The sequence below is a fragment of the Micromonospora sp. NPDC047707 genome, from assembly GCF_040704235.1.
Classification (GTDB): domain Bacteria; phylum Actinomycetota; class Actinomycetes; order Mycobacteriales; family Micromonosporaceae; genus Micromonospora.
Genome location: NZ_JBEYSU010000027.1, coordinates 1 through 57671, shown reverse-complemented (window position 1 = coordinate 57671; position 57671 = coordinate 1). Strand labels below are relative to the sequence as shown.

49 protein-coding genes and 1 pseudogene (1 of these 50 running past the window's edge) are annotated in these 57671 nt (G+C 73.1%); 27 read left to right on the top strand and 23 right to left on the bottom strand.

The genetic code is table 11. From position 1 onward, the window contains the following. Positions 1 to 1124: the 5' portion of a glycoside hydrolase family 13 protein gene (locus AB0873_RS24005; protein ID WP_366602278.1), read on the bottom strand. It extends 511 nt beyond the left edge of the window; the window shows 1124 of its 1635 coding nt (coding positions 1–1124); it begins with the start codon at positions 1122 to 1124; the stop codon falls past the left edge of the window. Positions 1125 to 1338: 214 nt separating this feature from the next. After that, positions 1339 to 2412: a LacI family DNA-binding transcriptional regulator gene (locus AB0873_RS24000; protein WP_366602277.1), complete on the bottom strand. Its 1074-nt coding sequence runs from the start codon at positions 2410 to 2412 to the stop codon at positions 1339 to 1341. Positions 2413 to 2763: 351 nt separating this feature from the next. On the opposite strand from AB0873_RS24000, the gene AB0873_RS23995 reads away from it, so the two are divergent. From AB0873_RS23995 to AB0873_RS23985, 3 genes are all read left to right on the top strand, one after another. Next, positions 2764 to 4065, top strand: a complete 1302-nt coding sequence (locus AB0873_RS23995) for an extracellular solute-binding protein (protein WP_366602275.1) — start codon at positions 2764 to 2766, stop codon at positions 4063 to 4065. A 111-nt stretch (positions 4066 to 4176) separates the two neighbouring features. Then, positions 4177 to 5196, top strand: a complete 1020-nt coding sequence (locus AB0873_RS23990) for a sugar ABC transporter permease (protein WP_366602273.1) — start codon at positions 4177 to 4179, stop codon at positions 5194 to 5196. 1 nt (position 5197) lies between these two features. Further along, positions 5198 to 6103 carry a sugar ABC transporter permease gene (locus AB0873_RS23985; protein ID WP_366602272.1) on the top strand — a complete coding sequence of 302 codons (906 nt, stop codon included), beginning with the start codon at positions 5198 to 5200 and terminating at the stop codon, positions 6101 to 6103. Between the two features lie 69 nt (positions 6104 to 6172). Here AB0873_RS23985 and AB0873_RS23980 read toward each other — a convergent pair whose 3' ends face one another. Beyond that, a complete protein-coding gene (locus AB0873_RS23980; RefSeq protein WP_366602270.1) occupies positions 6173 to 6769 on the bottom strand; it encodes a TetR/AcrR family transcriptional regulator in 597 nt (198 codons plus the stop codon). A gap of 98 nt (positions 6770 to 6867) precedes the next feature. Here AB0873_RS23980 and AB0873_RS23975 point away from each other — a divergent pair, with 98 nt between their 5' ends. The 9 genes from AB0873_RS23975 (at position 6868) to AB0873_RS23935 (ending at position 16909) form a co-directional block, all read left to right on the top strand. Then, positions 6868 to 7875, top strand: coding sequence for a hypothetical protein (locus AB0873_RS23975; protein WP_366602269.1), 1008 nt, complete (start codon positions 6868 to 6870; stop codon positions 7873 to 7875). A 120-nt stretch (positions 7876 to 7995) separates the two neighbouring features. Continuing rightward, on the top strand, positions 7996 to 8337 hold the full coding sequence (locus tag AB0873_RS23970; protein ID WP_155328951.1) for a hypothetical protein: 342 nt from the start codon (positions 7996 to 7998) through the stop codon (positions 8335 to 8337). Positions 8338 to 8613: 276 nt separating this feature from the next. Further along, on the top strand, positions 8614 to 9678 hold the full coding sequence (locus tag AB0873_RS23965; protein ID WP_366602311.1) for a BMP family ABC transporter substrate-binding protein: 1065 nt from the start codon (positions 8614 to 8616) through the stop codon (positions 9676 to 9678). Positions 9679 to 9818: 140 nt separating this feature from the next. After that, positions 9819 to 11513, top strand: coding sequence for an ABC transporter ATP-binding protein (locus AB0873_RS23960; RefSeq protein WP_366602267.1), 1695 nt, complete (start codon positions 9819 to 9821; stop codon positions 11511 to 11513). Further along, positions 11510 to 12838 (top strand): ABC transporter permease, encoded by a 1329-nt coding sequence (locus AB0873_RS23955; RefSeq protein WP_366602266.1) that lies wholly within the window; start codon positions 11510 to 11512, stop codon positions 12836 to 12838. Before AB0873_RS23960 ends, AB0873_RS23955 begins: the two co-directional genes overlap by 4 nt. A 3-nt stretch (positions 12839 to 12841) precedes the next feature. Continuing rightward, entirely contained in the window at positions 12842 to 14122 is a 1281-nt protein-coding gene (locus AB0873_RS23950; RefSeq protein WP_155328947.1) for an ABC transporter permease, read from the top strand. Positions 14123 to 14136: 14 nt separating this feature from the next. After that, on the top strand, positions 14137 to 14841 hold the full coding sequence (locus AB0873_RS23945) for a cytidine deaminase (protein WP_366602265.1): 705 nt from the start codon (positions 14137 to 14139) through the stop codon (positions 14839 to 14841). Positions 14842 to 14845: 4 nt separating this feature from the next. After that, on the top strand, positions 14846 to 16126 hold the full coding sequence (locus AB0873_RS23940) for a thymidine phosphorylase (protein WP_155328945.1): 1281 nt from the start codon (positions 14846 to 14848) through the stop codon (positions 16124 to 16126). A gap of 102 nt (positions 16127 to 16228) precedes the next feature. Next, complete coding sequence (locus AB0873_RS23935; protein ID WP_366602263.1) at positions 16229 to 16909, top strand: DUF4272 domain-containing protein; 681 nt, start codon at positions 16229 to 16231, stop codon at positions 16907 to 16909. 7 nt (positions 16910 to 16916) lie between these two features. Here AB0873_RS23935 and AB0873_RS23930 read toward each other — a convergent pair whose 3' ends face one another. After that, positions 16917 to 17921: a putative RNA methyltransferase gene (locus AB0873_RS23930; RefSeq protein ID WP_366602262.1), complete on the bottom strand. Its 1005-nt coding sequence runs from the start codon at positions 17919 to 17921 to the stop codon at positions 16917 to 16919. 133 nt (positions 17922 to 18054) lie between these two features. Between AB0873_RS23930 and AB0873_RS23925 the strand changes: the two genes are divergently transcribed. Then, on the top strand, positions 18055 to 19134 hold the full coding sequence (locus AB0873_RS23925; RefSeq protein ID WP_366602261.1) for an adenosine deaminase: 1080 nt from the start codon (positions 18055 to 18057) through the stop codon (positions 19132 to 19134). Positions 19135 to 19149: 15 nt separating this feature from the next. Here AB0873_RS23925 and AB0873_RS23920 read toward each other — a convergent pair whose 3' ends face one another. Continuing rightward, positions 19150 to 19755 (bottom strand): ATP-binding protein, encoded by a 606-nt coding sequence (locus AB0873_RS23920; RefSeq protein ID WP_366602260.1) that lies wholly within the window; start codon positions 19753 to 19755, stop codon positions 19150 to 19152. Positions 19756 to 19948: 193 nt separating this feature from the next. Between AB0873_RS23920 and AB0873_RS23915 the strand changes: the two genes are divergently transcribed. The 4 genes from AB0873_RS23915 to AB0873_RS23900 all read left to right on the top strand — a co-directional run bounded on the left by AB0873_RS23915 (position 19949) and on the right by AB0873_RS23900 (position 24978). Further along, on the top strand, positions 19949 to 23515 hold the full coding sequence (locus AB0873_RS23915) for a nitrate- and nitrite sensing domain-containing protein (RefSeq protein WP_366602259.1): 3567 nt from the start codon (positions 19949 to 19951) through the stop codon (positions 23513 to 23515). Beyond that, on the top strand, positions 23512 to 23916 hold the full coding sequence (locus AB0873_RS23910) for a roadblock/LC7 domain-containing protein (RefSeq protein ID WP_155328939.1): 405 nt from the start codon (positions 23512 to 23514) through the stop codon (positions 23914 to 23916). The genes AB0873_RS23915 and AB0873_RS23910 overlap by 4 nt, the downstream gene beginning before the upstream one ends. A gap of 92 nt (positions 23917 to 24008) precedes the next feature. Continuing rightward, positions 24009 to 24386, top strand: coding sequence for a DUF742 domain-containing protein (locus AB0873_RS23905; protein WP_155328938.1), 378 nt, complete (start codon positions 24009 to 24011; stop codon positions 24384 to 24386). A 1-nt stretch (position 24387) separates the two neighbouring features. After that, entirely contained in the window at positions 24388 to 24978 is a 591-nt protein-coding gene (locus AB0873_RS23900) for an ATP/GTP-binding protein (RefSeq protein ID WP_155328937.1), read from the top strand. Positions 24979 to 25285: 307 nt separating this feature from the next. Here AB0873_RS23900 and AB0873_RS23895 read toward each other — a convergent pair whose 3' ends face one another. Beyond that, positions 25286 to 27613: a transposase gene (locus tag AB0873_RS23895; RefSeq protein WP_366602257.1), complete on the bottom strand. Its 2328-nt coding sequence runs from the start codon at positions 27611 to 27613 to the stop codon at positions 25286 to 25288. 40 nt (positions 27614 to 27653) lie between these two features. Beyond that, a complete protein-coding gene (locus AB0873_RS23890) occupies positions 27654 to 28598 on the bottom strand; it encodes a DNA primase (protein ID WP_366602255.1) in 945 nt (314 codons plus the stop codon). 115 nt (positions 28599 to 28713) lie between these two features. Between AB0873_RS23890 and AB0873_RS23885 the strand changes: the two genes are divergently transcribed. Next, complete coding sequence (locus AB0873_RS23885; RefSeq protein WP_155328934.1) at positions 28714 to 29055, top strand: helix-turn-helix transcriptional regulator; 342 nt, start codon at positions 28714 to 28716, stop codon at positions 29053 to 29055. Between the two features lie 22 nt (positions 29056 to 29077). On the opposite strand, the gene AB0873_RS23880 is transcribed toward AB0873_RS23885, so the two are convergent. From AB0873_RS23880 to deoC, 10 genes and pseudogenes are all read right to left on the bottom strand, one after another. Then, a complete protein-coding gene (locus tag AB0873_RS23880; RefSeq protein WP_366602254.1) occupies positions 29078 to 29734 on the bottom strand; it encodes a permease prefix domain 1-containing protein in 657 nt (218 codons plus the stop codon). A gap of 82 nt (positions 29735 to 29816) precedes the next feature. Beyond that, positions 29817 to 31565: pseudogene (gene cydC / locus AB0873_RS23875) on the bottom strand (thiol reductant ABC exporter subunit CydC); the annotation flags it as partial. A 2-nt stretch (positions 31566 to 31567) separates the two neighbouring features. Further along, the gene (cydD, locus tag AB0873_RS23870) at positions 31568 to 33244 is read right to left on the bottom strand and encodes a thiol reductant ABC exporter subunit CydD (RefSeq protein ID WP_366602252.1); all 1677 of its coding nucleotides are present in this window, start codon (positions 33242 to 33244) and stop codon (positions 31568 to 31570) included. After that, the gene (locus AB0873_RS23865) at positions 33241 to 34248 is read right to left on the bottom strand and encodes a cytochrome d ubiquinol oxidase subunit II (protein WP_366602250.1); all 1008 of its coding nucleotides are present in this window, start codon (positions 34246 to 34248) and stop codon (positions 33241 to 33243) included. The genes cydD and AB0873_RS23865 overlap by 4 nt, the downstream gene beginning before the upstream one ends. Before the next feature lie 11 nt (positions 34249 to 34259). Next, complete coding sequence (locus tag AB0873_RS23860; protein WP_366602249.1) at positions 34260 to 35510, bottom strand: cytochrome ubiquinol oxidase subunit I; 1251 nt, start codon at positions 35508 to 35510, stop codon at positions 34260 to 34262. 155 nt (positions 35511 to 35665) lie between these two features. Beyond that, positions 35666 to 36571: a M56 family metallopeptidase gene (locus AB0873_RS23855; RefSeq protein WP_155328928.1), complete on the bottom strand. Its 906-nt coding sequence runs from the start codon at positions 36569 to 36571 to the stop codon at positions 35666 to 35668. 10 nt (positions 36572 to 36581) lie between these two features. Then, positions 36582 to 37076: a BlaI/MecI/CopY family transcriptional regulator gene (locus tag AB0873_RS23850; protein ID WP_366602246.1), complete on the bottom strand. Its 495-nt coding sequence runs from the start codon at positions 37074 to 37076 to the stop codon at positions 36582 to 36584. A gap of 46 nt (positions 37077 to 37122) precedes the next feature. Continuing rightward, on the bottom strand, positions 37123 to 37947 hold the full coding sequence (locus AB0873_RS23845) for an aldehyde dehydrogenase family protein (RefSeq protein ID WP_366602245.1): 825 nt from the start codon (positions 37945 to 37947) through the stop codon (positions 37123 to 37125). Beyond that, positions 37940 to 39370: an aldehyde dehydrogenase family protein gene (locus AB0873_RS23840; RefSeq protein ID WP_366602243.1), complete on the bottom strand. Its 1431-nt coding sequence runs from the start codon at positions 39368 to 39370 to the stop codon at positions 37940 to 37942. The genes AB0873_RS23845 and AB0873_RS23840 overlap by 8 nt, the downstream gene beginning before the upstream one ends. A 5-nt stretch (positions 39371 to 39375) precedes the next feature. Next, positions 39376 to 40335, bottom strand: coding sequence for a deoxyribose-phosphate aldolase (deoC, locus tag AB0873_RS23835; protein ID WP_366602241.1), 960 nt, complete (start codon positions 40333 to 40335; stop codon positions 39376 to 39378). A 124-nt stretch (positions 40336 to 40459) separates the two neighbouring features. On the opposite strand from deoC, the gene upp reads away from it, so the two are divergent. Continuing rightward, positions 40460 to 41092: a uracil phosphoribosyltransferase gene (gene upp, locus AB0873_RS23830; protein ID WP_155328923.1), complete on the top strand. Its 633-nt coding sequence runs from the start codon at positions 40460 to 40462 to the stop codon at positions 41090 to 41092. 63 nt (positions 41093 to 41155) lie between these two features. Next, on the top strand, positions 41156 to 41833 hold the full coding sequence (locus AB0873_RS23825; RefSeq protein WP_155328922.1) for a GPP34 family phosphoprotein: 678 nt from the start codon (positions 41156 to 41158) through the stop codon (positions 41831 to 41833). 53 nt (positions 41834 to 41886) lie between these two features. Here AB0873_RS23825 and AB0873_RS23820 read toward each other — a convergent pair whose 3' ends face one another. Continuing rightward, a complete protein-coding gene (locus AB0873_RS23820; RefSeq protein ID WP_366602240.1) occupies positions 41887 to 43608 on the bottom strand; it encodes a phospho-sugar mutase in 1722 nt (573 codons plus the stop codon). A 48-nt stretch (positions 43609 to 43656) separates the two neighbouring features. After that, positions 43657 to 45657: a serine/threonine-protein kinase gene (locus tag AB0873_RS23815; protein WP_366602239.1), complete on the bottom strand. Its 2001-nt coding sequence runs from the start codon at positions 45655 to 45657 to the stop codon at positions 43657 to 43659. A 204-nt stretch (positions 45658 to 45861) separates the two neighbouring features. On the opposite strand from AB0873_RS23815, the gene AB0873_RS23810 reads away from it, so the two are divergent. Beyond that, complete coding sequence (locus tag AB0873_RS23810; protein WP_366602237.1) at positions 45862 to 47445, top strand: methylmalonyl-CoA mutase family protein; 1584 nt, start codon at positions 45862 to 45864, stop codon at positions 47443 to 47445. A 656-nt stretch (positions 47446 to 48101) separates the two neighbouring features. Then, a complete protein-coding gene (locus tag AB0873_RS23805) occupies positions 48102 to 49361 on the top strand; it encodes an amidohydrolase (RefSeq protein WP_155328918.1) in 1260 nt (419 codons plus the stop codon). Here AB0873_RS23805 and AB0873_RS23800 read toward each other — a convergent pair. Continuing rightward, the gene (locus AB0873_RS23800) at positions 49318 to 50358 is read right to left on the bottom strand and encodes a DUF4349 domain-containing protein (protein WP_366602235.1); all 1041 of its coding nucleotides are present in this window, start codon (positions 50356 to 50358) and stop codon (positions 49318 to 49320) included. The genes AB0873_RS23805 and AB0873_RS23800 overlap by 44 nt on opposite strands. Positions 50359 to 50512: 154 nt before the next feature. On the opposite strand from AB0873_RS23800, the gene AB0873_RS23795 reads away from it, so the two are divergent. Genes AB0873_RS23795 through AB0873_RS23780 form a run of 4 tightly spaced genes read left to right on the top strand, consistent with a single transcriptional unit; the run spans position 50513 to position 53880 of the window. Next, positions 50513 to 51142 (top strand): MBL fold metallo-hydrolase, encoded by a 630-nt coding sequence (locus AB0873_RS23795; protein WP_155328916.1) that lies wholly within the window; start codon positions 50513 to 50515, stop codon positions 51140 to 51142. A gap of 6 nt (positions 51143 to 51148) precedes the next feature. Beyond that, the gene (locus AB0873_RS23790) at positions 51149 to 52084 is read left to right on the top strand and encodes a hypothetical protein (RefSeq protein WP_366602233.1); all 936 of its coding nucleotides are present in this window, start codon (positions 51149 to 51151) and stop codon (positions 52082 to 52084) included. A gap of 37 nt (positions 52085 to 52121) precedes the next feature. After that, positions 52122 to 52862: a hypothetical protein gene (locus AB0873_RS23785; RefSeq protein WP_366602231.1), complete on the top strand. Its 741-nt coding sequence runs from the start codon at positions 52122 to 52124 to the stop codon at positions 52860 to 52862. Positions 52863 to 52917: 55 nt separating this feature from the next. After that, positions 52918 to 53880 (top strand): GNAT family N-acetyltransferase, encoded by a 963-nt coding sequence (locus tag AB0873_RS23780; protein WP_366602229.1) that lies wholly within the window; start codon positions 52918 to 52920, stop codon positions 53878 to 53880. Positions 53881 to 53953: 73 nt separating this feature from the next. Here AB0873_RS23780 and AB0873_RS23775 read toward each other — a convergent pair whose 3' ends face one another. Further along, positions 53954 to 54409: a gamma-glutamylcyclotransferase gene (locus tag AB0873_RS23775; RefSeq protein ID WP_155328912.1), complete on the bottom strand. Its 456-nt coding sequence runs from the start codon at positions 54407 to 54409 to the stop codon at positions 53954 to 53956. 106 nt (positions 54410 to 54515) lie between these two features. Here AB0873_RS23775 and AB0873_RS23770 point away from each other — a divergent pair, with 106 nt between their 5' ends. Beyond that, positions 54516 to 55919: an NAD(P)H-quinone dehydrogenase gene (locus tag AB0873_RS23770; protein ID WP_366602228.1), complete on the top strand. Its 1404-nt coding sequence runs from the start codon at positions 54516 to 54518 to the stop codon at positions 55917 to 55919. On the opposite strand, the gene AB0873_RS23765 is transcribed toward AB0873_RS23770, so the two are convergent. Together AB0873_RS23765 and AB0873_RS23760 are read right to left on the bottom strand one after the other, a co-directional pair. After that, positions 55876 to 56493 carry a DUF998 domain-containing protein gene (locus AB0873_RS23765; RefSeq protein WP_366602226.1) on the bottom strand — a complete coding sequence of 206 codons (618 nt, stop codon included), beginning with the start codon at positions 56491 to 56493 and terminating at the stop codon, positions 55876 to 55878. The two genes, AB0873_RS23770 and AB0873_RS23765, sit on opposite strands and share 44 nt — an antisense overlap. Positions 56494 to 56642: 149 nt before the next feature. Next, a complete protein-coding gene (locus tag AB0873_RS23760) occupies positions 56643 to 57281 on the bottom strand; it encodes a VTT domain-containing protein (RefSeq protein ID WP_155328909.1) in 639 nt (212 codons plus the stop codon). Between the last annotated feature and the right edge of the window lie 390 nt (positions 57282 to 57671).

Below are 57671 nucleotides of genomic sequence, written 5' to 3'. Positions count from 1 at the left end.
TGGTAGACGTACGCGCAGCCGGGCAGCGCCAGCATCAGCAGCGTCGCCGCGCGGGCGCGGCGCAGCCCCTCGGGGCCGTCGCCGTAGCGGGTGACGTGCCGCTGCTTGTCATGGTTGGACAGGACCCAGGTGGTCGGAGCGCCGACGATGGTCGACTCGGCCAGCGCCGTGTCGACCACCTTGCGGAACGAGTCGGCCGACCAGGTGGCGTCGAGGAAGTCGAAGCTGAACGCCTGGTGCAGCTCGTCCGGGCCGATGTAGCGGGCCAGCCGCTGCGGCGTCTCGGCCCAGGCCTCCGCGACCGCCATCCGGCCGCCGGGGTAGCTGTCCAGGATCGGGCGCCAGGCGCGGTAGATGTCGTGGACCTCGTCCTGGTCGAAGTACGGCAGGCGGCCCTTGCCGAGCAGTTCGACCTGACGCTGGCCGGTGGTCATGCTGCTGAACCCGACGTCCGGCAGCCCTTCGGCCTTGATCATCCCGTGGGCGACGTCGATCCGGAAGCCGTCGACCCCGCGGTCCAGCCAGAACCGGAGCACGTCCTCGAACTCGGCGCGGACCTCCGGGTGGCGCCAGTTCAGGTCGGGCTGGGCCGGGTCGAACAGGTGCAGGTACCACTGGCCGTCCGCGACCCGCGTCCAGGCGGGGCCGCCGAAGATGCTCTCCCAGTCGTTCGGGGGCAGCTCGCCGTGCTCGCCCCTGCCCTCGGCGAACAGGTAGCGCTCGCGTTCCGGGGAGCCGGGACCGGCGGCCAGCGCGGCCTGGAACCAGACGTGCTGGCTGGAGGTGTGGTTCGGAACCAGGTCGACGATGATCCGCAGGCCCAGCGTGTGGGCGTCGGCGATCATCTCGTCGAAGTCGGTGAGGGTGCCGAACATCGGGTCGACGTCCCGGTAGTCGGCGACGTCGTACCCGCCGTCGACCATCGGCGAGGTGTAGAAGGGCGTCAGCCAGAGCGCGTCCACCCCGAGGTCGCGCAGGTACGGCAGGCGCTGCCGGATGCCCTGCAGGTCGCCGATGCCGTCGCCGTCGGAGTCGGCGAAGCTGCGGACGTAGACCTGGTAGACGACCGCGGAGCGCCACCAGTCGTCGTCGGAGGCCAGCGGCGTGGGGTTGCTGGGGGTCATCGAGGAGTTCCCCGTTCTGTGGCGCGGGACGGCGGGGTCCGCGCGGGGGCATGGGAGCGCGGACGTCCGTCAAGGGTGCCGCTCCCCGACTGCAAGAGTCAAGCATTCCTTGCGCAAGAGATGACGGCGATCACGCCGAACCATGGGCCGGCGGCGAGCCGACGGCACGGCGACGGCCGGACCGTGCAGAACGGTCCGGCCGGGGGATGACAGGTCAGGCCGAGACGGCGAGGGCGGACGGCGCCGGGCGTTGCCGCCTGGGGCCGTCGGCGGAGGCCGTCCGGGCCACGGCGGTCGAGCCGCGGACCACCAGCTCGGGACGGAACAGGTACTCCGAGTGGGGTGCGGCGTGCCCGTTGATCTCGTCGACCATGGCCCGCACGGCGGCCACCGCCATCGCGGCCACCGGCTGGCGCATGGTGGTCAGCGGGGGGTCGGTGAACGCCATCAGCGGGGAGTCGTCGTACCCGACGACGGACAGGTCGTCCGGAACGGACAGGCCCCGCTGCCGGGCGGCCCGGATCGCGCCGAGCGCCATCAGATCGGAGCCGCAGACGATGCCGGTGACGCCGCGGTCGAGCAGCCGCGCGGCGGCGGCCTCGCCGCCCTCCACCCCGAAGAGGGAGAGCTCGGTCAGCTCGGCCAGCTCGGCGTCGGACACGTCGAGGCGTTTCATCGCGGCCTTGTAGCCGGTGACCTTGCGCTGCACGGGGACGAACCGGTCCGGGCCGGTGATCAGGCCGATCCGCCGGTGCCCCAGGGCGGCCAGGTGTGCGACGGCCAGCTCGGCGGCCTCCCGGTCGTCGCAGGAGACGAAGGGCGCCTGGATGCCCGAGGCGTACCCGTTGATCATGACGACCGGCAGCGGCCGGGCGGTCAGCGCGCGGTACCGGTCGTGGTCGGCGGCGGTGTCGGCGTGCAGGCCGGAGACGAAGATGATGCCGGAGACCTGGCGGTCCAGCAGCATCTCCACGTACTCGTCCTCGCGGACGCCGCCGGGGGTCTGCGTGCACAGCACCGGGGTGTAGCCGGTGGGGGCGAGCGCGGACTCGATGATCTGCGCGAAGGCCGGGAAGATCGGGTTGTCGAGCTCCGGGACGACCAGGCCGACCAGGCCGGCGCTGCGCTTGCGCAGCCGGGCCGGGCGCTCGTAGCCGAGGACGTCGAGGGCGGTCAGGACGGCCTGCCGGGTCTCGGGGGCCACCCCGGGGCGGTCGTTGAGCACCCGCGACACCGTGGCCTCGCTGACTTCGGCCTGCTGGGCGATGTCGGACAGTCGAGCGCGCATGGCGGCACTGTAGCTCACTGAGTGGTTCTTGCGCAGTGGCCCGCAAGTTCTTGCAGGTTCGAGCAGTGACGATCTTCCGCCCGCTGCCGTCGCCCGGCATGGCAGCGCCACCGCGGGCGCCCCGTCGGGTGCCGAGGGGAACGTGCAGGTGACGCAGGGTCCTGCGGCGGTCACCGAGATGGGATCTGGGACACCTTCGGCCGCTGTTGGTTTGTCCCAAAGGCCCCAACCGAGGGATCGTCAGATGACAAGACGGGATCGGTTGTTGCAAGGGTGTTCGCAAGGGGTTTCTAATCCGGAAACTTCTTGCTACTGTCCCGCCGATACCCGGCAGGCAATCTAGGAGCGAACATGCGTCGCACAGCCAAGGGGATCGCCGTTCTCGCCTCCACCACCCTTGCTCTCGCCCTCGCCGCCTGCGGCGGGGAGGACAAGAAGACGGAGGAGCAGCCGAAGGCGGATCCCGCAGCCCTCAAGGCCGAACTGACCTGGTGGGACACGTCCGACCCGAAGAACGAGGGTCCGGCGTTCCAGGAGCTGATCGCCAAGTTCAACCAGACCTACCCGAACGTCAAGATCAACTACCAGTCGGTCCCGTTCGGTGAGGCCCAGAACAAGTTCAAGACCGCGGCGCAGGCCAAGACCGGCGCGCCGGACATCCTCCGGGCCGAGGTGGCCTGGGTGCCGGAGTTCGCCTCCCTCGGTTACCTCTACGCTCTGGACGGCTCCGAGCTGCTCGCCGACGAGTCGGACTTCCTGGAGACCCCGCTCGCGTCGAACAAGTACGACGGCAAGACGTACGGCGTCCCGCAGGTGACCGACACGCTGTCGCTCATGTACAACAAGGAGCTGCTGACCAAGGCCGGCATCTCCACCCCGCCGAAGACCTGGGCCGAGCTGAAGACCGCTGCCCAGACCATCAAGCAGAAGACCGACGCCGAGGGCCTCTACGTCAACCCGGCCGGCTACTTCATGCTGCCGTTCATGTACGGCGAGGGCGGCGACCTGGTCGACGTCCAGTCCAAGAAGATCACCGTCAGCTCGGACCAGAACGTCGCCGGGCTGAAGATCGCCAAGGACCTCATCGACAGCGGCGCGGCCGCCAAGCCGTCCGCCAACGACTCCTACGGCACCATGATGACCCTCTTCAAGGAGAAGAAGGTCGCCATGATCATCAACGGCCCGTGGGAGGTCAACAACGTCAAGTCGGCGCCGACCTTCGGTGGCCTGGAGAACCTGGGCATCGCCCCGGTTCCGGGTGGCTCGGCCAAGGCCGGCGGCCCGGTCGGCGGCCACAACTACACGATCTGGTCCGGCATGCCGCAGGAGAAGGTCGACGCGGCCGTCGCCTTCGTGAAGTTCATGAGCTCCGCCGAGTCGCAGGCCTTCCTCTCCGAGAAGCTCGGCCTGCTGCCGACCCGCAAGTCGGCGTACAACCTCGACGCGGTGAAGAACAACCCGATCGTGGCCGCGTACCAGCCGGCCGTCGAGGCCGCCATCGGCCGTCCGTGGATCCCCGAGGCCGGCCAGTTCTTCGGCCCGCTGGACCAGATGGCCACCGAGGTCCTGATTCAGAACAAGGACCCGAAGGCCGCGCTCGACACCGTCGCCAAGAAGTACAAGGCAGAGGTCGTCACCTCGTACGGTCTCTGATCCGACCGTCGGCGCTGGCAGCGGCCGGCGACCACTTCGGCACCCGGCAGGGCCGCGCGACCGTCCCCGGTCGCCGGCCCTGCCGGCTCACTCCCCTGGAGCACAGCTGATATGCGCACTGTGACAGCCGAGCCGGCGCCAGCGTCCGCGCCGTCCGGCCGCCGCTCCGCACCACCGTCCCGGCTGCGGCGCAGCTGGGACAAGCACTGGTACGCCTGGGCGATGGTCCTGCCCGTGGTCATCGTGCTGGCGGTTCTGATCTTCTACCCGCTCTTCCGCGGGGTCTGGCTCTCCTTCACCAACCTCACCGAGGCCAACCAGGTGGCGGAGATCTGCACCAGGTCGATCACCGGCAGCGAGGTCTGCAAGGACAACCCCAACAAGTGGGAGGTCGTCGGCCTCGACAACTACGTCAAGGTCCTCTCCGGTGAGGTCGGACGGTTCTGGGAGCAGGCCGGCATCACGCTGATCTGGACCTTCGTCGGCGTCGCCTTCCACTACGGTCTCGGGCTCGGCCTGGCTGTGATGCTCAACCGCCCGATGTGGGGCCGCGGCCTCTACCGGGTGCTGCTGGTGCTGCCCTGGGCGGTGCCGGCGTTCGTCAGCGCCTTCGCCTGGAAGTTCATCTTCAACGAGCGCTTCGGCCTGGCGAACTCGTTGCTCCTGTCGCTCGGCATCGACCCGGTGGACTGGTTCGCGGACCGGTGGACGTCGCTGTTCACCGCGATCGTCACCAACGTCTGGCTGGGCGTGCCGTTCATGATGGTGGCGCTGCTCGGCGGCATGCAGACCATCCCGGGTGAGCTCTACGAGGCGGCCGAGATCGACGGCGCCTCGCCGTGGCAGCGGTTCCGCAACATCACCCTGCCGGGCCTGCGCTCGGTCAGCATGACGGTGATCCTGCTCGGCACCATCTGGACCTTCAACATGTTCCCGATCATCTTCCTGGTGACCGAGGGGCAGCCGGCCGGGGAGACCGAGATCCTGGTGACCGGCGCCTACCGGGCGGCGTTCGAGGGCATCCGCAACTACTCGCTCGCGTCCACGTACGGGGTGCTGATCCTGTCGATCCTGCTGCTCTTCTCGGTGTTCTACCGGCGGGCACTGCGCAAGCAAGGCGAGGTGTGGTGACATGACCCAGCTGACCACTCCCGCGGCGGCGACTGCCGCCGCGGCCGCCCCCGCTCGGAGCCCGAGGCGGCCCGGCCGCAGCCGGCGCAGCCCGGCGAAGTCGCTGCTGCTGCACGGCACGCTGATCCTCGCGTCGCTGATCGCGATCGGCCCGATCGCCTGGGTGCTGCTGTCGTCGTTCAAGCCCGGGTACGCGGTGCAGAGCACCGACCTGACGCTGGTCAAGGACCCGACCCTGGCCAACTACAGCTATGTGCTGACCGACACGAGCTTCCCGAAGTGGATGCTGAACTCGGTCATCGTCGCGGCGCTCACCATGATCATCGGAATCTTCTTCTCGGCCACCACCGGCTACGCAGTGTCCCGGTTCAACTTTCCGGGCCGCCGGCCGCTGATGATGGTCTTCCTGGTCACGCAGATGTTCCCGGTGGCCATCCTGATCGTGCCGATCTACACGATCATGGCACGGCTGGGTCTGATCAACACGCTGCCGTCGCTGGTCATCGCGTACCTGACCATCGCGGTGCCGTTCTGCGCCTGGATGCTGAAGGGCTACTTCGACTCCATCCCCACCTCGCTGGACGAGGCGGCGGCGCTGGACGGGTGCGGTCCGTTCGCCATCTTCTGGAAGGTGGTGCTGCCGCTGGCCCGGCCGGCCATCGCGGTCACCGCCTTCTACACCTTCCTCACCGCCTGGGGCGAGGTGGCGTACGCGTCGGCCTTCATCCAGACCGACAACAAGTTCACTTTGGCGTACGGGCTCCAGCAGTTCGTGCCGCAGTTCAACCCGCAGTGGGAGTACCTCACCGCGGCGGCGGTCCTGGTGACCGTGCCAGCGGGCCTGGTGTTCATGTTCGCCCAGCGCCACCTGGTGTCGGGGCTGACCGCGGGCGGCACGAAGGGCTGACGCGGGGCCGGATTCGCGCAGGGCGGGCGTCGTTCGACGCCCGCCCTGCGTGGTCACCGCCGGGACCGGTCAGGCGCCGGGGCGCAGGAGGGCGCGTACCCCGGCGAGATAGGTCGCCCGGTCCGGCCGGCCGGTGAGGACGCACTGGAGGAACCAGCCGGGGATCAGGGCGAAGAGGGCTGCCCCGACCGCCTCGGGGTCGGCGTCCGGTGGCACCTCGCCGGTGCGCTGGGCGCGCCGGGCGAGGGTCTCGAAGTTGCTCCGGATGCCGTCGTACGTCCGGGCCACGAAGGCCGCCAGGGCCGGGTCCCGCTGGGCCTCGCCCCAGACCTGGATCGCGATCCGCACGACCCCGTCGTCGCCCATCTGGGTCTCGACGTACTCCAGCGCGCGGTCGAGGGCGTCCAGCAGCGGTGGCGGCGGGTCGCGGCGGATCAGGTCGGCGAGGATCCCCTCGACGCCGCCGACGGCCTCTTCCGCGATGGCGTTGATGAGGTCTGCCTTGCTCGGGAAGTAGCGGTAGACCGCACCGACCGAGAGCCCCGCCTCGGCGATCACGTCCTGCATCGTCGTGCGGTGGAAGCCGTCCCGGACGAAACAGCGGCGGGCGGCGTCGACGATCTGACGACGACGGGCGGCGAGGTGTTGTTCCGAGACACGTGGCACGGGATACAGCGTAAAGCGAACGTTCGTTCTTGACAGTCGGCCTGCGGCCGGAGCACGCTGGGCACAAAGAAGAACGAGCGTTCGTTTTGGGAGTAGCCATGTCGTCCCGTGTCCGGTCACCCCTGTCGCTCGCCGTGCTGCTCGCCGCTGTCCTGGTGGGTCTGCAGGCGCTGCTCGTACCCCTGTTCGCGGCTCCCGCCGCCAACCTGGCACCGCGGGACCTGCCGATCGCCGTCGCGGGGCCGGCGCCGGTCGCCGACCAGGTCGCCGCGCGGCTCACCGCCGCCCGTCCCGGGGCCTTCGAGGTCGCCACCCTGCCCGACGCGGCCGCCGCCGACCGGGCCCTACGGGACCGGGAGGTCTACGCCGCCTTCGTCGTCCGGCCCGACGGACTCGCCCTGCACACCGCGCCGGCGGCGAGCCCGACCGTCGGCCTGCTGCTCACCGAGGCGGCGGACCAGGTCGCCGCCGGCCGGCCCGTGACCGTGGTCGAGGTGGTCCCCGGCGCTCCCGACGACGCGCGGGGCGCGGGGTTCGCGGCCGGTTTCCTCCCGTTGGCCCTCACCGGCCTGCTCGCCGGAGCGCTGGTCGTCCTGCTGGTGACGGGCCGCCTCGCGCGGATGACCGGCCTGGCCCTATTCGGGGTGCTCGCCGGCGCGGTCGGCGTCGGGGTGCTGCACGGTTGGCTCGGTGTCATCGACGGCGACGGCCTCGCCGAGGCGGGGGCGATCGGTCTCTTCGCGCTCGCGGCGTCGGCGACGGTGGCCGGGCTCGGCGCCGTGCTCGGCCGCCCCGGCCTCGCGCTGGGGGCCGTGCTGGTGTTCCTGGTCGGCAACCCGCTGTCGGCGGTCAGCGCCGCGCCGGAGCTGCTGCCCCAGCCGTGGGGCGAGGTGGGGCAGTGGTTGCCGGTCGGCGCGGGCGGGACGCTGCTGCGCTCGGTGGCCTTCTTCGACGGCGCGGCGGCGGGCCGACCGCTCGCGGTGCTGGCCGGGTACGCGCTGGTCGGGCTCACCCTGGTGGCGCTCGGGCGCACCGGGGCAGCCGGTGCCTCGGCGGGCGGAGCCGCCGCTGTCGTGCCGGGTGCGACGGTGGCCGCCGGGCGCTGACGCGCCGCGCGCGGGCAGGGGCGGGCGGGCGCCGGTGGGTGCCCGCCCGCCGGCGTGGCGACGCGCGACGCGCCCGACCCCCTCTACTACAAAACGTCGTTGATGCGAGAGGATGGGGACGTGGAAGCTCTTCGACTCATCCTCCGGTACATCCACCTCATCGGCTTCGCGCTGCTGCTCGGCGGTGCGATCGTGCAGTACGTGACCGGCCGGATCCGGATCAATCAGCCCATGCTCTGGGGCGCGTGGACCATGCTGCTGACCGGAATCGCCCTATCCGCGCCGCTTCGCGACGGGGACGAGCCGGCACCCGCGAAACTTGTTACCAAACTGGTGCTCGCGCTGCTGATCTTCGTCATGGTCTTCTTCTCCCGTAAGCGGGACGTGGTCAACCGCGGCCACTTCCTCGCGATCATCGGGTTGACCCTGGTCAACGCAGCGGTGGCGGTCTTCTGGCGGTAACGTCCGACAGAGGCGGAGTCATCCGATAACAGGACGTTCGCGCGCCCCAGCGCCCACTTACCGGTACTGAGCGTGATTTGGCCCACCCACGGGTTACGTAGGGGTAACAGGCGCTCAACAGTCGTGCACGATTGTCGGCCGGTGGAGGGGCGTGGGCGTACGCTCTGCGTCCGTAACGTGGGACGCCGGCGGCACAGCGCAAGCCGGTTGACAAAGGGCTGCCACCGCGTGCAGCGGTGAGCAATGGAAGGAGACGTCTTGCGCTCGGTGCGTGGGATGCGGATCGCCTCGGTCTTCGCGGTGGGTGGCCTCGTGCTGGCCGCCGCCGCGTGTGGTGAGGCTCCGGAGGAGAACAACGGCGCCGGTGACGGCGGCAAGAAGTACAGCGCCTGCATGGTGACCGACGTCGGCGGCATCGACGACAAGTCGTTCAACACCTCGGCCTGGAAGGGCCTGCAGGAGGCCAAGGCCGAGAACGACAACATCGACATCAAGTACGTCGCGTCGAAGGCCGAGGCCGACTACGAGGTCAACCTGACCCAGTACGTCAACCAGGACTGCGACTTCATCCTGGCCGTCGGCGGACTGATGGAGAACGCCACCAAGAAGATCGCGCAGGCCAACCCGGACCAGCAGTTCGGCATCGTCGACTCCAAGCCGGGTGTGGGCAACGTCTACCCGATGCAGTTCGACACCGCCCAGGCGGCCTTCCTGGCCGGTTACCTGGCCGCCGGCATGACCAAGACCGGCGCGGTGGGCACCTACGGCGGCCTGCCGATCCCGCCGGTGACCATCTTCATGGACGGCTACGCCGACGGCGTCGCGCACTACAACGAGACCAAGGGCAAGAACGTCCGCGTCCTCGGTTGGGACAAGGCGACCCAGAAGGGTTCCTTCACCAACGACTTCGTCAAGCAGGACGAGGGCAAGAAGGTCAGCGACGCGCTGGTCGCGCAGGGCGCCGACATCGTCATGCCGGTCGCCGGCGGCGCCGGCCTCGGCACCACCGGCGCCGCGAAGGCCTCGGGCGGCAAGTACAACACCATCTGGGTGGACGTCGACGGCTGCGAGAGCACCCCGGACTGCCCGGCGATCATCACCACCGTGGTGAAGAACATCCCGGACGCCGTGAAGGAGGCCGTGCTCAAGGCGGCCGGCGGCGAGAAGCTCGAGGCGGAGCCGGGCTTCCTGGGCACGCTGGCGAACAACGGCGTGTCGCTCGCCCCGTACCACGAGTTCGACAGCAAGATCCCGGCCGAGCTCAAGGCCGAGGTCGACAAGCTGAAGGCGGACATCGCCGCCGGGACCATCAAGGTCGAGTCGAAGGCCCAGCCGAAGTGACGCGTCGCCGGCCGCCGACGGTGGGATGATCACCGCAGGCGGCCGGCGAGCGGCAAGCACGACGATCGGCCGCTCCGGCGCCACGGGGACACGTCCCCGGCGCCGGGGCGGCCGATCGGTTCCCACCCCGCCCGAGCCCGGTGGGTGGCCCGGCGGCTACCCTGCACGATCGCTTCGCACTCCAGGAGGTTGCGCTGAGACTCGAACTGCGCGGCATCACCAAGCGGTTCGGTGAGCTGGTCGCCAACGACCACATCGACCTGACGGTGGAGCCTGGAGAGATCCACGCCCTGCTCGGCGAGAACGGTGCCGGCAAGTCGACCCTGATGAACGTGCTCTACGGGCTGTACCAGCCTGACGAGGGCGAGATCCTGGTCGACGGCGAACCGTTGAAGCTGCGGGGCCCGTCCGACGCGATCGCGGCCGGGATCGGCATGGTGCACCAGCACTTCATGCTGGTGCCCGTGTTCACCGTCGCGGAGAACATCATGCTCGGCGCCGAGCAGGTCCGCGGCGGCATCGCCGGCTTCCTCGACCGGCGGCGTGCCCGGCGCGAGGTCGCCGAGGTGTCCGCCCGCTACAACCTCCGGGTCGACCCGGACGCGATCGTCGAGGACCTGCCGGTCGGCATCCAGCAGCGGGTCGAGATCGTCAAGGCGCTCACCCGCGACGTCGACCTGCTGATCCTGGACGAGCCGACCGCGGTGCTCACCCCCCAGGAGACCGAGGAACTGCTCACCGTCATGCGGTCGCTCAAGGCCGCCGGAAAGTCGATCGTCTTCATCACCCACAAGCTCGGCGAGGTCAAGGCCATCGCCGACCGGATCACCGTGATCCGGCGCGGGAAGACCGTCGGCACCGCGTCCCCCGAGGCGAGCCGCGACGAGTTGGCCGCCCTGATGGTCGGCCGCAGCGTCCGCCTGACCGTGGAGAAGCAGCCCGCCACCCCGGGCAAGCCGGTCCTGGAGGTCGCCGGCCTCGTGGTCGACGACGACCGGCAGGTACGCGCGGTCGACGGCGTCGACCTGACGGTGCACGCCGGTGAGGTGCTCGGCATCGCCGGCGTGCAGGGCAACGGCCAGACCGAGCTGATCGAGGCGATCATGGGTCTGCGCCCGGTGCTCGCCGGCTCGGTGAGCCTCGGCGGCGAGCGGATCGACGGCTGGTCGACCAAGAAGGTGCTCCGGGCGGGCGTCGGCTACGTCCCCGAGGACCGCAGCGTCGACGGGTTGGTCAAGGAGTTCAGCGTCGCGGAGAACCTGGTGCTGGACATCTACGACCGGCCGCCGTTCGGCAAGGGCCTCGCGCTGAAGCCGGACCAGATCACGAAGTCGGCGAAGGAGCGGATCGCCCAGTTCGACGTCCGCACCTCGTCGGCGGAGGCGCCGGTGGGCACGCTGTCCGGCGGCAACCAGCAGAAGGTGATCGTGGCCCGGGAGCTGTCCCGGCCGCTGAAGCTCTTCATCGCCGCCCAGCCCACCCGCGGCGTCGACGTCGGCTCGATCGAGTTCATCCACAGCCGGGTCATCCGGGAGCGGGACGTCGGGACCGCCGTCCTGGTGGTCTCCAGCGAACTCGACGAGGTGATCGGGCTGGCCGACCGGATCGCGGTGATGTACCGCGGGCGGGTCATCGGCATCGTCGGCCCGGACACCCGGCGCGAGGAGATCGGCCTGCTGATGGCCGGCATCACCCCCGACAGCGCGTCGACCGGCACCGACGGGGCGCCGGCCACCGGTCCGGCCGGGACCGGCAGCGCGACGGCCACCGGTCCGGCCGCCACCGACGGCGCGGCTCCGGCCCCCGAGGGCCCCGGCAGCGAGGACAAGGCATGACCAACGTGAGCCCCGGTTCTCCGGACAAGGAGCCGGCGACCGAGGAGCAGGCCGCGCAGACGGCGCTCGGCAACACCGAGCGGGCCGAGACGACGACCACCCCGACGGCCGCGCCGGCACCGCAGGCCCGGCCGTCGCTCGGGCGGCTCTTCCTGGACAACCTCTGGGCCGCCAACACCTTCACGGTGACGGTGCTGTCGCTGGTGCTGGCGATGGTGGTCGGCGCGATCCTGATGATCGTCTCCGACCCGGAGGTCCTCGCCACCTACAGCTACATCACCGCCCGGCCGTCGGACGCGATCAACTCCAGCTGGACCCTGGTCAGCGAGGCGTACGGGAACCTGTTCAAGGGCGCCGTCTTCGACCCGGACGCGGTCGGCTTCACGGCGGCGCTGAGCCCCATCTCGGAGACGCTGACCTACACCGCGCCGCTGGTGTTCACCGGCCTGTCCGTGGCGCTCGCCTTCCGTGGCGGCCTGTTCAACATCGGCGCCCAGGGCCAGGCCACCATGGGCGTCATCCTGGCCGCGCTGGCCGGTTTCCTGCTGCCGCTGCCGCCGGGGCTGCACCTGCTCGTCGCGCTGCTCGCCGGCGCGCTCGGCGGGGCGATCTGGGGTTTCATCCCCGGCATCCTCAAGGCGCGCACCGGCGCCCACGAGGTGATCAACACGATCATGCTCAACTACATCGCCACGTACTTCCTGACCTGGATCATCGTGCAGAACGGCGTCCAGGACCCGAACCGGACCGACGCGATCAGCAAGCCGGTCGACGCGTCCGCGCAACTGCCCCGGCTGCTCGGCGACAACCTGCGGGTGCACGCCGGCATCATCCTCGCCGTGCTGGCCACCTGGGCGGTCGCCTGGCTGCTCAACCGCTCCACGCTCGGCTTCGAGCTGCGGGCGGTGGGCGCCAACCCGGACGCGTCCCGCACCGCCGGTATCAGCGTGACCCGGACGTACGTCCTGATCATGGTCTTCGCCGGGGCCCTGGCCGGCCTCGGTGGCTCGCAGATGGTGCTCGGCACCACCGCCGCCGCACTGACCCCGCTGGTGGTCGCCCAGATCGGCTTCGACGGCATCCTGGTGGCGCTGCTCGGGCGGGTGAAACCGTGGGGCGTGGCGCTGGCGGCGCTGCTCTTCGGCGCGCTCCAGGCCGGTGGCAACCGGATGCAGTCGTACTCGGGGATCTCGCTGGAGTTGGTCACCGTACTCCAGGCGCTGATCGTCATCTTCATCGCCGCGCCGGCCCTGGTGAAGGCGATCTTCCAGCTCCGGGCCGCGCGGGCCGCCCGGCTCCAGACGAGCCTCGCGAAGGGCTGGTGACCCGTGTCCACCATGGCTGTCGAGAACGTCGCGGTCGCCCCGGTCGACGAGGGGTTCTGGACGCGTACCCGAAAGGTCGGCCTGGTGCTGGCCGCGCTCGGCCTGCTGTCGGCGGTGCTCTTCGGGGCGCTCGCCACCGACCAGCAGGCGCGGTTCACGCTCAGCGAGGACGCGGCCGGTGCCGCCCTCGCGGTGAACGGGACGCTCGGCGCGATCCTCTTCGGGGTGGTCGCCCTCGCCGCCGGTGTGGCGATGCTCGCCGGGCTGCCGAAGCGCTGGTTCACGCTGGTGCTCACCGCGGGGTTGGTCGGGTTCGTGCTGAGCTTCCTGTGCTGGCAGGTCTCCGCCGCCCCGGCCGGGCAGAACTTCATGCCGCTGGTCAACGTCGTGCGGGGCACGTTCATCCTGGCCCTGCCACTGATCTTCGGCGCGCTGGCCGGTGTGCTCTGCGAGCGCTCCGGCGTGGTCAACGTGGCCATCGAGGGTCAACTGCTGATGGGCGCCTTCAGCGGCGCCCTGTTCGGCAGCATCACCGGCAGCGTCTGGGTGGGTCTGGTGGCCGCGGCCATCGGCGGGGCGTTCATCTCGCTGCTGCTCGCCGTGTTCGCGATCCGCTACCTGGTCGACCAGGTGGTCATGGGCATCGTGCTCAACCTGCTCGCGGTGGGCGTCACCGGCTTCCTCTACGAGCGGCTGATGCAGACCGACGCGGAGCGGTACAACAGCGCGCCGCGCTTCAGCAACTGGGAGATCCCGCTGCTGTCGGACATCCCGTTGATCGGGCCGGCGCTGTTCCGCGGCAACATCTTCCTCTACCTCGGCCTGCTGCTGGTGCTGGTGATCCACATCGCGCTGTTCCGCACCCGGTGGGGCCTGCGGACCCGCTCCGTCGGCGAGCACCCGACGGCCGCCGACACGCTGGGCGTCCGGGTGCTGGGGCTGCGCTACCGCAACGTGCTGCTGGCCGGCGTGGTCGCCGGCATCGGCGGCGCGTCGTACACGCTGGCGCTCTTCTCGTTCACCAAGAACATGATCGGTGGCAAGGGCTTCATCGCCCTGGCGGCGCTGATCTTCGGACGGTGGAGCCCCACCGGCGCGCTCCTCGCGGCGTTGTTCTTCGGGTTCGCCGACCAGCTCGCCACCTACCTGGGCGCGATCAACAGCACGATCCCGAGCCAGTTCCTGGCCATGCTGCCGTACCTGGCGACGATCCTGGCGGTGGCCGGGCTGGTCGGCAAGGTCCGGGCGCCGGCCGCCGACGGCAAGCCGTACATCAAGGGCTGACGGGGGAGCACCGGATGGAGATCGACTGGGGGCGGCTGCGCGCCGCCGCGACCGAGGTGATGCGGCACGCGTACGTGCCGTACTCGAAGTTCCCGGTGGGGGCGGCCGCCCTGGTCGACGACGGCCGTGTCGTGGTCGGCTGCAACGTGGAGAACGCCGCGTACGGCGTGGTGCTCTGCGCCGAGTGCGGCGTGGTCTCCTCGCTGCACGCCACCGGCGGCGGGCGGATCGTGGCGCTGTCCTGCGTCGACGCCACCGGCGAGCCGCTGATGCCCTGCGGGCGCTGCCGGCAGCTGCTCTGGGAGCAGGGCGGCCCGGAGTGCCTCATCGAGGCGAAGGGCGGCCCGCTGCGGATGGCGGAGCTGCTGCCGCACGCCTTCGGTGTGGAGGACCTGGAGGCGGTGACCGGGGAGACCCGGTTGCCGGTGGTGCCGGAGCGGCTGGCCGCCTGGCGCGGGCGCGGCACGGTGTTCGTGCATCCCGACCTGTCCGCCGGTCAGCAGGTGTGGACGGCGTACTGGGAGCGGTCGGCCGGGGACACCGAGGGCGCCGAGACCGGCGTGCTGGAGGAGGGCCCGAGCTGGGACGACCCGGCCGAGGCGATCACCTGGGGGCTGGCCCGGACACCCCGGGTCGTCGTGGTGGACGCGTCCGGCACGATCTTCTGGGCGGGGGAGGGCGAACCGCCTCTCGAGATCCCCGAGCGTTGGGGTGGTTGAGCTGATGAGCGCATTTGCGGCGGTTGACGTCATCCGGGCGAAGCGGGACGGGGGTGTGCTCTCCGACGCGCAGATCGACTGGGTCGTCGACGCGTACACCAGGGGTGTGGTCGCCGACGAGCAGATGTCCGCACTGGCCATGGCGATCCTGCTCAACGGGATGACCGGCCCGGAGATCGCCCGGTGGACCGCTGCGATGATCGCCAGCGGCGAGCGGCTGGACCTGTCCGCGGTCGACCGGCCGACCGTCGACAAGCACTCGACCGGCGGCGTCGGCGACAAGATCACCCTGCCGCTCACCCCGCTCGTGGCGGCCTGCGGCGCTGCCGTGCCGCAGCTGTCCGGCCGCGGCCTCGGGCACACCGGAGGCACGCTCGACAAGCTGGAGTCGGTGCCGGGCTGGCGGGCGGCGCTGAGCAACGAGGAGTTCATCGCCCAGCTTCGCGACGTCGGCGCGGTGATCTGCGCGGCGGGGCCGGGACTCGCGCCGGCCGACCGCAAGCTGTACGCGCTGCGCGACGTGACCGGCACCGTCGAGGCGATCCCGCTGATCGCCAGCTCGATCATGAGCAAGAAGATCGCCGAGGGGACCGGTGCCCTGGTCCTGGACGTCAAGGTCGGCTCGGGCGCGTTCATGAAGTCCGTCGACCAGGCCCGCGAGCTGGCCCGCACGATGGTCGAGCTGGGCGGTGCGCACGGCGTCCGGACGGTCGCGCTGCTCACCGACATGTCCACCCCGCTGGGGCTGGCCATCGGCAACGCGGTCGAGGTGACGGAGTCGGTCGAGGTGCTGTCCGGCGGCGGCCCGGCCGACGTGGTCGACCTGACCCTGGCCCTGGCCCGGGAGATGCTCGACGCGGCCGGCCTGCCGGACGCCGACCCGGAGGCCGCGCTGCGCGACGGCCGGGCGATGGACGTCTGGCGGTCGATGATCCGGGCGCAGGGCGGTGACCCGGACGCCCCGATGCCCACCGCGCCGGAGATCGAGGTGGTGTGCGCCGACGCCGACGGCTTCGTCGCGGAGGTCGACGCGTACGCGATGGGGGTGGCCGCGTGGCGGCTCGGCGCGGGGCGCGCCCGCAAGGAGGACCCGGTGTCCGTGCCCGCGGGTGTGGTGCTGCGCAAGCGCCCGGGCGACCCGGTCCGGGCCGGCGAGCCCCTCTACGAGCTGCGCGCCGAGGACGCGAGCCGGATCCCGGCGGCGCGGGACGAGGCCGCCCGGGCGGTGCGCATCACGCCCGCCGCGCCCGACCCGACGCCGCTGGTGATCGAGCGGATCGACTGATCGCCCCCGGCGTTCCGATGCTCGGGACGGTGGGGCTATCCTCCCAGGCCAGGGGGGACGACCCGGCGTCGAGCCGGCACGAGCAGACGAGGATGATCCGTCGTGGCCGTACCTGCCCCCGATCCCCGCGCGGTACGTGAGGCGAGCCTGGACGAGCTGGCCCGGCTGGGCCTGCCACTGCCGCCGTCGCAGTTCCCTCTCGTGTGGGAGCCCGGGGACGAGATCGAGCTGCGCCCGACCGACGAGATCGAGGCGCGGATCGCGGTGCTGCACCTCATCCTGACCCGTTGCTTCGGCATGCCGCCCCAGGCGGCGATGAGCTGGCTGCTCACCTCGCACCTGATGGAGATGGTCACGCCGCCGGAGTGGCAGTTCGTCACCGGCGGCAAGGGCGACCACCGCTCATTCGTGCTGCACCACGACGCGCTGTTCGCACTGGCCTGGGTGCTCGGCCTGACCAAGCAGCTGGATCCCACGCTGCCGGTGGACGAGCGGCTGGTGGAGCGGATGCCGAACATCGCCGCCGGTGAGACGTTCGGGCGCTGGCGGACCCGGATCCTCGCCGCGCCGCAGCATCCCGCCGACGCGGCGGCCCTGCTCGACCTCCACTACTGCCTGGACTGGGCGTACCTGGAGGTGGAGCAGGCCGGTCGGGTGCCGCCCGGGCTGGTCGACGCGAACGCGATCGGGCAGCGCCGGTGGGCGCTGGAGTGGGCGGTGATCCTGCGCGGGCCGTACCACGACGAGCCCCCGGGCTGGGAAGAGGTGGATCTGTCCACCTGACCGGAGCTCAGCGCGGCCGGTGGAGGCCGAGCCGCACGGACACGGTCACCGGTACCGGTTCGGGCAGTGCGGTGATCCGGGCGGCGAGCCCGGCCGGGTCGGTGTGCCAGGCGCTGGGGCCCATGCCGACCAGCGTGGCCACCTCGGTGCGGGTCAGCGTCAACCGGGCCCGGTGCGCGGTGCCGGACTCCTCGACGAAGTGCCCGCCGAGGCTCTCGGCGACCCGTTCCGCCTTGGCCGGGTCCACCCGGAGCAGGTCGAGCGGGTCGACCAGTTCGGCGAGGTGGTCGGCGGCCGGGGTGACCACCAGCAGCGCGCCGGCCGGGTCGAGGACCCGGTGGAACTCGGCGCCGTTGCGCGGCGCGAACACATTCAGCAGCACGGCGGTGGACGCGTCGGCCAGCGGCAGCCGTTGCCAGGTGTCGGCCAGGGCTGCCGCCGCGCGGTCGTGGGCGCGCGCCGCGCGGCGCAGCGCCGGCTTCGACACGTCGAGCGCCAGGCCGACGGCGTCCGGCAACGCCGCCAGCGCCGCGGCGAGGTACCGGCCGGTCCCCGCCCCGGCGTCCACCAGCAGGGGGTACGACGTCGAGCCGGACCCGGGTGCCGCGCCGGGTCGGGATGCCGCGTCCGGCCCCTTTGCTCTGCTTACCCCCACGCAACGGCTTTCGGCAGAAACCGGTGCGTCGGTTGAAGCAGAGCAAAGGGGTTGGGCGGGGGTGCCGTGGTGGGCAGCGCAATAACGGGCGACGGCTGCGGTGGCAGCGCCGGCCAGGGCGGCGGAGATGAGGTCGTAGTGGCCGGCGGCGAGGAAGTCGGCGCGGGCGGCGACCATCTCGGCGGTGTCCCCGGCGTGCGGCGCCCGGCCGGCGAGCAGGTTCACGTAGCCCTGTCGGGCCAGGTCGAAGCTGTGCCGGCGGGGACAGCGCAGCGCGCGGGCGGTGCCGGCGGTGACCTCCGTGAGCGGCTCGCCGCAGACCGGGCAGCGCAGCCGCTCCAGGATGCGGGGATCCACGTCAGGCGCCGGCCCGGCTCGGGTGGTGGGAGAGCCGGCTGCCGGACCGGCGTGGTACACCCATGGCACCGATCCTATCGCCGGCCAGGGCGTGGTCGGGCTGTGACGTCGACCCATGCCCTAGGGTCTGACCATGGTCGCGACTATCCGGTACGAGGACATCGTCAAGGTCCCGAAGGCGCTGCTGCACGACCACCTCGACGGTGGCCTGCGGCCGGCGACCATCGTCGAGCTGGCCGCCGAGGTGGGGCACGAACTGCCCACCACGGACCCGGAAGCGCTCGGCCGCTGGTTCGTCGACGCTGCCGACTCCGGTTCCCTGGAGCGGTACCTGGAGACGTTCGCCCACACCGTCGCGGTCATGCAGACCGCCTCGTCGCTGCGGCGGGTGGCCCGCGAGTGCGCGCTCGACCTGGCCGCCGACGGCGTGGTCTACGCGGAGGTCCGCTTCGCCCCCGAGCAGCACCTGGAGCGGAACCTCACGCTGGACGAGGTGGTGGAGGCCGTCGTCGCCGGCTTCGAGGAGGGGAGCGCCCTCGCCGCCCAGGCGGGTACGCCGATCCGCGTCGGCACCCTGCTCACCGCCATGCGGCACGCCGCGCGGTCGCAGGAGATCGCCGAACTGGCCGTGCGGCACCGGGACGCCGGCGTGGTGGGCTTCGACATCGCGGGAGCCGAGGCCGGGTTCCCGCCCACCCGGCACCTGGACGCGTTCGAATACCTCCAGCGGGAGAACTTCCACTTCACCATCCACGCCGGCGAGGCGTTCGGCCTGCCGTCGATCTGGCAGGCGATCCAGTGGTGCGGCGCCGACCGGCTCGGCCACGGCGTACGGATCGTGGACGACATCACCCCCGGCCCCGAGCCGGTGCTCGGCCGGCTGGCCGCGTACGTGCGGGACAAGCGGATCCCGCTGGAGCTGTGCCCGTCGTCGAACGTCCAGACCGGCGCCGCCGACTCGATCTCCGACCACCCGATCGGGCTCCTGCGGGACCTGCGCTTCCGGGTCACCGTCAACACCGACAACCGGCTGATGAGCGGCACCTGCATGTCGCGCGAGATGGCGCTGCTGGTGGACGCCTTCGGCTACGGCTGGCGCGAACTCCAGTGGTTCACGATCAACGCGATGAAGAGCGCCTTCATCCCGTTCGACCAGCGACTGCGGATCATCGACGAGGTGATCAAGCCGGCGTACGCGAAGCTGATCGGCTGACCGGCCGCGCGGCGGTCAGGAACGGTGCGGGTGGCCGGCGAGCAGTCCGGCCACCCGGCGCAGCACCTCGCCCGCGCGGGCGGCCTCCGCGCCGAGGCGGGTCTGCCGGCGCAGCACCGCCGGCTCGGCGCGGAGCAGGGCCACACCGCGCCGGACCAGGACCCTGGGTGCCTTGCGCTGCTCGGCGAGGTCGCGGCTGAGCCGGCGGACGAAGGTCGCGCCCCGCGGCCGGCGGAGGGCGTACGCGCCGGCGAGCACCCCGCGGCGGCGGCACTCCGCGACGATCTCGGCGGCGAAAATCCCTTCGGCGATGAAAAGTGGCGATCCGGCTAGATCGAATGGCCGTGTGGCCACCTTGCGGTCCTCCCCGATGGCATAGATCGGGACGTCCGCCCGACCCTCCCGGGCCAGCCGGACAATCGTCTCCACGGCTGCCCCGGCGTCCCACGAAGCGGGCGATTCCCAGTCGACCTGGCCGTTCAGGCGCGGCAACGTAGGGTCATCGCCGTTCTTGTAGAAGTCGTCCAGGCAGAGCACCGGCAGCCCAGTTCGTCGGGCTATGTACGACTTTCCGGAGCCGGAAGGGCCGGCGAGCAGGACAACGCGGTACGGGTGCTCCATTACCTTCAGTTACTCCGGCCAGACGGATTGCTATCAGATCGCAAGAACATCTCATCACACCCTCCGCGACGGCCAACCTGGGCTTTCCGTTTCCGAGACGGCGTGATGGAATCTCGGATGGTCCGACCCGCCGGGTCGGCCGCTGGGCGTTGCCCGAGGGTAACGCGGACGCTGCAAACGCGAGGGCGGTGACGTGAGCAAACGGCCAAAGACGGCAGGCTCTTTCCTGTCGCGTCTGCGCCGGCCGGCCGGTCGGCTCCGCGACATGCCGATCTGGTCCAAGCTCGGTCTCATCATGATCGTGCCGACCATCGCCACGGTCGTCGTGGGTACCAGTGGTCTGGTCGACCACCTGCAGACGCTCAACAACGCCAACCGGGCGGGTGACCTCACCAGCCTGGTCGGCCACTCGGGCGAGCTGGTCAACCGGCTGCAGGACGAGCGCAACAACGCCATCCGGCTCGTGGGCTCGCCGAGGAACGCCACTGACGGGTTCCGGAAGGCGTACGAGCAGGCGTCCGTCGGTGTCGAGGAGGCCAAGGGGCCGTACTCGCGGCAGCGCGCCGAGGTCGAGGACCTGCCGAACAGCTTCGAGAACGAGCTGCGCTTCATCGACCGCGCCCTGACCGACCTGCCCGGCATCCGGAGCCAGGTCCTCAACCGCAAGCTCGACACCGCCCAGACGCAGCAGCAGTACGACGACCTGATCGCCAACCTGCTCAACGTGCGGGACTCGGCGACGCAGCTCGCCGGGGACCTCGAGCTGAGCGACCAGATGCGCGCCGCCACCGCGCTCGCCCGGCACAAGGAGTTCCACTCGCAGGAACGCTACGTGGTGCACATCTCGCTGAACCAGCGCCAGCTCACGCCGAACCTGCGCGACATCTACATCTCCACGTTCACCGGTCAGCGCCAGTGGCTGGAGACCTTCAACACGGTCGCCGGCCGGCCCGCGCGGGAGCTCTACCAGCAGACCGTGGCGGGCGCCGACCTGCGCGAGGCCCAGGGCTACCGGAGCAACCTGAGGGGCCTCTCCAGCGCGCGTGACCTGAGCCAGGCCGGCTTCAACGCCAACGAGTGGGACGGCGCGATGGTGGCCGAGGCCGGCCTGATCCGGAAGGTCGAGGCGAGGATCGACGCCGACGCGGTCCGGCTCGCCGACGACATCCGGTCGGACGTGCAGCGCCAGGTGTTCCTGGAGACCGGCCTGCTGCTCAGCATGCTGCTGCTGGCCATCCTCTTTGCGTACCTGGTCGCCCGCTCGATGGCCCGGTCGCTGCGCGACCTGCGTCAGGGCGCCCTCTCCATCGCCCAGTACGGGCTGCCCCAGGCCGTCGCCCGGCTGCGTGACCCGCAGGTGACCGGCCAGCTCACCCCGGTACAGCTGGCCAACCAGATCGCCGAGCCGCTGCCGGTGCGCAGCAAGGACGAGTTCGGCCAGGTGACCGAGGCGTTCAACGCGGTCCACCTGGAAGCCGTCCGCACCGCCGCCGAGCAGGCCGCCCTGCGGGCGTCCGTCGCGACCATGTTCGTCAACCTGGCCCGCCGGTCGCAGATCCTGGTCGACCGGCTGATCGGTCACCTCGACCGGCTGGAGCGCGGCGAGGAGGACCCGGACCGGCTGGCCGAGCTGTTCCAGCTCGACCACCTGGCCACCCGGATGCGCCGCAACGACGAGAACCTGCTGGTGCTCGCCGGTGCCGACTCGACCCGTGTGCAGCGTGAGCCGGCCGCCCTGATCGACGTGCTCCGGGCCGCCCAGTCCGAGGTCGAGCACTACACGCGGATCGAGTTCGGGATCATCGACCGGGACATCGAGGTCGCGGCGCACGCCGTCAACGACCTGGTGCACCTCGTCGCCGAGCTGTTCGACAACGCCACGGCGTTCTCCCCGCCGGACTCGCAGGTCGTCGTCGAGGCCCGCCGGGTCGGCGACCGCGCTTCGCTCTACGTCGAGGACCGCGGCATCGGCATCAGCCCGGACCAGCTCCGCGAGCTGAACGACAAGCTCGCCACGCCGCCGCAGGTGGACGTGGCCGTTTCCCGGATGATGGGTCTGGTCGTGGTCGCCCGGCTGGCGTCCCGGCACGGCGTCAAGGTGGAGCTGCGGCCCGGTGCCGAGCGGGGGACCGTCGCGGACGTGACCCTGCCGACCGCGGTGCTGGTGCCCCGGGCACTGGCGGGCCGGATGCAGCCGCCGTCCGCGCTGCCGCCGGCCGCCACCGGCCCGGCCCCGACCTTCGGCGGCCCCGCCCCGGCCTTCGGTGCCCTGCCGGCGCTCGGCAACGGCCCGGCCGCGCCGGTGCCCGGCCCGCGCCCCGGCGAGTCCGGCAACCAGGTGACGCTCGGCGGCCGCCCGTTCGACCCGGCGCACCGCAACGGTGCCGGCACGCCCTCGGCCGCGGGCGCGGCCCGGGGAATGCCGGCCTGGTCGGACCTCACCGGCGCCACCCCGGTCGTCAACGGGGCCAACGGCGGTGACGCGTTCGCCCCGCGCACCACCAACGGCCAGCCGATCGACCCGCTGCCGCAGCGCCGCACCCAGGCGGACCCGGGCACCACCGGGCAGCAGCCGGCGATCCCGCGGCAACTGCCCAGTAGCCCGGAGACCCGCCCGTACTCGGCGCCGCCGGTCCCGCCGGTGTCGGCCCCGCCGATTCCGTACTCCGCGCCGCCCGTCTCCAGCCCGCCGACCTCGGGCATGCCGATCTCCGCCTCCCCGGTGTCGGCCTCGCCGGTCTCCGGGCAGCCGATCTCGGCCGCCCCGGCGTCCGGTCAGCCGTACCCCACGCCGCTGCCCCAGCGTCCGGTCTCGTCGACGCCGGCCCCGAGCGCCTCCGCCCCGCCGGCCTGGCCGCCGGTGCCGGGTGCGACCCGCGACGCCGCGACCCCGGCGGTGCCGGAGCGGCTCGCCGCGGCGCTGGACATGACCACCGAGCTGCCCCGGGTGGCGCGCCCGGCAGCCGAACCGTCGGCGAACCCGACGCCGCAGCAGTCCGCGCCGGTGCCGCCGCAGGCCGGTCCCGCCGTCACGCCGTCGGCCCCGGTCACCCGACCGGCTCCGGCCACGCCGCCCGCCGTGGCGCGGCCGACCACGCCGCAGCCGGCCCAGAACCGGCAGCGGTACGCGGACGAGACGATGGAGCTGCCGATCTTCCGGGAGCTGGAGTCGGCCTGGTTCCGTACCCGTCGTCCGGGCCCGGAGGAGGCCGCCAAGGCGGCCGTGCCGAACGGCGGCGCCACGACCCAGCAGTTCGCCAGGGTCGAGGCACCGCCGCAGCAGACACGACCCGCAACGACAGGTAACGCACCGATGGCAGAGACCCCGACGTCCGGCGGCGCTCCGCGCCAGAACGGCTCGACGGCGAACGGGAACCGCACTCCCGCCGAGGGGCTGCCGCAGCGGCCTACGCCGCCGACCAGCGGCGGCTGGCAGACCGCCGCCGACGACGGTTGGCGGGCCGCCTCGGCGGCCAGCGAGGTGCAGGTGGGGTCGACCACCCCCACCGGGCTTCCGAAGCGCACGCCGATGGCGCAACTCGTGCCCGGCGCGGTGGAGAAGCCCACGACGTCGGTGCAGCGGCGCACTCCCGAATCGGTCCGTGGCCTGCTGTCGGCCTACCACCGCGGTGTCCAGCGTGGGCGGAGCAACCCCTCCGACGGCAACTCGACCACCCCGGGGGAGACTCCGGGTGGGCAGTCCTCGCAGTCTGGCTCTGGCCCGGTGGCCGGGAGCGGGCAGAAGGAGCAAGAAGGATGACAACTACGCAGGATCTCGGTTGGCTGCTCGCCAACTTCGCCGACCGGGTGCCCGGAGTCGCGCACGCGGTCGCCGTGTCGGCGGACGGCCTGCTCCTCGCGGCCTCGCGGGACCTTCCGCGGGACCGGGCCGACCAGCTGGCCGCTATCTCCTCCGGCCTGGTCAGCCTCACCCAGGGTGCGGCCCGCTGCTTCGAGGGCGGTGCCGTTCTCCAGACGGTGGTCGAGATGGACAACGGCTTCCTGTTCCTGATGTCCATCTCGGACGGCTCGTCGTTCGCCGTGCTCGCCGCCCGCAGCTGCGACGTCGGCCAGGTGGGCTACGAGATGGCCCTGCTGGTCGACCGGGTGGGCGACGCGTTGACCCCGCAGCCGCGTGCGGCCGCGGGCATGCTGGGCTGACGTTCCGCTGACCGTGCGGTCGGCGGGGCAACGACAACGAGGGGTTCGACCGGCGCCAGCCGGTCCGGGGTACGAAGGAGGTGAGCGGGGACATGGCCGATCGTGACGAACCGACCGGCGCGTTGGTCCGTCCATACGCCGTGACCCGTGGTCGTACCCGCCCTCGACTCGACATCGCAATGGAAGCGCTCGTCGAGACGACGGTGCGCGGCCGGGCCGCTGCCAACGGCAACGGCGGTCATGGCCGCGAGCACCAGTACATCGCCGCGCTGTGTGACGGACGCGTGCAGTCGCTAGCCGAGATCGCGGCGCGGATGCAGCTACCGCTCGGTGTGGCCCGGGTGCTCATCGCCGACATGGCGACGGATGGCCTGGTCGCGGTCCACGAGCCGACCATTCTGGACGACTCGGACGACGCGGTGGGCACTGAACTGCTGGAGAGGGTGCTGAGTGGACTTCGCAGGCTCTGACATGTCGCGCCCGCCGACCGCGAGCGGGCGCGTGACGTCGGCGAAGATCGTTATCGCCGGTGGATTCGGCGTCGGTAAGACGACGCTGGTCGGCTCGGTCTCGGAGATCACGCCGTTGACCACGGAGGCGATCATGACCTCCGCGAGCGTGGGCGTCGACGACAACCGGCAGGTGCCGGGGAAGACGACGACCACGGTGGCCATGGACTTCGGCCGTATCACGATCGACCGTGACCTGATCCTGTACCTGTTCGGTACGCCCGGTCAGACCCGGTTCTGGTTCATGTGGGACGAGTTGGTCCGCGGTGCCATCGGCGCGGTCGTGCTGGTCGACACCCGCCGGCTCGCCGACTGCTTCGCGGCGATCGACTTCTTCGAGCACCGGCGGCTGCCGTACCTGGTGGCGATCAACTGCTTCGACGGCATGCAGTACCACGACCCGCAGGACGTCCGGGACGCGCTGGCCATCTCCAGCGACGTGCCGGTGGTGGCGTGCGACGCCCGGAACCGGGAGTCGACCAAGCACGTGCTGATCTCGCTGGTCGAGTACGTGCTCACCATGCGCCGGTCGCGGGCCGTCGCCCGGGCCTGACGTTCGCCCGTCCGCGCCCGGTGGTGGCTTCGGCCGCCACCGGGCGCGACGTGCTGTCCGGGTACGGCCGGCGCGGCCGACCGGACCGGGTGGCCGGCGGCACGGCGCCGAACGCTGACCGTCCCGCACGCGGCTGCTCACGTCCACCAGGGCGCGACCACGCGTGCTCCAGGCCTCGCGTGCGGCCTTGTGGACACCCGACGCGGCCCCGGCTCTGCCCGGCACACTCGGCCCCCGGTCAGGCCCGTGGACACACGACGAGGCCCCCGGGCTCTGCCCGGGGGCCTGCTGCGTCGTCAGTGTCCGGTCAGGACCGGTAGCCGGCGGACCGGTACTCGTACTCCCGGTCGTCGTCGCGGTCGCCGGTGTCGCGGCTGAAGTCCCAGCCGCCGGCGGCCTCCCGGCCCGGGCGCCCGCCCACCGCGAAGCCGCCGATCTCCTGCCCGCGACGCCAGCCGCGGAAGTAGCCGGTGGTGTTCTCGGCGAGGCTGGCGGCGTCGCGCACGATCCGCAGTGGACGCTCGTCGCGCAGCGGCGAGCCGGGGACGAGGTTCGCCTGCGGCACCCGCTTCGGCAGGCCGGCGGTGGTCTCGGAGCCGATCGCGGGCTTGGCGGCCTGCTCCGCCGCCTGCCAGCCGCTGTCGTCCAGTGAGGACCAGTTGAACTCGGTCGACTCACCGTGACCCACGAACCACGCCGACTTCGCCTGGGCGAAGATCAGCAGGTCACCGTCGCCGTCGTCGGACACCGGCGGGGGCCGGTGCTCCACCGGGGGCGCCGGCCGGTGCTCCACCGCCGGCGTACGCGGAGCGGGCCGTCCGTTGCGGGGCTCGTCGCGGTCGACGAGCCGCAGCGGCGGCGTCTCCAGGCCCGGGTCGGTCGCCGGGCCCTGCCCGTTGCGCAGGGCCCGGTCGGCCAGCGGCGGCGGCTCGACCAGGCGCAGCATCGGCGGTTCCTGGGGGAGGTCGTCGGCGAGCCAGGGCGGGGTGACCCGACGCTCCTTGCCCGGGTCGGTGGGGGCGTCGACGCCGCGCCCGCCGTACGAGCCGACCACCGGGTTCCGCGCCGAACTGTCGCCCGGGTCCTGCGGGTTGTTGACCAGCGGCCAGTTGGCCCGGGAGCCCGGGGTGGCCGGTTCCTGGCCGGGACGCGGCGTGGGCACCGGCACGCTGAGGTCGGTGGCGCTGAAGCCGCCGGCCGGGGCGGGCGGCTCGGTCGTGGTCTTCGGCCGGGGCGGGATGACCGTGCGCTGCCGCTCGGCGCGCGCGTTCTGGATCGCCGCCGTGGTCAGCGTCGGCCGGAACGGTTCGCCGGCCTCGGCCGGAGGCACCGAACCCCGCTGCGTCGGGGCGATGGGCGTGATGCCGGGAGGCGGGGGCGGCGGCGCCGAGATCGGCCGGTTCGTCGGGCCGTCGATACGGCTGGGCGACGCCTCGGGGCGGGCGGGCGGTGCGGAGACCGGCGGGCCCGCGAACGCGGCGGGGGCGACCGGTGCCGGAGCCACCGGCGGCGGCGCCACCGGTGCCGGCGCGACGGGGGGCGGACCGAGCGGCCGGGGAGACGGGGGCGGGGTCGCGCCGGGGACCGGTTCCGGGCGGGCCCGGCGGGCGCCGGTGGCCGGGCGGGCGGGCTCGGCCGGGCGCACCGCGCGCAGCATGGCGCCGCTGGCGGCCGGGGTCAGCTCGCCGACCGACTCGCCACGGCGGGCGGCGGCGCGACGGCCGGGCGCCGGAGGGCCCACCCGGTCGTCGAGCGCGCCGACCAGCGCGTCGCACCCGAGGTCACACGCGCGTACGGAGGCGACGGCCTGCCGGACCGTCTCGGCCACCGCGGCGGTGAGGGCCCGGTTGACCGTCGCCCGGCGGGGCGACTCGGAGATGGCGACCCGCAGGGCGGTCACCGCCGCCTCGATCTGGTCGGTGTCGGCGACACCGTCGGCGGCGAGGTCCGCCGCGACGCGGTCGGCCGTGTCGTCCCGGCTGCGGCCGACGCCGGTCAGTAGCCCCGGCTCGGGAAGGGCGTCCAGGACCGCGAGTGCGACCGGCTCGGCCGGGTCGGGGTACGCGCGCAGCGCAGCCGGGTACAGCTCGCGCAGCACCTCCCGCAGGGCCACCGCCGCGGAGTGCCGGCCGTTGGCGAGCGCGGCGTGCGCCGCGAGCACCTGCTTGTAGCCGGCGAGGTCCCGGGGGGCGGGCAGGGTGACGGCGGAGAGCGCTCCGGCCTGGAGGGCACGGGCCAGGCCGACGGCCCGCCGCTCCGCCGGGGGCGACTGCATCTCCTCCAGGGAGTCGTCGTCGGCGAACCGCTCGGCGAAGTCGTCCACCGAGTCGTCGTCGGCGATGGCGAGGGGTCGGCCTGCCGCGCTGAGCAGCGAGGTGACCGTGTGGTCGTCGCTGTCGGCGGCGATCGCCGCACCGCTCGGCCCGCCCGACCGCTCCACGAGCAGCGTGACCAGCCGGGCGTAGCCGGCGGGGTCGTCGCTGATCTCGCAGACATGCAGCAGACGGCCTGCGTCATCGACCACAGCGGACGTCAGCGTCGAACCGGCTGAAGCCGGTCGGTCGGCCGGATCCGCCGAGGCCAAACCGCAGTACACGCGCACGAGCGCCACGGCGTCGTCCTCCTCCCGGGACACAAGGTCTTCTCTGCCAGAGACTGATGCTCCCTGGTACGGGTCAGTCGCGCCAGTCCACGACAGCAGAGATCTTGCCGACAATGGTGCGCCAACCCAAACTTGCGGTTTGTGCCCCGATTTTCTTCAACCGACGTCGGCCGAGGAATCCGCCGATCCCCCCGTTGACAGAGGCCCGCAGTGCCTCGTCCAGATCGTCGAGGCTGGACCCGGCGGAGAGCATGTCCAGCACGGCCGGTAGCCGCAGCGCGTACGAGATGTCACGAGCGATCTCGCCGGCTTCGATGAGCAGCGTGGGATCCCAGGCGTCGTGCCCGCCGCGCAGGTTCTCCACCACCAGGTCGAGCTCGTAGATGTCCTCGTCGAGCGGGGCGATGTCGGCCGGTTCCACCCGTTCGGACAGTTCATTCCAGCTGTCCAGTTGAGACAGGTCGTTGGGCGCACCGGACCGGACGAAGCTGACCAGCGACTCCGGGGTCTTGAAGAGCAGCAGCCGGCCCTTGTGGCTGAGGAAGACCGGCACCTCCTCGTCGGCCGCCTCCTCCTCGGCCGCCTCGGCCTCGGCCTCGGCCTCGTCCTCCGTCTCACCCTTGCCGCCGCGGCGGGCCTCCCGGGCCTCATCCTCGTCGCTCTCGGCGAACTCCTGGGCGACCTTCTCGTCGAGGATGACGACGCTCTCGTCGTCCTCGTCCTCTTCCGTCACCACCTGACGGCGGGCGAGGAAGGGGTCGTCCTGGTCCCGCTCCTCGACGTCGGTCGGGGTCAGCTCCCGGGCCGGCCGGTACGCCCGAAGGGTGTAGCCGGTGCCGGCGGGCAGGGCGATCTCGACCGGGTCGATCCGCAGTTCCTCCCAGAGTGCGCGGGCGGCCTCGGCGGACTCGGTTGCGGTGCCGGACTCGGCCGGGCCGTCGAGATCGGGCTCGTCGGCGTCGGACCGTTGAGGCGACTGGCGGGCCACGCTGACCTCCGTGTGCTTCGGGCTGCCCACCCGCCGGGCTCCTCCGGCGAGTGACTACGCGCACATACCCTAGTGGGCGACCCGGGCGTCCCGGTGTCCGCACCCCGGTGGCGGTCCGGCCGGACGACAAGTAGCGTTGCTACGTATGAAGGCCCAGGCGCTGCACGGACACCTCGACGCACTGCTCCTGGCGGTGCTCGAACAGGGACCACTGCACGGCTACGCCATCATCGAGGCGCTCCGCAGCCGCAGCGACGGCCACCTCGATCTGCCGACCGGCACTATCTATCCCGCGCTGCGCCGGCTGGAGCGGGCCGGCCACGTCGCGAGCACCTGGAGCACCGTCAACGGCCGGGAGCGGCGGACGTACCAGTTGACCGACGCGGGCCGCCGGGCGCTGGCCGGTGAGCGGTCCGGCTGGCGCGAGTTCAGCTCCACCGTCGGCCGGTTCCTCGACGCGGACGCGCCACCCACCACACCCGCCTGAGGAGCGCCCCTCCCGGCGGCGGTCAGCGGACGGCGTGCACCCAGCCCCGGGCGGCGCGACCCAGCCAGAGGAAGCCGGCCGCCACCAGCACCGCACCGATGATCATCGGCGGCCAGGTGAGCGCGCCGTCCCAGAGACCGACCGACCAGCCGAAGAGGGCAGCGCCGGCGAGCCCGCCGAGGGCGAGCAGACCGGTCAGGCCGGCGCCGACCAGCCGGTCGACGACGGGACTGCGCCGGCGTGCGCCGGCCACCAGGACGCCCAGCCCGCCGAGCACCGCGGCGGTGAACCAGAGCCAGTCCATCGACGCCGACAGCAGCAGGTAGCCCGCCGGAGGCCGGGGGCCGTCGCTCCAGCTCGCGCCGCGCCAGGTGAGGTCACCGGCGGCGATGCCGGCGGCGGCCACCGCGAGTACCCGCCAGGCCAGGCCGCGCAGCGCGCCGACGGCCAGCTCGGCCTGGTACGCCGGGGCGAGCTGCGCCGGCGTGCCGAACTCGGCCACCGCCCGGCGGCGGGCCTCCGCCGCCGGCAGCCCGTCCTCCCGGTACGCCTCGACGGCGTCCAGCAGCCCGTGCCGCGCCTCGGTCAGCAGATCGGCCTTCAGCCTGCTCGGCCCACGCAGCCGCTCCTCCAGCGCCCGCAGCCGCTCCTCAACAAGCACGTCGTCGCCGCCCCGCATGCCACCACCCTGCCACGACCGGCCGCCCCGTGCCGTCCGGGACATCCCTGGGCCGACCCGGATCCGACGTGTGCGGGGACGGTCAGGGAAGGGGGCCGAGGGCGAGGTAGCCGCGCTCGGCGGCCTCCTGGAGGAGCCACTGGTCCCGGTACCAGCCGGGCAGCGCGACCAGGTCGGCGTGCCGGCCGCGCTGCGCCACCCGGCCGGAGTCCAGCACCAGGATCTCGTCGAACCCGTCGAGTCCGCGCAGGCGGTGGCTGATCAGCAGCACGGAGTGCCCCGCCGGGGTGGCGGCCAGGACGGAGTCGAGCACCGCGTCCGCCGCCGTCGGGTCGAGCCCCTCGGTCGGCTCGTCGAGCACCAGCACCGGGGGCGCGGCGAGCAGCGCCCGTGCCAGGGCCAGGCGCTGCCGCTGGCCGCCGGAGAGCTGGCCGCCCTCCTCGCCCACCACGGTGTCCCAACCGTCCGGCTGGGCGCGTACCCAGTCCAGGAGGCCGGCCGTGGCGGTGGCCGCGGCCAGGTCGTCCTCGCTCGCGCCGGGCCGCCCCAGCAGCAGGTTCTCCCGGACGGTGGCGTGGAAGACGTACGCCTCGGCGAGCAGACCCCCGACGAGCCGGGGCAGCGCCTCGGCGGGGTACGCCGACAGGTCGCGCCCGTCCAGATCGACCCGACCCGAGGTGGGCCGCACCGAGCCGGTCAGGACGGCGGCGAGGGTGCTCTTGCCCGCGCCGCTGGGCCCGACGACGGCGACCCGCCGACCGGGCGGCAGGTGCAGGTGGAAGTCGTGCAGGGCGGGTGCGGCCTCGGCGCGGTACCGGACGGTCACGTCCTCGAACCGGACGTCGGGGGCGGCGGCCGGGGTGGGTGTGGTCGGTGTCGGGGCCGGAGACGCCACGTCCTCGCTCTCGTCGAGCAGGGCGGCGACGCGGCTCAGGCCGGCTCGCAGACCGGTCCATTGGCGCGCCGCGCCGACCAGGGCGAGCGCGATCTCGACGGCGGCGAGCGTGCCGACGGCCAGCACACCGACCAGCACGCCGTCCACTCCGGCCGCCAGCGCCACCAGCACGACCGCGCCGGCGGTCAGCCCGGCCACCAGCACACCCGCCGCGTCGACGGCGAACCCGGTCGCGGCCAGCCGCCGTTCGAGCCGGGCCAGCCGCCGGGCCCGGTCCGCGGCCGCCCCCAGCGCCTGCCCGGTGGCGCCGAAGGCGGCGAGGTCGGCGGCGCCGTGGGTCAGGTCGACCGCGTCGGCGGCCAGGGCACCGCGCAGCGGCGCCAGCTCGGCGGCGGCGTGCCGGGTGAGCGCGGTGGCCAGGGCCGGCAACGCGACACCGGCGAGCAGCAGGCCGGCCGCGAGCGCCCCGGCGGCGGCCGGGGAGACGAGGGCCGCCGCACCGACGGCGACCACGCCCACCAGGCCCGCGGCGGCGGCCGGTACGAGGACCCGCAGCAGCAGGTCCTGCACGGCGTCGACGTCGGAGACCAGCCGGCTCAGGGTGTCGCCGGAGCGCTGCCCGGCGCTGTTCCGGCGGGCGGCCAGGGCGGCGAACACCCGGGCGCGGACGTCGGTGACCAGCCGTAGCACCGCGTCGTGCCCGGCCAGGCGTTCGGTGTAGCGGAGCACGCCGCGCCCGATGGCCAGTGCCCGGACGGCGACGATGGCGACGGTCAGGCGGTCCAGCGGTGGCCGCTCGGCGGCGGACATCAGCAGCCACGTCGCCGTGGCCATCAGGGCCAGGGCGGCGAACTCGGTGGCGGCGGCGAGCAGGCCCGCGCCGACCAGCCGGTAGAGGTACGGGCGGGCCAGGCGCAGTACGGTGCGCTCCGGCGCGTTCACGGTGTCACCTTCGCGGCCGGGGCCGGGGTGAGCTCGGTGACCCGCCCGTCGGCGATCCGCAGGATGCGGTCGGCGTCGGCGAGCAGCGCCGGGCGGTGCGCGACCAGCAGCGCCGTCCGGCCGGAGATCAGGGCGCGGGTGGCGTCGAGTACGGCTGCCTCGCTGGCCGAGTCGAGTCGTGCGGTGGGCTCGTCGAGCAGCACCACGGGTGCGTCCCGCAGGAACGCGCGGGCCAGTGCCACCCGCTGCCGCTGGCCGCTGGAGAGGCCGTGCCCGCGCTCGCCGAGCATGGTGGCCAGACCGTCGGGCAGTGCGGCGACGACGTCGTCCAGCGCGGCGTCGCGGACCGCGCCGGCCAGTGCGGCGTCCGGGACGTCGGAGGAGCCGAGCCGGATGTTGTCGGCCAGCGAGGCGGCGAAGAGGTGGGCCCGCTGCGGCACCCAGGCCAGGTGCCGGCGCCAGGCGTCCAGGTCGGCGCCGGCCAGGTCCGTTCCGCCGACGGTGACCCGGCCGGCGGTCGGCGTCACGAAGCCGAGCAGGAGGCCCAGCAGGGTGCTCTTGCCGGCGCCGCTCGGCCCGACGACGGCGATCCGCTCGCCGGGCCGGATGGTCAGCGTGACGTCGCGCAGGGCGATGGTGCGGTCGTACGCGACGGTCACCCCCTCGAACCGGATCTCACCGCGCCCGTCCGGCACGGCCGCGCCCGCCCGGGGCCCGCCGGCCGGCGCGCCCTCGGCGAGCGTGAGCGCCTCGTCCAGTGCGGTGAGCCCTTCCATGCTGGCGTGGAAGCGGCTGCCGGCGGCCCGTAGCGGCAGGTACGCCTCCGGGGTGAGCAGCAGCACCAGCAGCGCGGTCTGGAGGGTGAGCCCACCACCGAGCAGCCGGATGCCCACCGGCACCGCGACCAGCGCCACCGAGAGAGTGGCGACGAGTTCCAGGACCAGCGCGGAGAGGAACGCGATGCGCAGGGTCTTCATGGTCGCCGTGCGGTGCCCGTCGGCCATCCGGCGGACCACCTCGGTCTGCGCCCGCGCCCGCCCGAAGGCCCGCAGCGTGGGAAGCCCGGCCACCATGTCCAGGAAGTGGCCGCCGAGCAGGGAGAGTCGCCGCCACTGCCGCTCGGTCGCCGCCTGGGCCTGCCAGCCGAGCAGGGCGCCGAAGATCGGGATGAGCGGCAGCGTGACCGCGATGATGAGAGCGGAACTCCAGTCGGCGAGGAAGATCCGGGCGAGCACCGCCACCGGCACCGTCACGCTCAGGACGAGTTGGGGCAGGTAACCGGTGAAGTAGGCGTCCAGCGCATCCAGGCCGCGGCCGGTGAGCGTGGCGAGCTGGCCGGCGCGCTGCCCGGCCACCCAGGTAGGGCCGTGCCGCCCGACCGCGTCGAGCAGGTCGACCCGCAGCTCGGCCTTGACCGTCGCCGCGGCCCGTGCCGAGACCGTGCCCTGCGCCCAGACCAGCAGTGACCGGGCGGCGACTGCCGCGACGAACCCGGCCAGCGCCGGCCGGTCCAAACGTCCCTCGAAGGCGGTGGCGAGCAGCGCCGCGAGCGCGGTCGCCTGCGCCACCACCAGACCCGCGGCGAGCACGCCGAGCAGTGCGAGCACGGCGAGGTCGCGCCGGGCCGCGGGGACCCGGCGCAGCAGACGCGGGTCGAAGGGACGGCGGTTCACCAGTACACCGGTGCCCTGCCGTCGGTCCGTCCCCGGAACACCCACCAGCACATCGCCTGAAAGCCTAGTAGGGCCGGCAGGAGCGGCACCGTCAGCCAGCCCAGCAGGCGCAGGGTGGGCCCGCTGGCCGCCGCGTCGGTCACGGTCAGCGACGCGCCGGGATCGACGGTGGAGACCAGCGCGTACGGCCAGAGCGTCGCCCCGACCAGCGCCACCGGCACCGCGAGGGCCGTGGCGGTGGCGGCGAACGCCACCCCGGGCCGCCGCCGGGCGAGCGCGAGCCGGGCGGTCAGCAGGGCCGCGACCAGCAGCGCCAGCAGGAGTACGCCCACCGCCGGCTGGTGCGCGGCGGCGCGTACCCGGTCCGAGAGCAGGCCCACGACGGCGGCGGTGCCGACGGCGGCGAGGGCCACCGGGACCAGCCCGCGGGCCAGCCGGGCCAGCGGCTCGGCGTCGGTGGCCGGCAGGCGGAGGGTGAGGAAGGTCGCGCCGTGCACCGCGACCAGGGCGACCACCGCGAGCCCGACGGCGGCCACGAACGGGGTGAAGAGGTGGGTCACCCCGGCGACGTGGCCGTCGGCGTGCAGCGGTACGCCCTGAAGCAGCCCCGCGAGCACGGCGCCCCAGCCCAGCGCGGCGAGCAGGCTGCCGACGAGCACCACCCGGTCCCAGGTTGCGCGGGCGCGGTCACCGGCCGGACGGCTGCGCAACTGCACTCCGGCGGTCACCAGGATCACGCCGGCCAGCGCCCCGACCACGGCCGGGTAGAGGCCGGCGAGCAGTTCTCCCTCCAGCAGCGGGAACGCGCCGAACAGGATGCCGACGGCCGCGACCAGCCAGACCTCGTTGCCGAGGAAGAACGGGCCGACGGCGTTGAGGGCGGCGCGCCGGCTTGCCGGCCCGGTGCGCCGGGCGAGCAGCAGCCCGACTCCGTAGTCGTAGCCACCGAGCACGAGGTAGGCGGCGAAGAAGGCACCGAGCAGCGCGTACCAGGCGAGTTCCACGGTCGTCTCCCTCAGGCGAAGGCGGGTTCGGGGCGATGGTCGGCCGGCGGGTGCTCCGGCCGGCGGCCGAGAGCGGGATCGACGGCGCCACCGGCGGCGTGCCTCGCCAGCAGCACCCAGTTGGTGACGGCGAGCGTGCCGAGGAGCAGCGTGAAGCCGATGAGGGAGGCGAGCATCACCCCGGGGCCGACACCGGAGACGGCCTGGTCCGTGGGGAGCAGCCCGTACGCCACCCAGGGCTGCCGGCCGACCTCGCGGGCGATCCAGCCGAGGATCGCCGCGACGAAGGGCAGCGGCAGGGCGAGCAGCAGCAGCCAGAGCGGGAAGCGGAGCCGGATGATCCAGTCTCGCCAGAGCAGCGGCAACAGCAGCCAGAGCGTGCCGAGGCCGAAGCCGATGAGGATCATGAACCCGAGCCCCACGCTGGCCAGCGCCGGCGGGGTGTAGTCGCCGGGGCCGAACCGGGCGGTCCACTCGGCCACCAGCGCGTCCGCGCCCGGGCCGCCGCCGAACTTGGTCGGCTGCACCTCGCCGACCGGCCCGAACTGGGCGAACCCGAAGCCCTGCACCAGGGTGATCGACAGCGCGGCGGTGACCAGGCCGATCCGCAGGGCGGTGCGGTGGAGCGCGAAGTCGGGCGTGCGCCGCAGGAGGTGCCCGGCGCTCACCGCGGCCATCAGCATCCCGCCGACGAGCAGCGACGCCGCGATCACGTGCCCGAGCGCCATGCCGAGGCTCGGGTTGGTGAGCAGGGCGGTGAAGTCGGTGAGGTGCGCGATGCCGTCCCGGACCTCGTACCCGACCGGGTTCTGGAGCCAGGAGTTGGCGACCATGATCCAGAACGCGGACGCGTACGCGGTGATCGCCACACCGTAGAGCAGCGCCAGGTGGACGCCCCGGCGGAGCCGGTGCCAGCCGAAGATCCACATGCCGAGGAAGGTCGACTCCAGGAAGAAGGCGACCAGGGTCTCGATGGCGAGGGGCGCGCCGAAGACGTTGCCCACGTAGCGCGACAGCCCGCTCCAGTTCAGCCCGAACTGGAACTCCATCACGATGCCGGTGGCGATGCCGAGCACGTAGTTGATCACGTAGAGCTGGCCCCAGAAGCGGGTCAGCCGCTCGTAGACCGGCTTGTCGGTGAGCACCCAGGCGGTCTGCAGGCCGACCAGCAGCGTGACCAGCCCGAGCGTCACCACCACGAAGAGGAAGTGGATCGACGTCGTCGTGGCGAACTGGAGGCGGGCGAGGAGCAGCGTGTCCATGGTCGGCCCTCCCGATGATCGGCTGCTGTCGTAGAGAGCCTACACGTAGCCTGACTACCTATAGCCACTACTACGTAATGTCGTAGGGAACTCTACGACATTACGTAGTAATCGTGGGGGTCGGTCGGCCGGTCGAGACCGCCGGCGCGCCAGGCTCAGCTGAGGAAGAGGGAGACCGGCAGGGCGGCCAGGGTCGACGCCACGCTGAGCGCCGCCGCCCCGATCAGCCGGGACGGCCGGCCCGAATCCAGCAGGCGCTGCACCCGGACGTCCAGGTCCCGGTCGCCCATGCCGAGCGTGCCGGCCGGCGTGATCCGGGCACCGGCGGCCGCGAAGCGGCGCAGCGCACCCGCCAGGGGCGCCTCGTCGTGCAGCTCACGGGCCTTGTCGTCGGCGCGCATCTCGACCAGCAGGGCGACCCGCTCGTGCGCGTCACGCACCCACCCGACCCACGGCAGCGCCCGGCAGAGCGCGGTGAACGGCAGCAGCACGAGGTCGTGCCGCTCCTGGGCGTGCGCCCGCTCGTGGGTGAGCACAGCCGCCAGCTCGGCCCGGTCCAGCAGGTCGAGGGTGCCGGCGCTCACCACCACGCGGGGCCGCACCCCCGGCAGGCAGTACGCCGCCGCGCTGGGGTGGTCGAGCACCAACGCCCCCGGCACGGTCGGGTCCCGGCGGGCGACCAGCGTCAGCAGGTCGCGGTGGCGGCGCTGGGCGCGGACGGCGGCATGCACGCTGCGGACGGTCGTGGTCAGCAGCACCGCCCCGATGCCGAAGCCCACGCCGACCAGCCCCAGATGGATCGCGCCCACCCCGACCGGCAGGGTGCCGTCGCCCAGGTCCGTGGCGAGCGCCCACAGGGCGCTGCCGGTCGGCCGGTCGTACGCCGCCAGGCCCAGGGCGATCGGCAGGCCCATCGCGGAGAGGCCGACGGCCAGCCCGACCGCCTGCCAGCAGAGGATCGCGACCCGGGGGCTGTGCCACGTCCACCTCGAGCCCGCCAGCACCTGCGCGGTGAGCCAGCAGGCCAGCACCGAGACGCCGAAGTGCACCGCGTAGGACATGGCCCCGCCCCTACCGGTCCGCCGCCTCGTCGGCCAGGCGTACCCGCCCGGCCCGGTCGGTCGTGGGAGTCTCGACCCGCTGGGTGAGCGGCCCGGCGTCGGCCGGCCCGGTGCCCTCCGCCGGGGTGGCGGTGTCGCTCCGACCGGCCTCGGCGCCGAGCGCCGCGCGCAGCACGTCGGCCTCGGTGCCGGTGACCGAGCGGGCGAAGCGCACCAGCGCCGCGTCCCGGCTGCCGCCGAGGTCCAGCGCGTCGAGCATGAGCTGGGCGATGTGCGCCTCGCGGCTCCCGGCGGCCCGGTACCGCCAGGCCCGCCCCTCGCGCTCGCGCCGCACCATGCCCTTGCCCGCGAGCCGGTCCAGCACCGTCATCACGGTCGTGTACGCCAGCTCCCGCCCGGCCAGGGCGTCGGCCACCTCGCGCACGGTGACGCCGTCCGACGTGGCGGGGACCGAGTCCCACAGCACGTCCATCACCGCACGTTCGAGATCACCGAGCCGAGTCACGCCACAATCCTACCCCGCGTAGTAGAGCTCTCCCCGACGGGACGGATCAGACTCCCTTCGGGTGCCAGACCGTCTTCGTCTCCAGGAGGGTGGTCATCCGGGTGATGCCCGGGTCGGCGAACCAGTCGTGGTCGGCCGGAGCCGGCCGGAGCACCCGCTTGAGGTTCTCCGCGGCCTTGACCTCCAGGTCGGCGGCGAGGGCGGCGTCGGCCACCCCGGTCAGGTCGATCGCGTTGACGTCCATGTGGCTGGCCAGCGTCGGCACCGTCTCGGCGAGGCGACCGGTGAGGATGTTCACCACGCCGCCGGGCAGGTCGGAGGTGGCCAGCACCTCGGCCAGGGTCACCGCCGCGAGCGGCGCCGACGGCGACGCCGCCACCACGACCGTGTTGCCGGTGACGATCGCCGGGGCGATCACGCTGACCAGGCCCAGCAGCGCCGGAGCCTCCGGCGCCACCACGGCCACCACGCCGGTCGGCTCCGGAGCCGACAGGTTGAAGTACGGCCCGGCGACCGGGTTGGCGCCCCCGTACACCTGGGGGAGCTTGTCGGACCAGCCGGCGTACCAGACCCAGCGGTCGATCGCGGCGTACACCTCCTCGTCGCGAAGACCCAGGGCGCCGAACTGCTCGCGGCGGCCCTCCAGCATCTCGGCGACCCGGTAGAGGATCTGACCCCGGTTGTACGCGGTCGCCCCGGCCCATCCCTTCACGGCGGCGCGGGCGGCGACCACCGCGTCCCGCGCGTCCTTGCGAGAGGAGAGGGCGACGTTGGCGTCCTGCACGATGTACGACCGTCCCGACTCGCTGCGCGGGAACTTCCCGCCGATGAAGAGCTTGTACGTCTTGCGTACCGCGACCCGCTCAGACATTGAGGTACCCCTCCAGCCCGTGCCGGCCGCCCTCGCGACCGTAGCCCGACTCCTTGTACCCGCCGAACGGCGAGGTCGGGTCGAACTTGTTGAACGTGTTGGCCCAGACCACGCCGGCGCGGAGCCGGTCGGCCATCCACAGGATCCGGGAGCCCTTGTCGGTCCAGATCCCGGCCGACAGCCCGTACGGGGTGTTGTTGGCCTTCTCGACGGCCTCGGCCGGGGTGCGGAAGGTCAGCACCGACAGCACCGGCCCGAAGATCTCCTCCCGGGCGATCCGGTGGGCCTGGGTGACCCCGGTGAAGATCGTGGGCGCGAACCAGAAGCCGCGGTCGGGCAGCTCGCACGGCGGCGACCAGCGCTCGGCGCCCTCGGCCGCGCCGGCGTCGGAGAGCTCCCTGATGCGGGCGAGCTGCGCCGCCGAGTTGATCGCGCCGATGTCGGTGTTCTTGTCCAGCGGGTCGCCGACCCGCAGCTGAGCCATCCGGCGCTTCAGCGACTCCAGCACCCGGTCGGCGACGGACTCCTGGATCAGCAGCCGGGACCCGGCACAGCAGACGTGCCCCTGGTTGAAGAAGATGCCGTTGACGATCCCCTCGACGGCCTGGTCCACCGGCGCGTCGTCGAAGACGATGTTGGCGGCCTTGCCGCCCAGCTCCAGGGTGACCTTCTTGCGGGTGCCGGCCACCGCGCGGGCGATGGCCTTGCCCACCTCGGTGGAGCCGGTGAAGGCCACCTTGTCCACGCCCGGGTGCTCGACCAGCGCCCGGCCGGTGTCGCCGGCCCCGGTGACGATGTTGACCACGCCGGCCGGCAGGTCGGCCTGCTGGCAGATCTCCGCGAAGAGCAGCGCGGTGAGCGGGGTGGTCTCGGCGGGCTTGAGCACCACCGTGTTACCCGCCGCGAGCGCCGGGGCGATCTTCCAGGCAAGCATGAGCAGCGGGAAGTTCCACGGGATGACCTGCGCGGCCACGCCGAGCGGCTTGGGGTCGGGGCCGAAGCCCGCGTACGGCAGCTTGTCGGCCCAGCCGGCGTAGTAGAAGAAGTGCGCGGCGACCAGCGGGACGTCGACGTCGCGGGACTCCCTGATCGGCTTGCCGTTGTCCAGCGACTCCAGGACGGCCAGCTCGCGCGAGCGCTCCTGGATGATCCGGGCGATGCGGAACAGGTACTTGGCCCGGTCCCGGCCCGGCATCGGCCCCCAGACCTTCTCGTACGCCGTCCGCGCCGCGCGGACCGCACGGTCGACGTCGCCGGCGCCGCCCTCGGCGACCTCGGCGAGGACCTCCTCGGTGGCCGGGTTGACCGACTTGAACGTGCCGCCGTCGGTGGGGTCGACGAACTCGCCGTCGATGAACAGCCCGTACGAGGGCTTGATGTCCACCACCGAGCGCGACTCGGGGGCGGGTGCGTATTCGAACATCGCGCTCAGTCCAGGGTGAAGTAGTCGGGACCGGAGTACACGCCGGTCTTCAGCTTGGTGCGCTGCATCAGCAGGTCGTTCAGGAGGGTGGAGGCGCCGAAGCGGAACCAGTCCGGGTCCAGCCAGTCCGGGCCGACCGTCTCGTTGACCATGACCAGGTACTTGATGGCGTCCTTACTGGTCCGGATGCCGCCGGCGGGCTTCACGCCGACCTGCCGGCCGGTGGCGGCGCGGAAGTCGCGGACCGCCTCCAGCATCACCAGCGTCACCGGCGGGGTGGCCGCCACCGGGACCTTGCCGGTCGAGGTCTTGATGAAGTCGCCGCCGGCCAGCATCGCCAGCCAGGAGGCGCGGCGCACGTTGTCGTACGTGGCCAGCTCACCGGTCTCCAGGATCACCTTCAGGTGGGCGTCCCCGCAGGCCTCCTTGGTGGCCACGATCTCGTCGTAGACCTCCTGGTAGCGGCCGGCCAGGAACGCGCCCCGGTTGATCACCATGTCGATCTCGTCGGCACCGGCCTCGACGGCCGCCCGGGTGTCGGCGAGCTTGACCTCCAGGGGCGCCTGCCCGGACGGGAAGGCGGTCGCCACGCTGGCCAGGTGCACGCCGCTGCCCTGGAGCACCTCGGCCACGTACGGGACCATCGCGGGGTAGACGCAGACCGCGCCGACGTGCGGGCAGGACGGGTCGGCCGGGTCGGGGCGCAGGGCCTTCGCGGCGAGCGCCCGCACCTTGCCGGGGGTGTCGGCCCCTTCGAGCGTGGTCAGGTCGACCATCCGGATCGCCAGGTCGATCGCCTGGGCCTTGGCCGCGGTCTTGATGGAGCGGGTGCCGAGCTGGGCCGCCCGCTGCTCCGCGCCGACCTGGTCCACGCCGGGCAGGCCGTGCAGGAAGGTCCGCAGAGCGGTCTCGGATCGTCCCAGCTCGGAGAGGTCCGACCGGGCCGACGTCGCTGTCGCCGTCATGACCCGAAGTCTACGCACGTCACCGGTACGTGATCTTGGCCACGGCGGGGGTTCGGGTGAGCGCCGTCGCTGGTCCGGCCACACCGGCGGTGCCCGTCGCGGCGGGCGGGTAGGTTGAGCGACCGTGGACGTACTCGTCATTGACCACCCGCTCGCCCAGTCGCGGCTGACCGCGATGCGCGACGCCCGGACCGACTCCGCCTCGTTCCGGGCTGCGCTGCACGAACTCACCACCATGCTGGTGTACGAGGCCGCGCGCTCCTTCCCCGTCGAGCGGTACCCGGTGCAGACCCCGGTCACCGCCACCGAGGGCACCCGGCTGGCCAACCCGCCGCTGCTGGTGCCGGTGCTGCGGGCGGGTCTCGGCATGGCCGACGCGGCGCTCGGCCTGCTGCCGGAGTCGTCGATGGGCTTCGTCGGCCTGGCTCGGGACGAGGAGACCTTCGAGCCGCGCGCGTACATGGAGTCGCTGCCGCGGGACCTGAGCGGCCGGCCGGTGCTGGTCCTCGAGCCGATGGTGGCCACCGGCGGCTCGCTGGAGCACTGCTGCCGGCTGCTGGCCGACCGGGGCTGCACCGACATCACCGTGCTCTGTGTGCTGGCCGCCCCCATGGCCATCGAGCGGCTGGAGCGCTCCGGCCTGCCGCTGCGCCTGGTGACGGCATCGGTCGACGAGGGCCTCAACGACCGCATGTTCATCGTCCCCGGCCTCGGCGACGCGGGCGACCGCCAGTTCGGCGGCATGCCCCGCTTCTGAGCGCTCCGGCGTCGGGCGCGTCCCGGCGCACGGGGGTGCGGACAGGCGCTAGCGTTCCTGGCCATGACTGGTGTTGCGCTCGCCGAGGAGTTGCTCCTCCTCGCGTACGACGACGAGACCGGCAAGGCGACCATGCCCCGGATCAGCCTCGACCTGGGCATGGCCGCCGCCGTGCTCATCGAGTTGGCCCTGGCCGGACGGATCGCGTACGCCGACGGCAACCTCGCGGTGGTCGACCCGACGCCGACCGGCGAGCCGGTCGCCGACCAGGTGCTCGCCAAGATCGGTGCGGACACCCCGCACAGCCCCTCGTCCTGGGTGCAACGGCTCCGGCACGGGCTGCGCGACCGGATCCTCGGTGACCTGTGCCGCCAGGGCGTCGTCCGCGACGTCGACGAGACCGAGCTGGGCTTCATCCACGTGCACCGCTACCCGGTGGTCGACCCGAGCGTGGAGGCGGACACCCGCCGCCGGCTCGCGGAGGCGCTGACCGGCTCCGCCGCCCCCGACGAGCGGACCGCCGCGCTGGCCACGCTGGTCGCGGTGCTCCGGATGGAGCCGGCGCTCGGCGTCGACGGCGGCACCGCCGCCGACGCCCGCCGTCGGCTGACGGAGATCGCCAGCGGGGCCGGGTTCTCCGGCGACGTGAGTCTCGAGGACTCGGTGGTCCGTCCGTCCGTGGCGCTGGTCGTGACCGCCCTCGGCCACGCCGTCGACGCCGCCCTCGGCCCCCGCCGCTGAGCTGTAAGGAAGGGCCCCTTCCTCTACCGCAGGCGTTAAGAAGGGGCCCTTCCTTACACCCCCAGCGCGGTGGCCACCTCGGTGCGTAGCGTCGCGACGGCGGCCGCCGCCCGGGTCCGGGCCGCGGCGACGTCGCCGTCCGCGACCGGCTCCACCACCTCCAGGTACGCCTTGAGCTTCGGCTCGGTCCCGGAGGGCCGGATCACCACCCGGGCGGCGGCGCTGCGCAGGATGACGACGTCCGCCTCGGGCAGCAGGTCCCGGGATTCGGTGACCGGCTGGCCGAGCAGGGTGTCCGGGGTGGCGGCCCGGATCCGGTCCATCATCACGGCGATCATCCGCAGGTCGTCGACGCGTACCGAGAGCTGGTCGGTGTGGTGCACGCCGAACTCGGCGGCCAGCTCGTCGAGCCGGTCGGTGAGCGTCCGCCCCTGGGCCCTGAGGCCGGCGGCCAGCTCGGCCACGGTCAGCGCGGCGGTGATGCCGTCCTTGTCGCGGACCATGTCCGGGGCGACGCAGTAGCCGAGCGCCTCCTCGTAGCCGAAGACCAGCGGCGCCGACCCGCCACCGGCCCGCACGATCCACTTGAACCCGGTCAGCGTCTCGTCGTACGGCAGGTTCCGGGCGGTGCACATCGCACGCAGCAGCGACGACGAGACGATGGTGGTGGCGTAGAGGCCGGTGACGCCGCGTCGCATCAGGTGGTCGGCGAGGAGCACACCCACCTCGTCACCGCGCAGCATCCGCCAGCCCGGTGCCCCTCCGCCCGCCCCTGGCCCGGCCACCTCGGCGCGGGCGCTCGTCGCCGGGTCGGTCTCCCGCACCACCACCGCGCAGCGGTCCGCGTCCGGGTCGTTGGCGATGGCGAGGTCCGCGCCGGTCGACCCGGCCAGGGCGGTCAGCCGGTCGACCGCGCCGGGCTCCTCCGGGTTCGGGAACGACACGGTGGGGAACGCCGGATCCGGCTCGGCCTGGTCGGGCACCATACCGGGGACGGCGAACCCGGCCCGCGCGAACGCCGCCGTGAGCACCGCCGCCCCGACCCCGTGCAGCGGGGTGTACGCCACCGTCAGGTCGCGGGGCCCGTCCGGCGCCACCACCGCGGCGGCCCGCTCGACGTACGACGTCACCAGGTCGTCGCCGAGCACCTGCCCGGGCGGGCCCAGCGGGACCTCGGCCAGCGGGCCGACCGCCCGGATGGCCGCCTCGATACCGGCGTCCGCCGGAGGCACGATCTGCGCGCCGGCGCCCAGCTCACCGCCCAGCTCCGCGCCGAGGTAGACCTTGTAGCCGTTGTCCTGCGGCGGGTTGTGGCTGGCCGTCACCATCACCCCGGCGACCCCGCCGAGCCGGCGCACCGCGTACGCGAGGACCGGCGTGGGCAGCGGCCGGGGGAGCAGCAGGGCCGGCCGGCCGGCGCCGGTGGCGACCTGGGCGGTCCGTTCGGCGAAGGCACGGGAGCCGTGCCGGGCGTCGTACCCGATCACCAGCGGACCGGAGCCGCCCTGGGCCGCGAGCCAGGCGACCAGCCCGGCGGCGGCCTGGGTGACCACCGCGAGGTTCATCCCGTTCGGGCCGGCACGAAGCGGGCCGCGCAGGCCCGCCGTGCCGAAGGTCAGCGGGCCGGCGAAGCGGTCGGCCAGCTCGGGCGCGCTGACCGGCAGCCGGTCGAGCACCGCCTGGAGTTCCGCGCGGCTGGCCGGGTCCGGGTCGTCGTCGAGCCAGCGCCGGGCTTGCTCGCGAATGTCGTCGATGTCAGTGGTGTCCGCCGGCATGCCTCTTGATAGCACGCCGACGGATCATCACGTGGGCTCGCCCTCGGCTCAGCCGGCGTCGGTGAGCTGGAACGAGTTCGCCATCGCCTCGAAGATCGGCCGGCTCTCCTCGAACTTCGCGTCCGTCGAGGTGAGGTAGAACGAGTACGCCTTGCCGTCGTGCACCACGCCGCGCCACTTGCCGTGCCGCTTGGCGTCGCCCTCACCGCAGGTGTACTCGAATTCCGCCGCCGGCCGGCCGGCCCAGTCGACCTCGTTCATGGCGATCTGGGCGTACGGCTTGGTGCAGGACTTCGAGCGGGTACGCAGCCCCTCCTCGGCGACCTCCGCCCAGCGGACCGAGGTGGTGGAGAACTTCTCCACCAGGATCCGCACCTTGCGACCGTCGTCCTCCGGATCCACGTAGTCCACCCAGTCACCGGCGCTCTTGCGCTGCCAGCCCTGCGGCACCATGACCCGGACGCCCTTGGCGGAGTGCTCCTTCATCTCCGGCACGCCGGCCGCCGGGGCCGCCGAGGTGGGTGCCGCCTGTGGAGTGCCCGGCGGCGTGTCGTCGCCGCCGGACAGGGCGATGACGCCGAGCAGGAGCACCACGGCGAGCCCGCCGGCGGCGGCCAGCTGGACCTTGCGCGGCCAGCCTTTGACCCGGCCGACGAGCTGGCCACCGGTGCCGCGCACCCGGCCGACGAGTCCACCGCCGGCCGGGGCGGGCGGCGGCGCCCACGCCTGGCCGGTGCCCGGCACCGACCACTGGGCACCGCCCAGCTGCTGCGTGACGTGCGGCGGGCCGCCGTAGCCGCCGGCGGCGATGTGCTGGGTGGCGTCGGGCGCGCCGCCGTAGCCGCCGACCCGTTGGGTGGTGTCGGCGCCGTAGGTCCGGCCCGGTGCGGGCATCGCGCCGGTGGGTGTGTGCAGCGGCCCGGCGAGCGCGTCGGCGCTGGTGTCGTCCATCGCGGCGGCCTTGCCGGCACCGACCGCCGGGCGTCCGCCCCGGCGCAACGCCGCCAGCCGGTCGGTGAGCGACTCGCCCGGCGCGAGCATCGCGCGCCCGCCGATCTGGCCGCTCGGCTTCGGCTGCTCCGGCTGGACGGCCGGCGCGGGTGGCAACGGCCGCTGCTGGACGGGGACCACCGAGTACGGGTCGGTCACCGAGTGGACCGCGGCGGCGGTGCTGGTCAGCGGGCCGGCGAGCAGCTCACGCAGCATGGCCCGGGCGGTGTGCACGTCCAGCCGGCGGGCCGGGTCCTTCTCCAGCAGGCCCATCAGCACGGGAACCAGCGGGCCGCTGCGCTGCGGTGGGGCGGGCGGGTCCTCGACGACGGCGTGCATCGTCTCGATCGGGTCGCCCTTGTCGAACGGTGGCCGCCCCTCGACCGCCGTGTAGAGCGTCACCCCGAGGGAGAACAGGTCGCTGGGCGGGCCGAAATCCTGGCCCATGGCCCGCTCGGGCGAGATGAAGTGCGGCGAGCCGAGCACCATGCCGGGCGTGGTGAGCTGCACGTCGGTGGGCATCCGGGCCACGCCGAAGTCGGTCAGCACGCAGCGGCCGTCCGAGCAGATCAGCACGTTGGCCGGCTTGACGTCGCGGTGCAGCACGCCGATCGCGTGTGCCACCTCCAGCGCGCCGAGCAGCGCGATGCCGATCTTCGCGACCACCCGCTGCGCGACCGGCCCGTCCTCGATCACCATGTCGGCGAGGCTGCGGGCGTCGAGCAGTTCCATCACGATCCACGGCCGGCCGCCCTCGGTGACCACGTCGTAGACCTGGACCACGGCCGGGTGTTGGATCGCGGCGGCGGCCCGCGCCTCGCGCAGGGTGCGCTCGTACATCGCGTCACGGTCGCTGGGGGCCAGCCCCGGAGGCAGGACGACCTCCTTGACGGCCACGTCCCGGCGCAGCAGCGTGTCTGTCGCACGCCAGACCGTGCCCATTCCGCCGTTGCCCACCGCCGAGCGCAACGAATAGCGCCCGCCGATGGTGGTGCCGGATGTCGCGCGGCCGCTGGGGGGACTGACTGGTCCGCCGCTCCACGTCGGGATCTGAGTCACTGAAGAGCCACCGGGGGATATCGAGGGGGCTGGGACACAACCCCCCTATCTTGCTGGTTCCGGGGCCCGATGCGAAAGCCGACGCGGCGGACGTTTGATGAACTGACGGTACGTGCCCGACCCTTCACCTCTGGTCGACCGTCCGGGACGGAGTGTGCGGAATCCCTCACCCGGGGCCCGGCCAGCTCGTCCTACCATCCGGGGATGAGCGAACGGCGGTCGAGCGAGTCCGGTTTCCCGATCAAGGGCGTGTACACGGCGGCCGACCTTCCCGGGGACCTGGACTCCCGGCTGGGCGGCCCGGGCGAGTACCCGTACACCCGCGGGGTCTACCCCACCATGTACACGTCGCGCCCCTGGACGATGCGCCAGTACGCCGGCTTCGGCACCGCCACCGAGTCCAACGCGCGGTACCACCAGCTGCTGCGGGCCGGCACGATGGGCCTGTCCGTCGCCTTCGACCTGCCGACCCAGATGGGGTACGACTCGGACGACCCGATCGCGCACGGTGAGGTCGGCAAGGTCGGTGTCGCCATCGACTCCATCGAGGACATGCGGCTGCTCTTCGACGGCATCCCGCTGGACAAGGTCTCCACCTCGATGACCATCAACGCTCCCGGCTCGGTGCTGCTCCTGCTCTACCAACTGGTCGCCGAGGAGAACGGCGTGCCCGGCTCGGCGCTGAACGGCACGATCCAGAACGACATCCTCAAGGAGTACATCGCCCGGGGCACGTACATCTTCCCGCCGAAGCCGTCGCTGCGCCTGGTCGCGGACACCTTCGCGTACTGCCGCAAGGAGGTGCCGAAGTGGAACACCATCTCCATCTCCGGCTACCACATGGCGGAGGCCGGCGCGTCGCCCGTGCAGGAGATCGCGTTCACCCTGGCCAACGGCGTCGAGTACGTGCGCGCCGCGGTGGCCGCCGGGCTCGCCGTCGACGACTTCGCCCCCCGGCTGTCGTTCTTCTTCGTCGCCCGTACGACGCTGCTGGAGGAGGTGGCGAAGTTCCGCGCCGCCCGGCGGATCTGGGCCCGGCTGATGCGGGACGAGTTCGGCGCGAGGAACCCGAAGTCGATGATGCTGCGGTTCCACACCCAGACCGCAGGGGTGCAGCTCACCGCCCAGCAGCCGGAGGTGAACCTGGTCCGGGTGGCGGTGCAGGGGCTCGGCGCGGTGCTCGGCGGCACCCAGTCGCTGCACACCAACAGCTTCGACGAGGCGATCGCGCTGCCGACCGAGAAGGCCGCCCGGCTCGCGCTGCGGACCCAGCAGGTGCTCGCGTACGAGACGGATCTGACCGCCACCGTCGACCCGTTCGCCGGGTCGTACGTGGTGGAGGCCATGACCGACGAGATCGAGACCGCCGCGGACGCGTTGATGCAGCGGGTCTTCGAGCACGGGTCGGCGGTCGACGCCATCGAGGCCGGCTTCCAGAAGCGTGAGATCGAGCAGTCCGCGTACCGGATCGCGCAGGAGATCGACTCCGGCGAGCGGGTCGTGGTGGGCCTCAACCGGTTCGCGATCGACGAGGAGGAGCCGTACGAGCCGCTGCGCGTCGATCCGGCGATCGAGGCGGCCCAGGCGGAGCGGCTGGCGAAGCTCCGTGCGGAGCGGGACAACGACGCCGTCGAGCGGGCCCTGGCGGAGCTGCGCGCCGCCGCCGAGGGCGGCGACAACGTGCTCTACCCGATGAAGGAGGCGCTGCGGACGCGCGCCACCGTGGGGGAGGTCTGCGGCACGCTGCGCCAGGTGTGGGGTCTCTACCGGCCGTCGGACCGCTTCTGACGGCACGCGTCGCGCGCTCGTCGAGATCCCGTCGAGGCGCCACCCGGAGACTTGTCCGGGTGGCGCCTCGTGGTGACGTACGGGCGGCGCAGGTCGGCGGGGGTGTGATCGACGGCGTACAGTTGTCGCCACCTCCCCGCCGCCGGTCGGCGGCGCAGACGCGGAGAGGGGCGCGCGCGACGACGCCGGCGCCCGCTCCCGCCCCCGGGGCGGCGCGGCCCACCGGTCGCGGCGTATGCCGGAGACCTTTTCCGGGTAACCCGGCCGGGTGATCGGGGACGCACACCGTGTGCGGTCGGGTGCAGCCCGAACGTGTGAACGTCTGCGGGGCCTCGTCGCCGAGCGTGGTCGGGTAGTTGTCGGAGTGTCAGTTAACACATCCGACTAATGCCACAATTCGGAAAGACGGCTCGGAGCCGGTGACGATTTCGTGACCCGCGAAACGGTTACGCGTTGTAGGAGGTGTGGGGCAGATGACGGCGTTCGACCGCGATCTACCTGCTGTCCCGCTGATTTACGAGCGTCCCGAGCAGGGCGTTCGTGACGCAGCGCGCTCTGACCGCTACCGGAACGAGGTTGCGCAGCGTCACCGCCGGAGGTCTAGGCTGTCTGCTGTTCCTGAAGATCCATCCATTTCTAGTGATCGAGAATTCGACGTGACGAGTGCGTTGACGCTGCCGACCGGCAGCCAGCTGGCGTCGTCCTGGATTGAGGCGCCGACCGGGTCCCAGCCCCTGCCCTTCGAGCTGGACCACCTGCTCGCCCTCCGGGTACCCGGGTTGATCGCCACCCGCCGTCACATCCACTCGCACCCGGAACTCTCCGGCGAGGAGTTCGAGACCGCCGCCCTGGTCGCCCGTGAGCTGTCGCTGGCCGGGCTGCGCCCGCGAATGCTGCCCAAGGGCAACGGCGTCATCTGCGACATCGACGGTCGCCCCGACGGCCCGGTGATCGCGCTCCGCGCCGACATCGACGCGCTGCCGCTGACCGACACCAAGGACGTGCCGTACCGCTCCACGGTCGACGGGGTCTGTCACGCCTGCGGCCACGACGTGCACACCACGATCCTGCTCGGGGTGGGCATGCTCCTCGCCCAGCTCGCCGACCTCGGGGAGCTGCCCGGCCGGGTGCGCCTGATCTTCCAGCCGGCCGAGGAGATCCTGCCCTGCGGCTCGCTCGAGGTCATCGAGGCCGGTGGTCTCGACGACGTCGCGCAGATCTTCGCGCTGCACTGCGACCCGAACCTGCCGGTGGGCAAGGTCGGCCTGCGGGTCGGGCCGATCACCGCGGCCGCCGACAACGTGACCGTCCGCCTCACCGGCCCGGGCGGGCACACCGCCCGACCGCACCTCACCGTCGACCTGGTGGACGCGCTGGGCCGGCTCATCACCGAGGTCCCCGCCCTCGTCGCCCGGCGGGTGCCGGCCAACAGCGGGCTGCTGCTGGTCTTCGGCCACGCCTCGGCCGGCACCCGGTACAACGTCATCCCGTCGGAGGCCTGCGCGGCCGGCACGCTGCGGGTGATGGACCGCGACACGTGGGAACTGGCCCCGAAGGTGGTCGGTCAGGTCGTGCGGGACGTGATCGCGCCGACCGGGGCGACGGTGGACCTGGAGTACCTGCGCGGCCGGCCCCCGGTCAGCAACGACTCCCGGGCCATCCAGATCCTCACCGCGGCCACCGCCGCCGCGCTCGGCCCGGAGGGCATCGCCGAGACCCCGCAGAGCATGGGCGGCGAGGACTTCTCCTGGTACCTGGAGTACGTCCCCGGCGCCCTCGCCCGCCTCGGCGTCGGCCGCTCCGGCCCGAACGTCGACCTGCACCGCGCGTCGTTCGACGTGGACGAGCGGGCCATTCCGGCCGGCGTCCGGGTCATGGTGCAGACCGCGCTCCGGGCACTGGCGGTGGCGAGCTGATGCCGCCCGGGTTCCCGACGCCCTGACCCGCCGTGTCCGGCGCCGCGGTGGCGGTGGCCGGGCCGGCGGTGGCGGTGGCCGGCGTCGCGGCGACCAGCGCCGGCTGCGGCCGGCGGCGGCGCACCAGCCACACCAGCAGGCCCACCGGTACGCCCACCGTGACCAGCCACGGAAGCAGCGCCCCGAGGACGGTCAGCAGCACGGTCAGCGAGGCCAGGAAGACCTTCCACCCGGCGTCGAGCCCGGCCAGGAAGCCCACCCGTTCCTCCCCGTCGACCGGGCGGGCCTCCGGCCCGACCAGCGACACCGTGATCGTGGAGAGGGCGGTGAGATCGGCGAGCCGGCGCTTCTTCGCCTCGAGCGAGGCCAGGTCGGCCTCGCGGCGGGCCAGCTCGTTCTCCAGGGACACCAGGTCGGTGATCGAGGTGGCCCGGGCCAGCAGTCGCCGGCCGTTCTCGACCCGGGCCCGCTGGGTGGCGATCCGGGCGTCCAGGTCGACCGTCTCCTCGGTCACGTCCTCGGTGCTGATCTCCTGGCGTTGCCGCGTGCCCAGCTTGGCGATCTCGTCCACCACCGTGGTGAACTTCGCGGCCGGCACCCGCAGCGTCAGCTCGGCGGTGGCGTCCCCGTCGGCGCTGCGCCGCTGGTCGCCGCCGACGAAACCGCCGGCCGTCGTGGTCAGTGCGATCGCGTCCCGGGCGGCCCGGTCCACGTCCTGCACCTGTACCCGCATCGAGCCGGTGTAGACGATGGCGCGCTGGTCGACCCGCAGGTCCGCCGGTGCGCCGCCCGCCGCCGTCCCGGGCTGCCCGGCCCCGGCCTGCGCGTCGGCGGCCGCCGGCCCGCCCCGGTCCGCGCCGCCCTCCACGCCGGTGACCGGCTGCTCCGCGGCGCTGTCGTGCCCGCCGCTCCCGCCGCCGCAGCCGCCGGCGGCGAGTACCGCCACCAGCGCCGCCGCGAGCACCACACCCCGCCGGCGTGGTCCGATTCCGCCCATCCCCGCTCCGATCGTCGGCGGCCGGCCTCCGGGCCGGCCCGCGCCTTGTCCGCAGCCCCGTGACCGGGGCGATCGGTCAGACGGGACGCGGTGCCGCGTCCGTTCCGGCAGACTGCGCTGAGGACGTCACGATTCGATAATCGAGGAGTCACGAATGCGGCTGACCAAGTACGGCCACTCCTGCGTACGCGTCGAGCACGACGGCGGGGTCCTGGTCGTCGACCCGGGGATCGTCAGCGAGCGGGCCGCGCTGGACGGAGCGGACGCCGTACTGATCACCCACGAGCATCCCGACCACGTCGATGTGGCGGCCCTGGTCGAGCAGCACGACCGTCGCCCGTTCGCCGTGTACGGTCCGGCCTCGCTCGCCGCCACCCTGGACGGTCTCGCCGACGTGCTCACGCCGGTCGAGGCGGGTGGCCGGTTCACCGCGGCCGGCGTCCCGGTCCGCACCTACGGCGGGCGGCACGCCGTGATCCACCCCGACATCCCGGTGGTGGAGAACCTGGCGTACCTGATCGACGAGCGGGTCTACCACCCGGGCGACTCCCTCGTCGTCCCCGACGACATCGAGGTGGACACGCTCTTCCTGCCGATCCACGCCCCGTGGACCAAGTTCTCCGAATCGCTGGACTTCCTCCGCGCGGTGGCGCCGCGCCGGGCGTACGCGCTCCACGACGGTTACCTCAACGACAACGGGCTGGGCGTGCTGAACGGCAACTTCAGCCGGCTCTTCGAGGGGGATTACCGGCGGCTCGAACCGGGCACCCGGGTCGACGCCTGAGCGGCGATGCCGGATCCGCCCCGGGAGCTGGTGCGCCAGCTCTACCGCACACCCCCCGACAAGTTCGTCGCCGCGCGGGACGCGGCGGTCGCCGAGGCCCGGCGTGCCGGCGACGCGCGAACCGCCCGGGAGATCGCCCGGCTGCGCCGCCCCACGGTGGCCGCCTGGCTGGTCAACCTGCTCGCGCTGGAGCGGCCGGAGCTGGTCGCCGACCTCGGCCGGCTCGCCGAGTCACTGCGGGCCGCCCAGCGCGAGCTGCGCGGGGCAAAGCTGCGCGAGCTGTCGGCCCAGCGTCGCGCGGTCGTCGGTGCGCTGCTCGGCGAGGTGCGCAAGCTGGCGGCCGGGGTCGAGGGCGCCCCGCCGGCCGGGAAGCTCCCGCTGGGCGAGGTGGAGGCGACCCTCAACGCCGCGCTCTCCGACGCCGAGGTCGCCGAGCAGGTGCGCTCCGGGCGCCTGCTGCGGGCCGCCACGTACGCCGGGTTCGGTGAGGTGCCCCGGCCGCAGCTGCGCCTGGTCACCGGCGGCGAGGAGGAGGCCGCCGAGCCGCCGCCCCGGCCCCGCGGGGCGGACCGGTCGGCGATGCGGGCCGAGCAGGCGGAACGGGCCGCCCGGGCCGAGCGGGCCCGCCGCCGCCGTGCGTTGGAGAAGGAGCTGGCGAAGGCGCGTACCGACCAGGAACGGGCCGAGGCGGAGCTGACCGGCGCGACGGAGGCCGAGCGCGACGGCGCTGCCGCCCTCGACGCGATCGAAGCGGAACTGGCCGAGCTGGAGCGGCGGCGGGCCGTCGTGGAGCAGGACCTGAGCCGGGCCAAGCTGGCCCGGCGGGCCGCCGAGCGGACGCTCACCGCCGCCCGACGCCGCGCCGGCGAGGTCGAGGCGGCCGTGGAGGCGCTCGACGCCGAAGCGGAGGATGCCGGCACCCGCGGCGGCACGGCAGACTGACCCCTGTGGACGGACGGGTGGTGCGGGGAGCGGGGGCGTGACCCCGGAGCAGGTGGCGGCCGGGTGCAAGCCGGCGGTGCTGGAGCTCGGGGACGCGTTCACCCGCTGCCCGGTCACCCTGCGCCAGGCCCGCCTGCTCGGCATCTCCGGGTGGGCGTTCTACATCGCCGGGCGGGCCGGCGCGCTCGGTGACGTACGCGCGGAGACGGTGGCCGCCGCGCTCGGGTTCATCGCACCGGAGGCGGTCGCCGACGGCTGGGACGCGGCCCTGCGGACCGTCCGGCCGATGCAGGTGGCGACCGTGACGCTGGCCGAGTGCTGCCGGTGGGGCGACGAGAACCTCGACTCCGTGCCCGGTGCCGGGCGGCTCGCCGTGCTGCTGGGCCGGGCCGTCGACGCCGCGGACGCCACCGGCATGCCGCTGTTCGCCGCGTGGCGGGCGATGCCGGTGCCGGAGCGGACCGCCGGCGCCCGGGTGGCGGTGAGCCTGCGCCTGCTGCGGGAGCACTTCGCCGGGGCGCACCTGCTCGCCGTGCGCGCCGCCGGCATGACGCCGCTGGAGGCGGTGCTCGCCGGGCCGGAGGGCGAGGCCGGTGCCGTGGCGTGCGGCTGGCCGCCGCCGTACCCCCCGGTGGGCCCACTGGTCCGGCGGCGGCTGTGGGCGGAGGCGGTGACCGACCGGTTGGCCGCGCCGGCGTTCGCGGCGCTCGGCCCGGCCGACGGTGCCGAACTGGTGGATCTCCTGGCCGCCTTCCGCGCGCACCGGCGCCGCCCCTGACCGGCGCGCCAAAAATCGGCGGCGCTCCGGCCGGCGGTTTGCCAGGATCGGCCCCGTGACCCTCCCCGCCGGTTGGACCGCCCGCCGACCCACCCTCGACGACGTCCCCGCGATCCTCGCCGTGGTCCACGCCGCCGACGTCTTCGCCGTCGGCTACCCGGACTTCGACGCCGAGGACGTCAAGGCCGCCCTCACCGCACCCTTCACCGATCCGACCCGGGACTCCTGGGTGGTCAGCGATCCGGAGGGGAGGCTCGTCGCCTGGGCGACCGTGGACAACCCGACCGGGGTGGGCCGGGAGTTCGTGGAGGTCTACGTCGACCCGGAGCACGGCGACGACCTGCGCGCCCCGCTGCTCGCCCGGATGCTCGACCGGGTGGGCGAGCGGGCCGCCGAGGGGGGCGTGCCGGCGCTGACCGCCCGCGTGTCCGTCTTCGCTCCCGAGGTCCGGTGGGCGGCGGAGGTCGCCGACGCCGGCTTCACCCTCGCCAAGCGGTACGTGGGGATGCGCCGGAGCCTGGCCGACCTGCCCGCCGAGCCGCCGCCCCCGCCCGGGGTCACCGTCCGCCCGCTGCGCGGCGACGACGAGTCGGACCTGCGGGAGTTCTACCGGATCTTCGACGTCGCCTTCCGGGACACGCCGGACTACGAGCCGGTCGGTTTCGAGCGGTGGCGGGAGCAGCTCCGCCTGTACGGCACCACCTGGGACGAGTGGTTCGTCGCCGAGGTCGACGGCGTACCGGCCGGCGTGCTGCAATCCTCCGACCAGGGGTTGGAGCAGAACGAGGGGTGGGTGCGGAACCTGTCCGTGCTGCCCGCGTACCGGCGGCGCGGGGTCGGTGCGGCGCTGCTGTGGCGGGCCTTCTCGGCCTACGCGGCGAAGGGCCGGGAGTGGGCCGGCCTCGGTGTCGATCTGACCAACCCGACCGTGCCGGTCACCCTCTACGAGTCGGTGGGGCTCCGTGAGGTGCGCTGGACCGACATGTACGAGCTGGTCGTACCCGCCACCGGTGTGTGATTGACGACCTCCAGCGGGCCCGGCTCACGTCCCCGGCGCGACCAGTAGCAGACTGGAGCCCGTGCGACAGTCCCTAGGCCGAGGCGGTGCCGGTGGGGCGGGAGCGCAGGCCCGTGACGTAGTCGTCCGGCGCGCCCGCCTTCTCGGCGGCGTTCGCGATCTCCGACAGGTACCACGAGGTCGGCAGGCCGCCCTCGTACCCGTCGAAGACGTAGATCCACGCCGTGACGTCGCCGTCCAGGGTCGAGACCCGCACGTGCAGCTTCCGGTACGTGCCGGCGGTGACGCCCTCGATCTCGTCGAGCTGCGCCGCGTCGTACGGGTGGATGTCGTAGAGCGCCACGAACACCCGGTCGCCGGGAGACTCGACGACCGTGCTGACCGCCCCCTCCCAGCCGATCACCCCCTCGCCCGCGAAGGTGAGCCGCCAGCCCTCGAGCCAGCCGGTGCCCACCATCGGCGAATGCGGACAGTAGGCGCGCATCCGGGCAGGGTCGAGGTTTGAGCCGTAGGCGGCGTAATGACGCACGGCGATGACGATAGCCGGGCCGGCCGGTGGGGGAGAATACGACGGTGCGTGTCGGACGCGTTCGGGAGAAGAAAGTCACTGTGAGCATGGACGAGGGGCGAGCGCTGTGAGCCGGATCGTGATCATCGGCGGGGGGCCGGCCGGCTACGAGGCGGCCCTGGTCGCCGCCCAGCTGGACGCCGACGTCACCGTGGTGGAGGCCGAGGGCGCGGGCGGCGCGTGCGTGCTGTCCGACTGCGTGCCGTCGAAGACCTTCATCGCCAGCTCGCAGGTGGTGACCGGCTACCGGGACACCGAGGAGTTCGGGGTGCACTCCGACGGCCTGGAGGCGGTCACGGTCGACGCGCCGGCCGTCCACGGGCGGGTCAAGCGGCTCGCCCTCGCCCAGTCCGCCGACATCCACGCGAAGCTCGTGAAGGCGGGCGTGACCTTCGTGGCCGGCAGCGCCCGGCTCGGTGAGAACACGCTCGGTCATACCCACCGGGTGGTGGTCACGCCCGGTGACGGCGGTGCGGAGTACTCGATCGACGCCTCCACCGTCCTGATCGCCACCGGCGCGACGCCGCGCCAGCTCCCCACCGCCGTGCCGGACGGCGAGCGCATCCTGACCTGGCGCCAGGTGTACGACCTCACCGAGTTGCCCCGGCACCTGATCGTGGTCGGTTCCGGGGTGACCGGCGCGGAGTTCGCCAGCGCGTACCTGGCGATGGGCATCGAGGTCACCCTGGTCTCCAGCCGGGACCGGGTGATGCCGCACGAGGACGCCGACGCCGCGATGGCCATCGAGCGGGTGTTCCGCAGCCGGGGGATGAGCATCCTCAACAACTCCCGTGCCGACGCGGTCCGCCGTACCGGCGACGGCGTCGAGGTGGAGCTCTCCGACGGCCGCAAGGTGCACGGCTCGCACGCGCTGATCGCGGTCGGTTCCATCCCGAACACGGCGAACCTCGGCCTGGCCGAGTACGGCGTCGAGCTGGCCCGTGGCGGATACGTCACGGTCGACCGGGTCTCCCGGACCAACGTGCCCGGCATCTACGCGGCCGGCGACTGCACCGGCGTGCTGCCGCTGGCCAGCGTCGCCGCGATGCAGGGTCGCATCGCGATGTGGCACGCGCTCGGCGAGGCGGTCCGGCCGCTGCGCCTGCGGACCGTCGCGGCGAACGTCTTCACCGACCCGGAGCTGGCCACCGTCGGCGTCTCACAGGACGAGGTCGACGCCGGCAAGGTCCCCGGCCGCCAGGTGATGCTGCCGCTCGCCGGCAACGCCCGGGCGAAGATGGACGAGGTCTCCGACGGCTTCGTCAAGCTCTTCTGCCGTCCCGCCAGCGGCCAGGTCTTCGGCGGCGTGGTGGTGGCTCCCAAGGCGAGCGAGCTGATCCTGCCGATCACGATGGCCGTGGAGAACAACCTGACGGTCAACGAGCTGGCCCAGACCATCACGATCTACCCGAGCCTCTCCGGCTCGATCACCGAAGCGGCCCGCCAGCTGATGCTCCACGAGCTGGAGTGACCGTCGTCAGCGTGGCGGCGACGGTCGCCAGGAGGGCGACCTCGGCGAGGATCAGCAGGCGCTCCACGAGGCCGAGCAGCACCCGGTCCCCGGGGTAGGCCGACCAGACCATCGCGGCGGCGAGCAGGAGACTGGCGACGGCGAACCGGCGTACCCAGCGGGCGGTGCCGGCGGGCAGCCGGTCGGCGAGGAGCCAACCGCCGACCGGCAGCGCCAGGAACGCCGCGACGGAGGCGTACCGGTGCACGTACGCGGCGGTGTCCATCGGCAGGCCCGGCTCGTTGGTCGGCACGGCCGCGGCCAGCAGGAGACCGCCGATCCAGGCCGCCAGCAGCACCTCCGTCACCCGGGGTCGCCGTAGCCGCCGGAGAGCGGGAAGCAGGACGGCCGTGGCCACGGCGAGGACGACCATGGCGTAGTCGATGACGCCGCCCCGATCGGAGACGGCGTAGTCGCTGACCGTCAGCGACCAGGGGTCGAGGTCGTCCACGCCGAGGTGGCCGACCACGGCGAGCAACGCCGCGAGGGCGATCCCACCGAGTGCGAGCAGTCCACTGTTCCGGCTTGCGGGCATGCCTCAGCCTGCCGCCGGAGCCGCCCGAGACGGATCCGGGCGACCCACCGACATCGATCCCGGGGTCAGCCCTTAGGTGCCGCTCACCCGGTGAGATCCTGGAAAATTTCGGCCCCTCCGGAGGCCGTTTCCTTCCAGGTTCCGAGTGTTCAGTCTGATGGGAGGTCGGCGGGGCGGGTGGTGCGGGTGGTCAGGAGGGTCATCGCCCAGCCGGCCGCCGCGAAGCCGAGGGCCGCCGCTCCGGCGATGATCGCCAGGCGCCAGGCCGAGCCGGTCAGGGCGGCGCCGCCCAGGTGGCCGACCAGCGCGCCGTACGACGCCCAGCCCAGGGCGGCCAGCGACTCGTACAGCAGGAACAGCCGGTAGGGGTAGCGGCGACGGCCCGCCGCGAAGCACGCCGCCATCCGGCCACCGGGCACGAACCGGCACACCATGATCACCATCGGCCCCGGCCGGCTGAGCCCCCGCGCGACCCGCCCCGCGACGCGCCGGGCCGCACCGGGCTCGCGCGACCGCCGCGCCGCACGGCTGGCCCGCAGCGTGGCGGCGATCCGGGAGGACGGCGTGCCCCGGCCGAGCAGGTAGCAGGCGAGGTCGCCGGCGAAGACGCCGGCCGCGCCGACCGCGATGGTGACGGGCAGGCTGAGGCCGCCGTAGACGGTCAGCGCGCCGGACGTGATCATGATGGCCTGGGTGGGGATCACCGGGATGAAGGCGTCGGCGATCAGCAGGCCGAGCAGCGCAATGTACGCCAGCGTCGGCGACGCGACCTCACTCAGTTCGGGCACGGCTGTCACCTCGCCGGACGGGCCGATCGGATGTCGGTGAGCCTGACGCAACGACCGGCGTCACCCGGGACGGGTCTCCTCGGTCGTGATCGCCGACACGGCAGGCCCATAGGGGTTCAACGGGCAGGTGGATACGGTGGTGACGGCCTTCGCGGGAATTCCGGAGAGCCGGGGCGCTCGCGGGATCGGCGTCGATCGGCGTACCGTTGTCGGCGCGCGGCCCCGTCGGGTCCCCCGTTCCTGACGAGCAGGCCGCCGCGGGCCGCCGGCAGGTCCCGTGCCGGCGGCCCGCCCCCGGCCCGCCGCCGCCCGCCCGGAGCGCGGGAGGGCGGGGGGGGGGGGAAGGGGGTGGGGGCGGGGGGGTGGGTGTCGGGGGGGGGCGGGTGGTGT

Excerpts from the sequence above, each read along its gene's own strand:
- AB0873_RS23795 (WP_155328916.1), top strand. The coding sequence starts at position 50,513 with ATGCGGCTGACCAAGTACGGCCACTCCTGCGTACGCGTCGAGCACGAC.
- AB0873_RS23840 (WP_366602243.1), bottom strand. The coding sequence starts at position 39,370 with ATGTTCGAATACGCACCCGCCCCCGAGTCGCGCTCGGTGGTGGACATC.
- AB0873_RS23985 (WP_366602272.1), top strand. The coding sequence starts at position 5,198 with ATGACCCAGCTGACCACTCCCGCGGCGGCGACTGCCGCCGCGGCCGCC.
- AB0873_RS23855 (WP_155328928.1), bottom strand. The coding sequence starts at position 36,571 with ATGTCCTACGCGGTGCACTTCGGCGTCTCGGTGCTGGCCTGCTGGCTC.
- AB0873_RS23925 (WP_366602261.1), top strand. The coding sequence starts at position 18,055 with ATGGTCGCGACTATCCGGTACGAGGACATCGTCAAGGTCCCGAAGGCG.
- deoC (WP_366602241.1), bottom strand. The coding sequence starts at position 40,335 with ATGACGGCGACAGCGACGTCGGCCCGGTCGGACCTCTCCGAGCTGGGA.
- AB0873_RS23920 (WP_366602260.1), bottom strand. The coding sequence starts at position 19,755 with ATGGAGCACCCGTACCGCGTTGTCCTGCTCGCCGGCCCTTCCGGCTCC.
- AB0873_RS23990 (WP_366602273.1), top strand. The coding sequence starts at position 4,177 with ATGCGCACTGTGACAGCCGAGCCGGCGCCAGCGTCCGCGCCGTCCGGC.
- AB0873_RS23790 (WP_366602233.1), top strand. The coding sequence starts at position 51,149 with ATGCCGGATCCGCCCCGGGAGCTGGTGCGCCAGCTCTACCGCACACCC.
- AB0873_RS23820 (WP_366602240.1), bottom strand. The coding sequence starts at position 43,608 with ATGCCGGCGGACACCACTGACATCGACGACATTCGCGAGCAAGCCCGG.
- AB0873_RS23860 (WP_366602249.1), bottom strand. The coding sequence starts at position 35,510 with ATGGACACGCTGCTCCTCGCCCGCCTCCAGTTCGCCACGACGACGTCG.
- AB0873_RS23800 (WP_366602235.1), bottom strand. The coding sequence starts at position 50,358 with ATGGGCGGAATCGGACCACGCCGGCGGGGTGTGGTGCTCGCGGCGGCG.
- AB0873_RS23965 (WP_366602311.1), top strand. The coding sequence starts at position 8,614 with ATGCGGATCGCCTCGGTCTTCGCGGTGGGTGGCCTCGTGCTGGCCGCC.
- AB0873_RS23845 (WP_366602245.1), bottom strand. The coding sequence starts at position 37,947 with ATGTCTGAGCGGGTCGCGGTACGCAAGACGTACAAGCTCTTCATCGGC.
- AB0873_RS23810 (WP_366602237.1), top strand. The coding sequence starts at position 45,862 with ATGAGCGAACGGCGGTCGAGCGAGTCCGGTTTCCCGATCAAGGGCGTG.
- AB0873_RS23940 (WP_155328945.1), top strand. The coding sequence starts at position 14,846 with ATGAGCGCATTTGCGGCGGTTGACGTCATCCGGGCGAAGCGGGACGGG.
- AB0873_RS23955 (WP_366602266.1), top strand. The coding sequence starts at position 11,510 with ATGACCAACGTGAGCCCCGGTTCTCCGGACAAGGAGCCGGCGACCGAG.
- AB0873_RS23945 (WP_366602265.1), top strand. The coding sequence starts at position 14,137 with ATGGAGATCGACTGGGGGCGGCTGCGCGCCGCCGCGACCGAGGTGATG.
- AB0873_RS23880 (WP_366602254.1), bottom strand. The coding sequence starts at position 29,734 with ATGCGGGGCGGCGACGACGTGCTTGTTGAGGAGCGGCTGCGGGCGCTG.
- AB0873_RS23995 (WP_366602275.1), top strand. The coding sequence starts at position 2,764 with ATGCGTCGCACAGCCAAGGGGATCGCCGTTCTCGCCTCCACCACCCTT.
- AB0873_RS23975 (WP_366602269.1), top strand. The coding sequence starts at position 6,868 with ATGTCGTCCCGTGTCCGGTCACCCCTGTCGCTCGCCGTGCTGCTCGCC.
- AB0873_RS23910 (WP_155328939.1), top strand. The coding sequence starts at position 23,512 with ATGACAACTACGCAGGATCTCGGTTGGCTGCTCGCCAACTTCGCCGAC.
- AB0873_RS23900 (WP_155328937.1), top strand. The coding sequence starts at position 24,388 with ATGTCGCGCCCGCCGACCGCGAGCGGGCGCGTGACGTCGGCGAAGATC.
- AB0873_RS23905 (WP_155328938.1), top strand. The coding sequence starts at position 24,009 with ATGGCCGATCGTGACGAACCGACCGGCGCGTTGGTCCGTCCATACGCC.
- AB0873_RS24000 (WP_366602277.1), bottom strand. The coding sequence starts at position 2,412 with ATGCGCGCTCGACTGTCCGACATCGCCCAGCAGGCCGAAGTCAGCGAG.
- AB0873_RS23765 (WP_366602226.1), bottom strand. The coding sequence starts at position 56,493 with ATGCCCGCAAGCCGGAACAGTGGACTGCTCGCACTCGGTGGGATCGCC.
- AB0873_RS23825 (WP_155328922.1), top strand. The coding sequence starts at position 41,156 with ATGACTGGTGTTGCGCTCGCCGAGGAGTTGCTCCTCCTCGCGTACGAC.
- AB0873_RS23885 (WP_155328934.1), top strand. The coding sequence starts at position 28,714 with ATGAAGGCCCAGGCGCTGCACGGACACCTCGACGCACTGCTCCTGGCG.